This is a genomic window from Schleiferilactobacillus perolens DSM 12744 (assembly GCF_001435585.1).
GTDB lineage: Bacteria > Bacillota > Bacilli > Lactobacillales > Lactobacillaceae > Schleiferilactobacillus > Schleiferilactobacillus perolens.
The window spans coordinates 1-57,671 of sequence record NZ_AZEC01000001.1; the positions used below are offsets into that span (position 1 = coordinate 1).

Sequence of the window (57,671 nt, forward strand, 5' to 3'; positions counted from 1 at the left end):
CACTCCTTGACTGCTATGGGCCGGGGACATTATTTTCCATCGAGGAGCTGACTGACATCCGTGAAACACTGGAAAAATCACCAAAGGATAAGAAATACGAACGGGTCAGCTGGCCCTTTTACCAGCTGGAACAGTTTTTGACGTACAAAGCCCAGCAGTATGGCTGTATCGTGATCAAAGTGGATGCGCACTACACCAGCCAACGCTGTCCCCAGTGCGGCACCATTGACAAGCGCGCTCGCAATCACCAGCACCACGAGTACCATTGCCAGCAGTGCGACTGCCGCACTAATGATGATCGCGTCGCGGCGATGAACCTGGCCGAACTTGGCCGGCGTTATTTGGCCGGGGACAAAGAGCCGTCGTTTGACTCAAAGAAGCAAAAGAAAACAAAACGGTCGGGCATGGCCTGACTTGCCGTCAGGGCGTTGTCAACCGCCCTCGGATGTAACCATTGCGTAGGAGTCGTAAGACGTTTGGACTACAGTTTCTCAATGGTACCAAGAGCAGCGCCGATCCACTGGGCGTGAGTTGCAAGTTCCCACTTCAACGACTTCGGTCGTAAGTGGGGGTAGTTGACTTTACTGGAATGGCCGCCGAATTGCGTGAAATTATCATTGTCAGGCTGCACAGTGGTAGTATTGATTTTAGTGCTATACAATTGTAAGTGAAGGATTTTGAATATGAAATTGGGGGTTATTAATGATGGCAAAGAAGCAATTTTCAATTCATCATGCATTAGCAGCTGGGGCTGTCGCTGGGACGGTTTCGGGTTTCGTTAAACTTGGGTGGGAGAACATCCTGCCGCCGCGGACCCCAGAGCGGGATGCCACGAATCCGCCGCAGCAATTTCTGGAACAACTCGGTTTGCCCAAAAAACTGGCCCATGCCACTTTCCACTATAACGGTCATGACATTCCTTGGACCAGTCTGGCCATTCACTTTGGCTTCTCCACTAGTCTTGCCATGCTTTACGCGGTAGTGCGCCATTATATGCCATTAGCCAAACTGGGCAAAGGGACCGTCTGGGGCTTGGGCGTCTGGTCGGTGGCCCACTTAGCGGCTATGCCCGCGATTGGTACCGTGCCGCCAGCCAAGGATCAGCCGATGGAAGAACACATTTCGGAAGCACTGGGCCATGCCATTTGGAACTGGGTCAATGAACTGGTCCTTGAAGAAATGGAAGATAAGAAATAACTGTTTCACGTGAAACGGGGAAAAGAGATGGGGCGTATGCACCGGTCGAATTGGCAGACACGCTGGCCGGAACGGATCAGCTACGGTCTTAGCGACGCCGCCGATAACTTGGTCTTCCAAATGATGACCATGTACCTGTTGTTTTTCTACACAGATGTTTATGGCTTACAGGCGGGGGATGTGGCGGTACTGTTCATTGTCGCCCGCATCGCGGATGTCGTCGAGAGCCCGTTAGTCGGCCTCATGATCGACCACACCCATTCCCGTTTCGGTAAATCGCGACCGTTTTTCCTCTGGTATGCGGTGCCTTATGTGGTGTTTGCCGTGCTCACCTTTGTCACGCCGCCACTGCACTACGGCGTTAAGCTCGCATGGGCCTACGTGACTTACTTAGGACTGGGTTTTCTATACACCGCCGTCAACTTACCGATCACGTCAGTCCTGCCGACTTTGTCGGATAATGACCGTGAACTCACATTGCTGGGGGTGATTCGCCAATTCTTCGGCAGTGCGGTCCAGATCATCGTGGCGGTCTTCACACTTCCGTTGGTGGCCGCATTTGGTGGCGGTAATGAGCAAAAGGGATTTTTGCTTACCATTAGTATGTTCGCCGTGATCTCTTTGGGACTCATCTTGAATACATTCCTGCAGATTCGCGAACGGCACAGCCAACCAGAAATTGCCCACCAGCCATGGCGTAAAGTCGTCAAAGCGGCCGGCCAAAATAAACCGTGGCTAGTCTTGTCCGGCGTGATCTTTCTCTTCTGGCTGGTCACGGCCATCAAGAACCAGACGACCGTGTATTACTTCAAGTACGTCTTCAACAATCAAAACTTGGTCTCTTACGCCAATAGTTTCACGTTCACGTCCCTGATCGGCGTGATTCTGATTATGTCGTTATCAGCCACCCACGGCAATAAGCGGACGATGGCCACCGGCATGTGGGTCGCGCTGGCGGGCCAGGTCGTGTTAGCCATTGGCGTATATACACATACGCTACCGATTATCTTCGCCGCCACCGCCATTAATGGGATTGGTCAAGGGATGGTGGTTGGTCTCGTATCGATCATGATTGCGGACACGATTCGCTATGGCATGAAGGTTTTAGGCGTTCAAGCGGAAGGTATCTTTTCCTCCGCCAACGACCTCGGCGTCAATCTGGGGTTGGGCTTAGGCGGATTAATCACCGGCGGGCTTTTCGACCTGGCCGGGTATATCCCGAACCACGCCCAAAACGCGGGCACGATTGCGATGATCAACGCCAACTATGTGTGGATTCCGTTGGTCGTTTATCTGGTAATGATCGCGCTGCTGCATTTCTATGACGAAAAGGCCTTGAACGCGGCTATTAAATCGCATTAAAAAAGTCGGCTTGCTTCCCATCCACGGATGAGGGGCAGGCCGACTTTTGACAGCGAGACACGAAACGATAATGCCACCAGCAGATGACCGCCTGCGCTTTTTCGGTATACGCCGCGCAGCGCTGTCGTATCTACAAAGGGTGAAACAAGCTAATTATTGCCGCGTGCGAATTTCGTACTTAATGAGGCGAGGTTTCCAGGAACGGCTCGCCAGATCTTCGTTGTGCGCAGCCAAACTAATGGTTACCAAGGAACAAGCAATCATGCCCAGGATCGCCAACACGCTGATTGCGAAACTATTCAGGTTCAACAGTGCCGCCACCAGTAAAGCGAGTGCCACGGTGGCGGACAAGTCAGCTGCGTTAATGCGGTGGTCGAAAGCTTGATGGTACCGGGTCCGGGCCAAGGCGGTCCTCACCTGCTGAGTGTTTGTACAAGTCTTAGCGATTGCCCGGTGTAAACGCACCAGAACGCGGCGTTCTTGGATGTAATCGGAGAACACCAGCACACTGATTACCGTGACGATCGTGTTGAGCAACAAAGAAACAGACATTTTTAGATAACCCTCTCTCGAACAGGGTCATCTGCTGGCACATTTTATTATGAATAAAAATCAAGAAATCGCAAGCAATCAGAGGGCAAAACCGAGCGCTCTGCTCGGCTTTGCCCGTTTCGATGTATGACTCGGTTCTCCCTGGGCAACTCTGCCCGTTTCTGCGGGCAAAGCGAATCAACGGTTCAACGCATCCAATTCCCCAATAATCGCGTTCACCTCAACCAAATCATCCGCCACGGCACCGGAGGCCAATGGATGACCGCCACCGCCATGTTTGATCGCCAACGGTTGGATCGGGATCGTCTTACTGCGCAGTTCCACCCGATACTTACCGTCAGGGCGTTCAGTGAAGACTGCCCAATCTTTGATCGTGTTCAATTTACCAATGAATCCCACGGCAGACTGTTCTTGACCGTTATGCAAATCAAGCTCGTGGATCAAATCCTGGCTGACGATCAGTGATCCCGCACCGTGGTCGGACACTGCCACATGGGTTAACGCGTAACCCAATAACTTGGCCACTTTCGGCGAAAACTCATCTTCCCGCCGCCCAATCGCGGGTGCATCAATCCCGGTACGGAGCAGATCGGCGGCCACTTCATGGGTGCGCGGAGTGGTCAGATCATACAGGAACCGGCCCGTGTCTCCGATAATACCCGCATACAAACAAGCAGCGGCCTCTTTGGTCAGCTGCAAATCGTCGGAATAAGTGATCAGATCAGCGACCATTTCGGAACAGCTGGATGCTTCTGGGTCGACCCATTGAATATCGCCAAATGGTTCGCGGTTCGGATGGTGATCAATTTTGATTAGCTGTTGCCCCAACGTATATTCATCCCCGGCGATCCGTGCCGTATTGGCTGTATCGATCACAATCACCAAGGCACCTTGATAAATGCTTTGATCAATCGTCTGTTGCGGTCCGATCCACGCCAATGTGGGCGCGTCCGGCCCCACAGCGTATATATTTTTATCTGGAAAAGCATGCCGTAGCACAGTGGCCAATCCCACTTGTGAGCCAATGGCATCCGGATCGGGATTCAAGTGCCGGTGAATAATGATGGTGTCGTACTGATGAATCGCAGTCAAAACCTGCGCGATTGCGTCTTGCATGATTGAATGCCTCCAAGTCGTATTTGCTTTACTGTCTATATCATAGCGCAGAAAAGCCGGTGATACAGGCTAGTGAGTCGATGAGCCGAGCTGAAAGTTCAAACACTTCTCGTCATTTGGTATACTATGTGTGATTCAGGAGGAGTTTGATGGCAGCTCCTCTCTAAAACATAACAAACCATCCTGACGCGGCAACGTGTTTGGCTTGCGGATTAGCTGTTGAGAGAAATTTTTTGGCTGGTTATACCGACAAGCATGATGCGAGGGATTTCGAAGGCAGACCCTGGCTAAATAGAAAAAGCCGACATACAGATTAGAGAGGGCTTTGGGAGTGTACCCTGGCTAACAGAAGAACTCCTAAAAGAGATAAACCAGTACTCAGTTAAATCGGGTGCTGGTTTTTTGCGAGTGGATGCCCGTGCTGTCTTGGAAGTAATTTTTAGATATTTGGAGTCACAAAAAGGCACATGTGATATCGGCCGGAATGGGCCGATCACATGTGTCTTAAGCTGTGTTTTTATAGCTGCTCAGGATCAACAAAGAAAGTCACTTCGCCAGTCGTTGGATCAACACGGGCAAAAACTTCAACTTGCTTGCCCAAAATGGCGTTATCCTTTGTCAAAAAAGTTTTTCCTACGCCACTAATCGTCACGGTTTTCAAAAGATAGCGATCATTACTAGCCATCGTCATGCCCCCCACAAACAGTGAATTAGATAGTGTTGCTTTGTGGGTATTGTACTGCACATGTGGAAAAGCCGTTAACTACTTGCATCAAAGGTCAGTGAAAGCTTTACTTTGCGGAGTTAGCCAAGATGTTATCGATTTTCTGTAATTCCTCGGCAGTGAAGTCCAAATGATCCAATGCCTTCACGTTGTCCACGACTTGACTCGGCCGGCTGGCACCAATCAGAACACTGGCAATTTCCGGTACCCGCAGGTTCCAGGCCAGGGCCATTTCTGCCAGACTTTGACCACGGACAGCCGCCACATCGTTCAACTGCTTCACCGTGTTGAGCGTCTTTTCGACTTGATCTTCATGAAGAAATGGAATGGTCGACTTAGCCGCCCGGGAATCCTTGGGGATGCCGTGCAGATAACGATCCGTCAGCAATCCTTGCGCCAGCGAACTGAAGCTGACCGCGGCCTTGTGTTCCGCCCGCAAAACAGGGAACAGGTCCTTTTCAATATGCCGATCAAACATGTTGTAGCGGGGTTGATGAATGATAAATGGTGTCTTCAAGTCCTTGAAGATGGCCGCGATCGCCTTGGTCTGGGCACCGTCATAGTTGGAAATGCCGACATACAGGGTCTTGCCTTCTCGAACGAGTTGATCCAGGGCCAGGGCCGTTTCTTCCACCGGTGTTTCTGGGTCAGGCCGGTGGGTGTAAAAGATGTCAAAATAATCCAAGCCAGTCCGCGCTAAGCTCTGGTTGGCACTGGCAATAATGCTCTTACGGGAGCCCCAGTTGCCATAAGGGCCAGGCCACATCAGATAACCGGCCTTGCTGGCGATGACCATTTCGTCCCGGTAAGGTTTCATATCGGAGGCCATGATCCGGCCGAAGTTTTCCTCGGCACTGCCCGGGATTGGGCCATAGTTATTGGCCAGATCGAAGTAGGTGATTCCCAGATCAAAGGCCTGATGGATAATGGCCTTTTGATTTTCCAACGGGTCCACACTGCCGAAGTTATTCCATAACCCGAGGGCGATGGCGGATACTTTCAAGCCGCTTTGACCGACACGATTGTAAATCATTTTGTCGTAACGTTGTGCGTTTGCTAAATAGACCATTGATTTTCGCTCCTTATTAATTGATACTCTTAGCATAGCGCTTCAAGCTGGCTTGAAGTCAAGGAGGAAATTGCATGACCACATACACAATCGGCGAGGTTGCCCAGAAGTACAATATGCGTCCGTCCACATTACGTTATTACGAGGACTTGGGATTACTTTATAATGTGCCGCGGGAAAATGGGCACCGGGTTTATACCGACCAGCACTTGTCCCGATTGAGTACGATTTGCTGCTACAAGAACGCGGGGATGTCGCTGGATGAACTGGCGGCATTCTTCCATTACAGCGAAAGCGAAGAGGATGTGGCAAAGACGTTGGCCTTGCTGGATGAGGTGGATGACCGGATTCAGCGGCAGATCTCCGAACTGCAGGCCAATTATCAGCAGATCCAACGTAAAAAACACTATTTTGCTGATATTCAGACCGCTTTGGCTGCGCATCAACCCCGGCCAAAGTGGGAAGATTACCGACACCAAATCTATTAATTATGACGGCCGTTCTGTGTGCGGCTTTTTTAATGTCAACTTTCGTAAAAAATAACACAAAATAATGATTCATTTGTTCACAAATAGGGCGTATTATAATATATGTAAGCGCTTAAAAATGTGGGAAAATAGGATTTTTGAAGGAAGGATGACGCGGGATGATTGGGGAAAAAATTACGGATCGGGAGAGCTTGCTGGCCTATTTTGACGCATTACTGGCACCGACCAAGAAGTATCGACAAACTGGCAATGGCCGGCTGAATTTAGGCAGTAGTGCGACGCATTATAGCGATGATGAAGCCCAGATTGAAGGGTTCTTGCGCCAGCTTTGGGCGGTGGGGCCGCTTTATGGGCAAGGTATATTAACGGATAGTGATTTCAAATACTATCGGCAGGCCATTTTGGACGGCGTGAATCCGCAGCACCAATATTACTGGGGGCAGATTACCGATTATGATCAACTAATCGTGGAAATGGCCGCGCTGGCGGTGACGCTGATTGAGACGAAGGTGCGGTTCTGGGATACTTTGAACAAGCGCCAGCAAAACAATATTTATCATTGGCTGAATCAGGTAAACAGTGTCGGAGTTTGGGAGAACAATTGGCGGTTTTTCCGAATCTTGGTGAATGTGGCGTTCATCAAATTAGGTCAGCCCGCCGACCACAAACGTTTAGTGGCTGACTTGGAGTTGATCGACACCATGGCCTTGCCGGATGGTTGGTACTTTGACGGCAATCCCCGGCAGATGGACTATTACATTCCTTGGGCAATGCATTTTTATGGTCTGCTTTATGCCCACTATATGGCAAAAGAAGACCCAGAGCACAGTGCCCAATTCGTGGGGCGGGCCAAGGCGTTTGCTCAGAGCTTCCAGTACTGGTTCGATCGCAACGGGGCGGCGGTACCCTTTGGCCGCAGTCTCACGTATCGTTTTGCCCAGGCTGCTTTTTGGTCCGTCTGTGTGTTCACGAATGTAGAGGCGCTGCCATGGGGGCAAATGAAGAGCCTCATTTTCAACCATCTCAATTATTGGCAGACCCTGCCAATCACGAAGCCGGACGGGGTACTGAGTATCGGCTATGGTTATGAAAATCTCTACATGTCTGAACATTATAATGGCCCAGGATCGCCGTACTGGAGTTTCAAAACATTCATTGTTCTGGCGGTACCAGCGGATCATCCGTTCTGGGCGGCGCCTATGACACAGCCAAAGCGGGCTGCCCGGATTCAGATTGCTCCGGCGAAGATGCTGGTGACCAATCAAGGGGGTACCAACGTGATGCTTTATCCCAGTGGGCAGTATTCGTCCCAGGCTCACAGTGATGAAAAGTACAGCAAGTTTGTTTATTCTTCACGCTTTGCCTTCAGTGTCGGTACAGGGCGGCACGGTTTAGAAGATGGCGCCTTCGATAGCGTTTTGGCTGTAGCGGAGGATCAAAGCGATCTATTTGTGGCGAAGGGTAAGAATCTGGCCAGCAAGGTCACGACGGACTGGGTGCAGCATACCTGGTCGCCGCTGCCCAATGTGGGGATTGTCAGCACGATCATTCCGCTGGGCGAATGGCATGTTCGGATTCACCAAATTGTGACCCAGCGGGCGCTGCAAGTGGCTGATGGCGGCTTTAGCAATCTCGTGCCGGACAGTCACGCAGACAGTCATCCCGCATTGGATTATCCCGGTGGCCTGGCCTTCCAATCTTCCATTGGCACCACCGCGATTGTGAACATGCTGGGCTACAAGAAACTGCAGGCCGTGTTCCCCAGTCCTAATTCCAATCTGGTGTATTCCCATACGGTGATTCTCACCACCACCGTGGCATTGTCGCCGGGCACGTATCTATTGATCAGTGCCCATTATGGTGGGACGGATTTGCCGCTGGCAACGCCGGATGTGGATTATGATGGTAAGCAAGTGACTGTCGGTTGGGCAGGCAAAGATGTGGTTGTACCGCTGTAACTGACGAGATAGACAAAAACGGACCGTCAATTCCGACGATCCGTTTTTTGAATGTACGCGTGAACAGATAGTGCTATCTAGAATGGGAGATCATCAGATAATTGTCGAGCAGATTGATAAGAACCACGATAAGCAATGTGATCGTCGAGTTGAATTTCCACCACGTAAGATTGTTGGTTTTTGGGGAGTTGAATAGTGGTGTGGTTTTTTAGTAGTGCATTCTGTTTTGGCCCAGGCCACATCGCCGTATGCCCATCTTGAAAAGTAAAATACATTCGATAATTCAAATAATTTTCGCGGGCAGCACCATCAAGTGCGTATATTGTATCAAGGCCCCAGGAACGTGGGTAAGCTTCGTTTGTACGAGCATCGACATTAATTTCGTTGGCAGTAAGCTGAACTTGATCGATGAAGTTTCTATCCTTGAAAAAGATGGTTTCGTCACCAACCCGAATTAGTGAATCAAATTTAAAAACATTTCGGTCGTGCAGTAGTTGAGTCAATGTTTCTCGTTCTGCCTGCGTGCGAACAACGAGATATTTTAAATCCGTTAGATCCAGTTGATTTGGTATCACTATTTCAGCCTGACGATGATGGATGATATCGCGATTTTCTTGTGGTGTACCGAGTAACGCTCGATTGTTGAAGATTTTTGCGAAAGGCAATTGTTGAAATTGCTCGGGAGCATGGAAAAAGTCGGCCTCCCCATGTATTGCTAAAGATTGTGCAGTGAAGAGAGCTTCTGAGCTAGAAAGTAGTGTTGCTAAATCAAAAAGAAAGAAAATCGGAATGGGACAATCAGCATGAAGCTGACTTCGATTAGCCGCAATCTGAAATCCCTCGTTGTGATATTGTGTTGGTGTTTTAGGACGGAAATATAAGCGAACAAGGTCCTCAATATTGTTATTCGTTCCACCAATCACTTCGCTACTGGCATTGTCGTTACGCATTTTGTCTGCTTTCTTGGCAAGATTACGTGATAATAAGTAACCATCTGTCAAGATGCTGACCGCGTTGGTAATATCTGTAAAATGGTATGCAAAACGCGGCCAAAAGTGCTGCAACTTTGAGCTTAATCCAGTATTGATCTCGCCACTAATCATTTTTCGGATAATGAGTGCATATGCATTATTTTGTGGCATAAGTTACTCTCTCATTGGTCTGTTTACTAGTGTCTTGTTGATTGGGTAATTGATCTCGTCGTAATGAGATAGCGTTCAACTTGGAATGATTTACGCCAACAGATATGCACTTTACATATGGGACTTGAGCTAACAGTGAAAAGAAGAAGTCGCTTTCCGACCCTTGTTGTAACGGTTCAGGCAAATCCATTGCTGTGACAACACCCTGGTCGCGAAGACGAGTCCACAAGTCAGCAATGTCTGATTGTGAGACTGCATATATTTGGCCACTAACATCAGTGATTTTCATAAAAACAGCTGAGGTGCCATCATTGGTCTCACTGGTGAACTCATTTTCCATTTGAATACGATGGCTGCGATATTCAAAAGTCGGTTGTTTCCATGCATTGATTAAGTCGTCTTTGAATTCTTCAACGCTTAGTGCACTTGGGTCGCTATCCAACCATTGCCGCATTTCGGAAATATTTGCATATTCTGGCTTCGAATTTTCCCCTTCATACAAATGGATGTAAACGGGGATAGGCAAATGCGCCAAATATTTCTCCATTAATGGCTTAACAGTTTTCTCCCAGTCTAAACCGCCATTGCCCACGCCGAGTTGGGGAAAAGAAATGGATGTAATACCCCTTTCTTGGTACGAAGCCACAAACTTCTGTAAACCAGCTTCGATGTATTCAGCTTTTGACCTGTTTCGCCAGTTCACTTTTGTTGGGAAGTTAAGAATCCATTTCCCGGACGTTTTGTACAACCAGAGCTTCCCCACCGTAAGTTGTCCTTGCTCGCAGAAGCGGCGATACTCTTTGAACATATCTGGGTAAAGTTTCTTGAAAGTGAGTGCGATGCCTTTTCCCATGACACCCACAGTGTTTACGGTATTCACAAGAACTTGTGCTGGACTGTCGAATAGATTCATAGTGACATACATGAGCATAGCAAACACCTCCTATTAGCACTCTGCAGCAAATGAATCTGTAAAACAATTTTAGCACAGTCCGCAAGAAGTTACTGGGATGGTGATTATCAGATGAATCCAGATAGGTATTCCTCACTTTGCGATCATTGAATTGGTGGGTGCCTCATTGATCGCGCTACCGGGATCGACATTCATCGTCGGCCAACTCGAGCAGGGCAGTGCGTCCGTGGCGATGGCTTTAGTTTGTATAGTGATCACCACGAGGTTGTTGGGTATATTGAACAGACTTACAGAAAAGGCGGCGCTGACGGTGGAGTAATGGTGAGCATGGTTGGCAATGATCCCGTATGGATTGTGCTACACTACACTCACAATCATTGCTAAAGCGGGGAATTATCATGCTGAAAACCATTCTGTCCGGCCTGACCTTTGTCGTCCTTTTCCTCATATTCTATTTGGTGCTTTGTGTCCTCATCGCTGGTGTCGCTACGATTATCAATCACTTTCGCAAGAAACCGGGTAAAGATGTCTTCTGGCGGACCTTCTTGGACATGTTTCTCAATATTCTTGACCCGTTAAATTGGTTCTAGTGGATAGCGAACCAGTTGGTGCCATCAAAGTGGTCGACAATATTCGCTAACCGACCGCCATCCCCATTCCGGGCGGCTAACCGTACACCGATCTGGGCCGGCGGGTCGCCGGGGATCATTGGGATCATGGCGGCGACATCAATCCCAGCCTGCAGGTCATCGGGGGCTAGCGTGGTGCGCCCTAAAACCTGTTCGTTTGTATCAACGACCAACAGCTCGACAGTCGCCAGACCCAGCGGCGCTGCAAATCCATAATTATGCAAGGTCACCTGCACCGGACTGGCAAATACGTCCGGTTCCCAGGTGATTTTTTTGACCTGCAGACGATAACCGAGATAATCTCGAATATAGTCAAAGACAGTCCGTTGCAGGGGCTGACCTTGGGCATCTTTAAACCATGCCGGCTGAAATGGCCAGTGGCGTGCGGTCAAGGTTTCCGCATCAATCGGTTCATACTGCCAAGCCAGCATTGACGTTGTGGTCGGTATGCCAGGGTAGTCTTTGACCCCCTGATTGTGCAGTTCGTTTTCGAGTTCTTGGGCAGAAAACGAACCGCTCTGGGCCTCCAAATAATTGTGCGCCAAACTCAGTGACGTAAAGTGGCTGTCAATCAACCGCTGGATAAAGGGCTGGCTGGCAATAGTCGGAGTTTTCAAATAAATCGGATTCGCCCAAAACCAAATCATCTCGCCGTCCTGCAAGATATGGGCGGTGTCCCGCAGATACTGCTGGTAGGCGACAGCATGGTCGTTGTCTTCCCCCGTGTTCCATTCGTGAGGTACACCAATCAAGAAATCATCGTGGAAACCCAGCCGGGACTGATCAACGGCACTCAACGCGGGGGCGTTTTTGGTTTTTATATCGTACATACGCAGTTGCACTTGAATCTCTTCAGGTACGCTCCGCAATAAGGTGCGTAAAATCACAGTTTCGTCCGTCCGCTGGCGGGCATCGCCATGCCATTCGCCCCAGGGTCCAATAAATCCTGCCTGGACCGCGTGAATTGTGCCGGCAAACTGGTGAAAAAGACGGCTGAGTTGTTGGATATGTTGGATGATTTGCGGCAATTTTGGCTCTTGCCGCAAAGGGTGGGCATCGTCCCAAATATAAGCGAACCGTAGCAAGACTTTCATATGCGCGGCCGCCACCATCTCCAGATAGCGGGTCATATTGGCAAACGCAATCTGATCCAATGGTCGTGCCTTGTAATCGGTCAAATAGAAATACGTCTGGGCTAAGGTGGGCCGATCAGTTTGATGCAACGCCAATGCTTGATGAAAGGCGGCAAAAGCATCCATGTCGGCCGACTGGTACATCCCTTGACCGGTGGCCACATTTAAGTACGTTTCCAGCCGCAAACCGCGGTCGGGATTGGCCAGTAATTGTTCTGTATCGCTACCGGGCAGTGCTGGGGGCATCATCGTAAGCATAATGAACCTTCTTTCACACTACATTTTTATCACATTTTTTTGCTATGGTGGGCCGTGAAGGGATGAGAAAATGATTATTGATTGTCACGTGCATATGTTACCGCAGCCATTGAACACGCGGTATTTAACACATTTAGCAACAACGCATGATATGCGCTTTGGTCCGGCATATTTGTGGAATGATCCCGCCTTTGAATCGCTGGAGCAGCAGCAACAAGCATTGGCTGCGTACCATATTGACCGAGCACTAATTACCTATTCTGCTAACATGCCGTTAATTTTGCGAGTATCTGCCAACCACTTTCGCAATTTGGATGAAGAAATCACTTGGGTCAACGAGCAGATGGCGATTGTTGATGAAAAAAGCGGTGGTCAAATTCAACCCTTGGCCTACATCGACCCCACTTGTGCTGGAGCGCCCGCTGCAGTGACTCATGCGGTGCAGGATTTGCATATGCCTGCAGTGACGACATTGACGGATTATATGGTGGAGGGCAAACGCGTCTATTTAGACGACCCGGCTTTGCGCCCATTTTGGAAAAAAGTAAACCAATTGCGTGTCCCCGTCTTTATTCATTTTGCTTCCAATGTGGCCTTGCAGGAAACTGGCACGCCCACGACTGGATTTATGAGTGGAGAGCAAATTAAAGCGGGCTTGGGCCAGTTGGTGGAAGATACATTGGCGCTCTTGCGCATAGTGTTTAGCGGTGTGTTGGCCGAATTCCCCCATGTAAGGATTGTCTTAGGTCAACTGGGTGGGGTATTGCCATTCATTCTAACTCGCCAGGAAATGCTGTACCAAATGTATGCCAATGGTTTGCCTGCCAATCAACGACCGGTACCGCTGTATCGCCTGGCAGATTACTTACCGCAAATTTATGTGGACACCCATTCCATGAGTGCCGCAGAAATCACCTTAGCTGTTCAGATGCTGGGTGCGGACCATGTTGTGTTTGGCAGCGACTATCCGATTACACCGGCCCGATTTGGGCGAGGAAATGAGCTGGCAGCGATTCAGACACTTGATTCAGATGTTCAAAACCAGATCCGGTATCAAACTGTGATGGATTTACTACCCATGTTGAAAAAATAATGGATCAGTCAGTTTTCACGTGAAACTAAGCTTGTTTTGTGATGTATGCTTAAACATCTGGGTTGCCGTGACAGCTTGCTGCCACCCGGCATAAAGATATTCCCGTTCATCTGCTGGCATCGTCGGGGCAAACCGTCTGCCAATGTTGACGATTGTTTCCAGCTCATCGGGATTATCCCAATATCCCACAGCCAGGCCAGCGAGAAAGGCGGCCCCCATGGCGGTGGTCTCTAGATTGGCCGCGCGTTCGATCGGAATGCCGAGAATATCTGCCTGAAACTGCATCAAATAATTGTTATTGGCAGCACCGCCATCGACCCGCAATGCCTGAATCGGAATACCAGTATCAGCGTTCATCGTGTTCACGACGTCCCGAGTTTGATACGCCAGAGACTGTAAGGTGGCCTTGATGAAGTCTTCTCGGGTGGTACCGCGGGTAATCCCGAAGACCGCACCGCGCGCATTGGCGTCCCAATACGGTGCACCCAGTCCAGTGAAGGCGGGCACCACATACACTTCGTTTTGACTGGTGGACTGGCGGGCGGCCATTTCTGAATCGCCGGCTTTCTCCACCATCTGCATCGCGTCCCGCAGCCACTGGATCGCTGAACCTGCGACAAAGACGGATCCTTCCAGGGCATAGGCAATCTGATCGCCGACCTTGTAGCCAATAGTGGTGAGCAGATTGTTGTTAGAAATGGTCGGTTGGTCTCCGGTATTCATCACAATGAACGCCCCGGTGCCATACGTATTTTTCACCATCCCCGGTTCCAGTGCCAACTGACCAAACAGGGCACTTTGCTGATCCCCCGCCATACCAGCGATGGGGACGGAACTCCCATAGAAATGATAGGGTACTGTCTCGCCGTATACCTCGGAATTACTGTGCACGGTGGGCAGCAGTGCTTTAGGGATATTCAAAATTTTAAGAATTTCGTCGTCCCACTGTAAAGTGTGGATGTTAAAAAGCATCGTCCGTGATGCATTGGTATAGTCGGTGATGTGAATAGCGCCACCGGATAATTTCCACGAGAGCCAGGTATCGATGGTGCCAAAAAGGAGCTCACCTTTTTCGGCCCGTTCCTGCGCGCCCGGGACGTGATCCAAAATCCAGCGAATTTTTGTCGCCGAGAAGTACGGATCAATTAACAGACCAGTCTTATCATGAATCATTTTGGCATAACCGTCTTTTTTTAACTGCTCCGCAATGTCTTGAGTCTGGCGGGACTGCCATACGATGGCGTTGTAAATGGGCAGCCCCGTCTTCTTGTCCCAAATCACCGTGGTTTCTCGCTGGTTACTAATTCCGACACCAGCGATCTGATTCGGCTGGACATGGGAATAAATAAACGCCGTGGCAATCGTTGACAACACCGCATTCCAGATTTCATTGGCGTTGTGTTCGACCCACCCGGGATGGGGGAAATACTGGGGGAACTCGCGCTGGGCTTCCGTGATCTTTTGCCCGTTGTGATCAAAAATCACCGTCCGTGTACTGGTAGTGCCCTCGTCAATTGCTAATATGTATCGTTCATTCGTGACCATGGAAATCCTCCTGTGACAGCATTACTTGGTTTCGATTACACCATGGTACACCCAAGCATTCAAGAGGGCCAAGCAATGACGAATAATGTTAAGCACAAAATACTTAAATTTGTGCGTAAAAAACTTAGATAAATCGCTTTCGCTAAAAATGTAAGCGCTGTATGATAATTGTTGTACCAGTCTGTTTAAAAGCAGAGCGGGGAGGCGGTAACTGGCGCAAGGGGATTGGTACATTGGGAGAATTTCTCTGTTTCAAAAAAGAATGGAGGAAAGAAAAAATGAAGAAATTGTTTAAGGCGGGCTTAGCATTGGCTGCTGCAGCAGGGCTGTTGGCGTTAATGCTGGCCGGTCACGGCGGTACGGTGCGTGCTGCAGACACAGCGCAAGAACCACAGTTTATGGTGTACTATCGGGCTTGGCGCGACAAGACCATGGCCGGTGTGAATACTTCTTTACCAGACAAAAATACTATTGCCATGACCGATTTGCCCACTGGTATTGATATTGTCAATGTATTCAGTTACGTGCCGGCCGGTCAAGAGAAGCAGGCACAATTATTCTTTGATACGTTGAAATCCACATATGTGCCGCAGATGCATGCGCGGGGTGTGAAACTAGTCCGGGCGCTTGATTATGGGACGTTGCTCAAGATCACTGAAAAATATGGTAACGATCCGACGCCGGCACAATTTGATGCCTATGCTAAGGACCTTTTGCAAGACTTATCCGGTCAATGGGGCTTAGACGGTTTGGATATCGACATGGAAACCAAACCCACGGCGGCGCAAGTGAAGATTTCTGACGGTGTGGTGAACGCCTTGGCAAAATATATTGGACCGAAATCGGGGAATGCTTCGACTCGGTTTATATACGATACCAATGGGTCCAATGTAGATCCTTTCAAGAATGTGAAGGATGCATTCAATCTGCTTGGCTATCAGCAATACGGTTCCGATTCTAAACGCACCGCCAAAGCAGTGGCGGACTACCAGAATGTCGGTTTCCCGAAAAATCAATTCCTAGCGGGACTGACTTTCCCAGAAGAACAGGATGAAAATAACCGCTGGTACGATACGGATCCGATTTATACCAATAGTCATATTTATGATATTGCCAAGTATGTCCGGGAAAATCAGTTAGCCGGGATGTTCTTATACGCAGTGGATCGCGATGGGCGCAACTATAAAGAAGACTTGAATCGCATCGTACCGACCAGTTTTGCTTGGACTAAAGCGGCCATTGAAGAAGTGAAAGGAATTTCAGTGACTGAAGCGAAAGCCATTGCGAATTTCTATTTGGCCCAAAACAAGAGCAAGTGGACGGCTGATCAGGTCAAGACGGCCCAGGACACCATCAACAAAGGCACCAACATTTATGATGTGAACAAAGCCTTCTTGAATGATGATTATACGTTGGCTCTGAGTCCAACTTTTGATCCATTGGCTGTGAAGAATCAAATGGAAACAACAAAGCCTGAGTACACCGACATCAATGAAATCATTTATGTCCAAACTACCAAGGCTAGCCAGTACGCTTATACTGACCAGTTCAGAGAAGATGGCACACTTGCTGGTTTAACGCTGGGTTCTGCCTGGCGCACCGCCCGCAAAGCAGTCACCGCCAGCGGCGACACCTATTACCAAGTTGGCGCCAATGGCTGGTTGAAAGCCAGTGATGTCACCTTGACCCGGGTCATTGATGAAACCGGTGTTGTTCAAGTCACTAATGATCAAGGTGCCGCCACCGTCGATCACCTGACCAATGGCCAAAAGGTGCAAACTCTCAAGAACGGCACCACCTGGCGTTATACCGCTCGGGCTGGTGACTACTATCTGGTCGCAGATCGGCAATGGGTCAACACCAACGACGTGACGGTCACGCCAGCACCGGCTTCCGGCATCTTCAAAGCCGGCAGCAAGGGTGCTGCACTGTACAATGGGACTGGCGAAAAACAAAGCCGCTCATTAGCCGCAAAAACTGAGTGGCGCATCACGGGTGTGAAATGGATTAGCGGCCATGCGTATTACCAAGTGGCTAAAGACCTATACGTGCAAGCACCAGACGGTGTGATTGCTTACAATGTTGGCAAACAAGCGGTCCAGTTGTATGACAATCAGGGTAATACCGTGAAAGCGGTCCTGGGGGCCCATACCAGCTGGCGGGTGACCAGTACAGTGTCGCGTCAAGGACATCTGTATTATCAAGTCGCCACCAACCGCTTTGTCCGCATCTATTAGACCAAAGTATCGTAGTTTAAAATAAAAAACGGGTCTACTGATTGTTGACACACAAAAAGAAGCTTTCAATGGGTTAGTTCCTACTGGAAGCTTCTTTTGTGCGGCCAATCGAATTTACTTCAACGGTGTCCAGGTTCCGTTCAGACCATTGACATAAGAATCCGTCGATACCCGATAAAAGACAGTACCGTAGTAATATTGCACACCGGTTGTTAACCAGCGCGTATTCACTTTTAACTTTCTGGTTTCGACTGGATAATTACCAATGTGGCTGACTGCAGGCACACCGTTCTTACTGGTGACGGTAAAAACACCACGACGGGGCACGATAGTCACATCGCTGGCTTTCACGTATTGGTTATTACCGACTTGAAAACCCAAAAGCTTGTTTTTTGAACTAATGTAAGCCTTTGGATACCGCCATTGCGTGCCATATGCCAGCTTGCGTGCATAGGGTTGGCTATTATTCCATCGAAGATTACCATACATCGTGGCCTCAGCGCGATTGGTGACTTTGACAATTCCTTGGTCTGATACCCCCCAACCGTTTGGATATGAATCTTCGGTAGCTACGGCAGTACCAGGCAGCCACAGATTTGTGCCTACTTGATACGCATAGATACCGACACTGCTGATGTACTTGTAAGTGATGATCTCCTTGACATCATAGCGCCATGCGGTACCAGCGGCCAATGTCCGGTTGGCAGGTGTCAATAATTTGGAATCGGTATACAATTGCTGTGTTTTGTTACCCAGAGTGACTACCCCGAAATCATTTCCGCGGGTATACGTACTTGGATCATTGGCGGTCCATGAATCAAGACCCACCCAGCCGTCTGGAATGTGGTAAGCCATCACCTGATTGGTTTTGGTATTCGTGGCAATTTGATCGTAGGCGGCAACAGCTTGGTGGGGCATGTAACGGTCCGCAAAATGCGTCACTTCCGGCCCAAAGATCTTCAATGCGGGATCCTTGTAAGCATTGAAAGTCCCTTCGCCGTGCCGGAAATAGATGTAACCGGTCTTGTTGGTGACTGCTAATGAATCGGTGGTATCGGTGACCGGCGCATCATCGTTGGCCGCATGAACCGGTGTGGCGACGATGGTTGTTAGGCTCAAACTAAGCAATGCGGCGCTGAATAAAATGACAAATGATTTCTTCATTGCTAAATCCCCTTTATGACAGTTGAAATATATTTGTAACACAGCTGTCACAATCATCGTAGCCCACTGTCCCCTGAACTGCAAGTGGTATAAGTTAAAAATTCATTAACTTGATACCTGAGTATGTTTTAACGACGGCACCCGCTTACATATGCGGCCGTCGGGGCACCAGCACGGTCACACTGCCGCTATCATACCGGCGACGGGTGGCGGAGTACTCAAAGGGGGTGCCGTCTTCGAGATACACGACCTGGAAAGTCTGCAGTACCGGGGTAGTATCGTCACAATGCAAATATTCTTTATCGTAATGATCTGGCTTATCCGCACTGATTTCTCGATACGCGGCCCCAATCACTTTTTTCAAATTGGTCCGGATATAACCGTAGATCGATTTGTGTAATACCGCATCATTGATCCCCGGAATCACACCGACCGGCATGGTGGTGTGTTCCAGTGCAAAAGGGGCACCGTCGACATTACGCAGGCGAATGATGTGGTAGACCGGATCACCGGGATCCAGATGCAACCGTTCCTGTTCGTCCTTGGTAGGGAAATCCACCTTGAACTTGATCACCTGACTGACAATCTTGGCCTTGCCGCCCAACAGCGAGCTGGTGCCCACATATTGATCCACCCGCAAGTTGAGTTTGGACATTTCATCGATATTATGTTTCACGTAAGTCCCTGAACCTTGCACGCTGTAGGTCATACCCGCTGCGTTGAGGATGTTCAGGGCTTTTTGAATAGTCATCCGGCTGGTCTTGAATTGTTCGGCCAGTTTCTTTTGATCGGGCAGCCGGTCACCGGCGGTGTATTTTCCTTGGCGAATAGTTTCACCAATGTGATTGGCGATATCTTGGTAGAGTGGCATATTTGATCCCCCATTTTGTAATTTGTCCACTTTAGTATAGTCAACTTTTGGAAGATGTAAAGTCATAAATAAAATATGACTTTACAAGTTGGGAAAACCGCTATATGATGTAAACGGATTAAAGAAAGCGTGACCAGTGGGTGGCGCTGACGAATACAACTAAAAGTGAGGAGCAGTGATCGTGACAGAATTACGCAAAGACTTTTTATGGGGTAACTCAGTCTCCAGTATGCAAACTGAGGGTGCGTGGAATGAAGATGGCAAAGGTCCGTCCGTGTATGACATCCGGCCCGCGACGGAGAAGGTATCCGACTGGAAGGTTGCCATTGACGAATATCACCGGTATCCCGAAGACATCGAGTTGATGAAAGACCTTGGAATGAATTGTTACCGGTTTCAGATTTCTTGGAGCCGCGTGCAACCCGATGGCGAAGGCGCATTTAACGAAAAGGGAATCGAATTCTACAGCAATTTAGTCGACGAATTATTGGCCGCCGGCATTCAGCCCATGGTGGCCCTATATCATTTTGACATGCCCCTGAATCTCGCTAAGAAATACAACGGCTTCATCAACCGCCAAGTGGTGGATAATTTCTTCCAATTTGGCAAGAAGATGGTTGATGTTTTGGGTGATCGGGTGAAGTATTGGCTGACATTTAACGAACAAAACCTCTATGGCTTTAGCCATGCTTTTCCCAGCAGCGGTTATCTAAAAGGAGATAAGACCCTCCACGATCAGTATCAGATTTTCCATAATGTCGCCTTAGCGCATGCCAAGGTAGCCAATTATATCCACGCCAACAAACCTGGTTTACAAATCGGTGGTATGGAAGCTTATCAAGTCGCTTATCCGGCAACGCCAAACCCGGCTGATGTCGCCGCCACCCGAGAATATACCGAATTTGTCGACAACAATTTAATTCGGATTTTCACAGAAGGTAAGTATTCTGATGAAGTCCTGGCCTTCATGAAAGCCCATGACCTCGAGGATATTCTTAAACCGGATGAAATGGCCGAGATCGGCGAAACGCGCAGTGACTTCTTTGCTTTCAGTTACTATGCCACCTTCACCATTGATTCGACTCAGATTCCTACCGGGACGGCGCCGAACTACTTTGCTGAAGTCGGCACCAAGAAAAATCCCTATCTGCAAGCCAATGAATGGGGCTGGCAGATTGATCCTCAAGGTTTTGAAACAGCGATTTTAACCTTACAAAACCAAACGCACCTGCCGATCTTCCCGATTGAAAACGGGATCGGGGTTCGCGAACATTGGGATGGGGAGCACGAAATCGACGACGATTATCGGATTGCTTATCACCGAGACCATATCCAAGCGATGAAGAACGCGGTAGCTAAAGGCGCGAACGTCATTGGTTACTTAGGCTGGGGGTTGATCGATATTCTCAGTTCCCAGGGTGACATGGAGAAACGGTACGGCGTGGTTTACGTTAACCGGACAAATGATGATTTGCGTGATCTGAAGCGGGTACCCAAGAAGAGTTATCACTGGTTCAAGCGGGTCATCGCCAGCAATGGTGATGTCCTGTAATTAGGAAGGAGAATTCTCATGGCAGAAGAAAAATCCCATGCTGGACTGCATAAGTTTATGGATAAATTCGCCGAAGTATCCGGGAAAGTCGGGAACCAAGTCCATCTTCGGTCCTTGCGGGATGCTTTCGCGGTGATCATGCCGCTGTTTATCCTCGCTGGGGTCGGCGTGTTGATCAACAACGTTGTCTTTCCGCTGATTGCTAAGGGCCAAACATTAGCCAATCTTCAGGTTTGGGGCAATTTAATTAGCAACGGGACATTGAATATTGCTGGATTAGCCCTGGCGCCCACGATTGGTTATGTGTTAGCGCGGAATAAAGGTTACGACAACCCGATTTCCGCCGCGATGATCGCGTTATCTTCACTCATTGTCACTATGCCGATCACGGTCCAAATGATTCCCACTGGCGCAAAAAAAGCCGTCGATATTACCGGGGCTTTGAGCTTCGCTAACTTAGGCACGACGGGGATGTTCTCGGGTATTATCATTGGTTTGCTGGCAACGACATTGTTCATCAAACTGGCAGCAGTCAAACATTTACAAATTAATATGGGTGACAGTATTCCACCCATGGTTTCCCGTTCTTTTAACTCCATGATTCCTGCTATTTTAACAGTTTCTACATTTGCATTGGGTGCGGCATTACTTTCAGTATTTGGCCACACCAATTTGATTGCCATTATTACGGCCGTCATTCAGGAACCGTTGCGCCGGTTCAACACAAGTTTGCCGGGTATGCTGTTTATCTATTCAGTTGGGAACTTCCTTTTTACATTGGGAATCCATCAGACTGTGATCAATGGGACCTTACTAGATCCCGTATTATTGATCAATATGAACAAGAATATGGTGGCATACAACGCTCATAAGTCGATTCCCTATATTTTGACTAATACCTTCCGGGATACTTTCGGAATGATTGGCGGTACTGGTTCTACACTGTGCTTGTTAATTGCCATCTTTGTCTTTTCTAAGCTGAAGTCCAGCCGAGATATCGCTAGTCTGGCTGTAGCACCTGGAATCTTCAATATCAACGAGCCGGTCATCTTTGGTTTTCCCATTGTATTTAACTTGCCGATGATGGTTCCGTTTGTCATACAGCCGGTTATCGGTATCTTGATTGCTTATGCAGCAACCGTGTTGGGCTGGATGAACCGCGTCGTCGTCTTGATTCCGTGGACCACACCGCCGTTCCTCAGTGCGTTTCTCGCCACTGGTGGTGACTGGCGTGCCGTGATCGTTCAATTGCTAATCATCGTGGAGGGCGTGTTCTTCTATCTGCCGTTCTTGATGGTAAGTGATCGGGTAACGAAGCGGAATGCTGAATTGGAACGCGCACAATAACCCAAAGTCAGAAGTTTGAAACGATGAACGATTGACCAACAAAACCTAAAACGCCTTTACAACAGCGATCGTTGTAAAGGCGTTTTAGTATACCAATAGATTAGGTGTTAATGGAATTCACCTGCAGCATCCGGTTTCGACACTTCCGCAAAGCTTGATGTGGTCCCATCTTGCCAAGTAATTGAACCATCAGGATGAACCACGCCGCTAAACCCAGGTGCTGGATTGACGGTCGGTTCGACTTTCCAACCGCCAGCCACTGGGGTTGCTTTGAGTGTGCCGGGCATTACTGCCATGGCGTGGGCAAACAATTCTACTGCCCGCTGTGCATTGGCGATTACGGGTTGCTGAGTAGAACTGGCTGCAGCAGCAGAGCTGGATTGTGCCGGGGCACTGCTCGCCGCCGCTGAAGAACTAGCGGCACTACTGCTGGCTGCAGGAGCCGAAGAACTGCTGGCCGCAGCACTTGATTCGCTGCTGCTTGTGCTAGCCGTGGGCACAGCCGGCGCTTTTTTGCCCTTGGCAATATCAGTGAATGCCGTGGCGATCGGATCGTCTTTAACAATGTCTAACGGAATTTCTTTACCAGTGTCGCCGCCGGTTTTAGGCGTCAATACCACTGGCTTGCCCTTATGAAAGGCAAAAACATACAAGTTTCCCTGGGGCGCCACTTTTACATCCGTGTAGACGGCGACCACGTTATAGTACGCCGAACCATTCCCAGCAGTGGACCAGCGAAATGTCCGCTTATTGCCGTTGACCGTGGTATCGTGGTTCTCCAATGCCTGGGGATATTCCACCTTATCGTAGGTCACTGTGCTTTTCTTTGTATAGGACACATAAGCGGTATCCTGGGCTTTGCCCAACGCGGTCATATAATCGGCCAGCTTCTCACTACGGGATGTCGTCCAATATTTGCGGGCCTGGACCTTGGTCACCCGACTGCTGCTCTTTGACGATGTGTCCTTACTCTGTGGTGAATTATTGCAGGCTGTTAGCAACATTAACGAGGCCGCTGCCACCATAGCCAACTTGAATTTCATAGTTCTCCCTCGGATCTATTATGCCAATACCCAATTAACGCGTCCAAAAATTCCCATATGATACAAGTGCAGTATAGCGCAATTGGTTCCGGAGTGGAAAAATTTAGACGTGATCAATCCAGAAGGGAACAAGGCCCAGGATTTTTCGGTGATCACTTTATTGTTGGATACAGTGTTTCTGAATCACCGAAAAGCGCGATTACCACATCTAACTCATGGTGAGTGAGGAATTCGTTGATGGTATTAGTCGCTACCTGCAACGCCTGCTCTTTGGGGTAACCATAAATGCCGCTGGAAATTAAAGGGAAGGCAATACTGCGACAATTGTGGTCAATCGCCAATTGGAGGGAAGTCTGATAAGCAGATTGCAGTAACTGGCGACTTTTCTGTGCTTGAGTTGAGCGATAGATGGGCCCGACGGCGTGAATGACATACTTGGCGGGTAGATTGAAACCGGGTGTAATGGCGGCCTGACCAGTTTCAACAGGGGCCACTTTATCTGCAGCAGCCTGTAACTGTTGAGGACCAGCTGCGCGGAAGATGGCGCCAGAAACACCGCCGCCCATGGACAGACGGGGATTGGCGGCGTTGACGATGGCATCGACATGCATTTTGGTGATATCTTGACGGACGAAAGTCAGGGGCATGATGAAGTTCCTTTCTAAATTCGATTCTGACGCCAGTATAGCAAATAAGGCCAGATGCTGGCGGCATTGTGGTTGTGGTAAGATAAGTTTCTCAATCTACGAGGAGGGCACCATGATGGCAGATGACAAGTATCGTTCCGTTTTATCAATTAATGTCGGTGGGCATACAAAAAAAGAGTTACACCAGGCTTTAAGCCAAGCCAATGTGCAACTCAATCCCCACGGAGAAAGTTTATTTGACGATTCGCGGTTTACTGTATCCCCGCAGGCTCATCCAGAAACCGTCGTCTTCGCCACTGTGGCTGATTTAGGCTTCCCCAATGGGGCCAATCTACCCACTATCTTTCAAAAAGCCGAAAGTATTGGCTGGCAGCTTTGCCCATTGGAACTAGCGGTGTACTTGCGTTTACAGTGGCAGGGACAGGAAAAGAGCACTAACAACATCCTCCACAAACACGAAGCGCCCCAAGGTGCCGTGACAGTGGCGTCGCCAGTGATCGATCCCGACCCCAATCACCCCAAGGGCTTTTATCTACGTAACATTGATGGCCAATTATGGTTGCGCGGCTACATCTGTGATGATGAGTATGTTTTTCATCCAGAAGATCAATTTGCCTTTATCGGTGGGAAATAGGGAGCAACGCATTAATGGTTTTCGCGATTGGTTCCGGGTACTCTCAGTACCGGATTCTTTTTCAACGGGGATTGATTGTATGTAAAACATCAATTGGCCTGATAAGTATGCGTATGAATTTGCCAAAAGCAAACGGCAACAAATCTGTCATGAGAGCAAATTAGGCGTAAATAAAAAACCGTTTGGCTTCGTCGACACCAAACGGTTTTTTATTTTGTGGGCAACAAAGATTAGTCGCCTAAGTAAGCGAAGACCACTTTTTCATCATAAAGATGCAGCATCTTCTCGTATACCAGTCGTGACAGCCAGCCCACCACGATGGGCACAGCAAACCACACGACTAGGGCCATCACGAAGTTCAGACCGGCATCAATTGACGCCAGCGGGCCAACCAAACCGACTAGGCCGAATCCAGCGGAAGCCGGTGTACCGGAAACGCTGAATAGAGCAACAGGAATGGCAGAAATGACGCTGGTGGTCAATATTGGCAGCAGAATGATTGGATGGCGGAAGAGGTTCGGAATCATCAACTTCATGGCACCTAAGGCCACAGCGATGGTTACGCCGGACTTGTTCGTCTTCCAGGAATGAATTACCAATACGACTGTGGTCACGGCCACACCCATGGCGGCGGCCCCAGCGGAGACGCCGCTGAGCTGAATCGCCATCCCAATGGCGACAGTGGAAATCGGAGTGATGATCAGCATCGCGAACATGCAGGTAATCAGGATACTCATCAAGATTGGTTGCAGCGTCGTGAAGGAGTTGATCAAGTTACCGATCCAAGTCGTGATTTTGGCGACATAAGGCAGGATCAGCCAGCCGACCCAACCGGCCCCAGCGCCCACGATGATGGGTGAGAGGACGATTTTTACAGAACCGAATTTTGTCCCAATGAGCATCGTGAGTCCCACGGCTAAGGCGGCGGTGATCATGGTGTTGATCAAGTCGCCGGTCCCGGCAGAGAGATACATCCCCGCCGCTTTCGTGGTCGGATTCACCGCCACGGCGTTGAACTGGGTGACTCCGGAACCCACATACGCGGCCCCGGCGACGATTGCCATATCCAGTGGTGCCAGACCAAACTGCAGGGCGATCAAGGCGCCAATTAACAGTGGTGTGGCGACTTGGAACACGACTACGACATGAGTTAGTTGCAGGGCAATTTGATTTTGTCCGAATAATTTCAGAATAGCCGCCAAGACGGCGTTAGGGATTAACCCCACGATGATCCCGGTGGCGGTACCAGCCAAGACTTTGTTGAAGAAAAGTTTCGGCGTCATTTTAGGCGTTGCAGCATTACTAGACATGCGCTTTCGTCCTTTCCACGGCTCCCACCAATTGCTCCTTCGCATGGATCAACTGCGTTAACAACGCACAGTAGGGTGTGGGAATGCCATATTTTTGACCCTTACGCCACACGGCTCCATTGATGAAATCAATTTCGGTGGCGCGATGGTTCTTGACCAGATCCTGATACATGGACGGATAGTGTCCCGCAATGTTGGCGGTAAATGTACCAGCCACATGGTCGTAAACTTCCTGTTCGTCCAAGTTGATGCCTTCTTTAGCCGCCACAGTCGCAAATTCAGCAATAATTGTGTGCAGCAAGTCCGAAGCCACTGTGGTACTGCCCAGTTCGCCGATGTTGCATTCCAACAGCGAGCATAAGCAGTTCAAGGTCCCGTTCACACAGGCCTTCCGCCAAATTGAATACTTGACGTTCTCACTGTACTTTGGATTGAGCCCCGCTTCGGTGAATACTTGCACGACTTGTTTGGTGAAAGCTTCACCGGCGGGTTCAAAGTTTTGTAACTCCACGTCACCATTGCCCACCAGAGTCACTTGGCCAGGGCCAGTCATTCCGGCGGTCCACATGGTGATGCCGAGAATCAAGTGATCCTTGGCGACGTAATCTTCCAGAATATCCTCATGGCCGATGCCGTTAAGCAGACACAGGACATAAGTGACTGGCGAAATGATCGGTTTCACGGCTTCCATCATGGACCGTAATTGGTTAGATTTCGTAAAGACGATAATCAGGTCCGGCTTCTCACCCGTCGCGTCCACCTCAGCGGGGGAATAAATTGGTAACTTGACGGTCACGGGTTCCCCGTTAAAGTCCGCCTTTAAGCCATTGGCCCGGATGGCGTCGACATTGTCTTGCCAACCATCGACCAATTCAACATTATGACCAGCTTGATGCAACATGATCGCGAAGCGGCTGCCCATACCACCGGCGCCGACAACAGTAATTTTCATTATAATAGCCTCTTTTCCATTTGTGACAAGTTTAACAGGAGATGGGAATTCGGTCAATCTGACACAAATCGAAAATAAGGTCGAAATTTAAGAAAATCGTGTGCACGCTATGTTCGCCGATACGGTTCACACAGCGATTAGTTTTCAGCTGTTTTTCTTTTACCAGAACGAACTATTGGGAATGGGTGACAGTCAGAATGGCTAGATTAGTTTTATTAATTTCGTATAACCATTCACAATATGAGCAAGTGCCCAATTTATCCTTCGCTGGCCGTCATTTTGATGCCAATAATGCCGATGAAGAGCAAAATGACAAAAATCCAAGTCGCTGGCTTCAACCGGTCACCGAACAGCAGCACACCGATAAGGACGGTGCCCACTGCGCCAATGCCGGTCCAAATTGGATACGCCAGACTCATGGGCAGTTTCGCCGTCGCTTTGGCCAAGAAACCAAAACTAGCGACCATCCCGATCAAGGTCGCGATCGTCCAACCAATATGGGTGAAACCGTTGCTGAGCTTCATAAACGTCGCCCATACCATCTCAAAAATTCCTGCAATTACTAAGTATAACCACGCCATTGTTAATTCCTCCTTGTTTTTGACGAAAAAAAACCGTATATTACTCCGACTAGACCTAACGGAGTAACACACGGTAACTGCCCGGCGGCAGTGTAATTAATTTATGATTGCTAGGATAGCACGGGAAAAGAAAATTGGCAAATCCGGCTAGTAAGCAATTGTGACGACGCCATTCCCGGTAAATTGATAAGCGCTATCGGCGGGCCGCCGGTTGTTGAGTTCCTGAGCAAACTTATTCAGGTCGATGATTACAATTCCTGCACCGTCGCTGACAATCGCAGGGTCAAGGAGTGCTCGCGCATCAGCTGCGCTGCAGGATGGCGTATGTAAGTACATGGCGATGGCCTGGACACCGGCCTTATTGATTTGCCAATCCGACTTGGGCGCTGCGATGACATGGTCCTGGACGAATTGGGTGACATCGATTTGTTTTTCGGTATTGGTATGACTGACTTGCTGATCGTTGGGGGCTTGCTGACTGGCGGTCGTGATTTTGGTTTTGACGGTAGCCGCGCCGATGGTTTGGCGAGACTGACCGCAGGCGGATAAGAGCAGAAGCAACGTGATCAGTGGTAGTGACGCAGCTGACAAATTCTTCAACAGGTAAAACCACCCTCTCTCGATCAGAATCTCGCCTTGGGTTGATTTCACGGGCAATCGAGTATGTTCCATACGATAACATGCCTACCGAGAAACGATGAAAAATGTGCATATCTGCAACACCACTGGTATACAAAAATACACGGCAATCCGTGTATTCGCCTGGCGTTATTGTAAGAATCCTTGCCGCTGCAATATTGGTGCGACCAGTTGGCGAAAATAATCGTTGTCCTTGCCAATGGCTTGCCAAAACTGGAAAAGGGTCTGGGTTTTGGTAAAGGTCGGTGAAGCGGCAGTCTCATTTGCCAACAATTCGCCGCCGATCAGGTACTCATCCTCCCAATTGCGCTGCCGGACAACCTGGTCAAAATACGCGTGGGCGCGGTCAATTTCGGGCGGGTCTTGGGCCAGCTTTCTTAAAGCTGCCCTTAACAGCGTATTACCTGTGACATAATCACCAGTCACTCCGCGACTTTGAGCGCGCTCATATTGCCGGATGACGGATATCATGAATGGATCCACCTGATGGGCCGGCAGTTTCAGAATTAAGTCCTCCGCGATGTGGAATTCCAGAATACGCCATTGCGACACGCTGGTGATGGCGGTATACAGTGTTTGAATGACCGTGTCGAAGTGGGGAAACGCCATATTGCGATAAATGTTTCCTTGCAACCGACCAAAGTTAGCAGTGAGCGGCTGTCCTGCAGCGTCAGCCGCATTGATCACTTTTTCTAAGAACGGCTGATTGCCCATCAAATAGGCGGTATCAATTTGGGCGAGAAAACTGGACTGCTCTGGTAAAGCCGCATCAAACTCATTCCAATTCAATTGTAAATTGGCCATGGCCCGCACAAACTGACTGGCGGAAAGTTCTGTTTTGCCATTCTCAAAACGGCTCAGTGCCGATGCAGTCAAATCGTTCCGCGCGGCTTGCCGGAGTGAAAAGCCCCGTTCCTGGCGAAGCTTGCCGTAATGTTCACCTAAGCTCATTCGTGCCGCCCCGTTTCCGTCGTCATAAACTTTTGCCAATCCCCACGGACCTGATCGGGATGAACCTGAATCGTCAAAAGGGTTAGGCCTGCCGTGATTTGAGTCAGCGGGGTCTGCCAATCCATCTGCGGATCATCATGGAAGGCCAGCATCAAGTGATCCATCGCCCGCAGAATATATTGGTTGAGATCCGTGAGGGGAAAGGTATCGATGATCGGCAACAGCTCCCGAGTGGTCGCAAATTCTCCTCGCATCATCATGCCCCGGACAATGTTCATGATTGCTCGCGTGACCATATTTTGCGTTTGATCCGCCTCAGGTGGTTGATTTTGATTATGATAGGGCGCGGCCATTGAAGTCACGATGGTATGCAAGTCAGTGAGACTGCAATGGATTTGCATACACGCCGCCAAGAGCGCGTCATAAGATTGCCAATGCTGGATATGTACTAGATAGTGCGTGGCGGGCGGATACACGGTGGCCGGCAGTGCCGGCAATGCCATGCCCAATCTTGTCACAGCATAGTCCCGCGCAATAATGGCGAAGACCAGATCATAGAACCAATGGGACTTTTCATATCGCTGTAAGTAGTCCGTGGCTAATGCATAGAATTCTGTTGCGGGCCGCCTTTCACCAATCAACTCATTGGACCGATACATATAGTCCTGAGGATCGCTGTATTCTAACTCAAATTGCGGCCAGTCCAATCGCCCGGCGGCCCGGCGCATCAGCTGCATGAACTTGGTGGCGGATAATTCCGTTTGCCCCCGTTCAAAGCGTGAAACCGATGACGGACTGGTGATACCGTCACTGATTTCGGCAATGGATAGCCCCTGGCCTTTTCGTTGATCCCGCAACAGTGCCCCCAGCGTAATGGTCATCACACATCCTCCTTGAGAAATATTGATTCTAAAGTTAGTCGAAATGTGCCGAATATGCAAACTCAACGGCCCAAGAAAACCGCCCGGTGATGGCAATCACAAGTGGAAACGGTAGAATATAGGTAGTCACAAATCATGGAGGAAAATTATGCAAAACGGGTTGGAGACAAAAAACGGCCGGACATCATTCTTTGATGGCGGCTTGGCATCATGGATCGGGTGGTCCCTATTGGGCTTTCTGGTAACGGTTTGTACATTAGGGATCTGCTACCCCTGGGCGCTGACGATGATTTACGGCTGGCGGATCAATCACACCGTCGTGGACGGCCATCGGATGCAGTTCTCAGGCACTGCAGTGGGACTTTTTGGTAGTTGGATCAAGTGGTTGTTGCTGTCGATCATTACGATCGGGATATACAATTTCTGGGTGCGGATTAAGTTGGAGAACTGGCGCGTGAGCCATACCAGTTTCGTGAATTAACGCACCGAAATAGGGAGGGAAAACTATGCGGGCATTAGTCGCCATTGATTCATTCAAAGGTTCATTTTCCAGTCAAGAAGCCGCCAATATCGTCACTCAAGCCTTCAGCAAATACCGTATCGTCACCGACGCTGCGGCCATCGCAGATGGCGGGGAAGGGACCAGCGCCGCCTATTTAGCCAATCACTCCACTGCGATGTGGCGTCAGCTGACGGTGACCAATATGGTGGGAAAACCGACACCCGTGCAGTATGTCATCGACGCCTCCCAACACTTGGCCATCATTGATGTGGCTGAGGCCAGCGGGATTCAATTTGCAACGACCCAGGACGGGTTCGTCGACCCGTTAACCACCAACTCAATTGGGACGGGAGAAATGATTCAGGACGCCACCCAGCAGGGCGTGCAAAAGATCGTCGTCGCTCTGGGCGGTTCCGGTACCACCGATGCCGGCATCGGTTTATTAGGGGCACTAGGCGTCAAGTTCTACGATGATCAAGGTAACGAACTGCCCCCCACTGTACCGTCATTGGCCAAAGTCGAAAAGTATAACGATGCGGCCGTCAGTCTCCACGACATCCAGCTGGTGGCGTGCGCCGATGTGGATAGCCCGCTGACTGGTCCCACTGGAGCAGTCCAGATGTTCGGTCCGCAAAAGGGCGTTGATGACCAGCAAGAGAGTCTAGAGAAGGCCTTTCATCACTTCGCGGATGTTTTGGATCCCACCGAGCATGGGCAAGGAGCAGGCGATGGTGCGGCCGGCGGGATGGGTTTTGCGTTGCGGGTCCTAGGCGCTGAGCACATGTCTGGGTTTGATTTTATCGCCAACGATATCAATTTACCTTCTCGTGTGGCCCAAACCGATTTTGTCCTGACTGGAGAAGGCCGGCTAGATACTCAAAGCACCCATGGCAAGGTGCCGGTACGGATGGCCGAGCTGGCGCAAAAGGCCGGCAAGCCCTGTTTTGCCATTGTGGGCACCCAAGAATTGGACCTGGCCACGGCCCGGCAATACGGGTTAACCAGTGTCTTTCCCATCGTCGATCGGCCGATGACACTGGCCCAAGCCATTGCCAATGGAAAAGAAAACCTGGCCCGCACTGCTGCCCGCGTGGGTGCCATGGCGGCCAGCATGGATGGAGGTAAATAGATGCCACAACTACGCGTCGCCACCTTTAACATTGCCGGTGGACACCAGCCCGATGTCGCCGCTATTAATCGGCTGTTCACGGCAGAAAATCTGGACATCATTGGCGTTCAAGAAATTGATCGGCAGACCATCCGTAATCCAGGAGACATGCCCGCACAAATCGCCAGTGCCAACTACCATTTTGAGTTTGCCAAAGCCATTGATCTGATGGGCGGCGAATACGGCATTGCGATTTTCTCGCGGCGGCCGCTCCATCAGGTATATATTCATTCCTATACCGTTTATGGGGAAGAACGGCGGGTATTCCAGCATGGCGTTTACGATGTGGCCGACAGCCAATTATCGGTTTACAACACCCATTTGTCGTTTGAAACACCCGCCTTGCGCCAGCAGCAAGTGGCAGAACTGCTTGATGCAGTCAAAGCCGATCCGGTTCCGCACAAAGTAATTCTGGGCGACTTCAACATGGATCAGGATCATGTAGAGTGGGACTCTTTGGGGCCAGATCTGCACCGCGTTAATGGCGATCACGAGTGGTACGACACGTTTACGTGGCGCGATGCCACGATGAAAGTCTATGCCATCGATAACATCATCGTGACGCCCAACGTTCGCGTGGCGCACACAAAAATAGCGACCCAAATTCTATCGGATCACCAGATGTTGGAAACAGAGTTGGATTGGACCTAAAGGACTAGTTTAAAAATTCCCACAATCCTTGCGGCTCTAGGCGTTCAGCACTATTGATGATATAATATCAGCAACAGAAAAGCATTATGGGCGGTGACCTTCAAGACGGAAAGAGGCGATGCCGATGGGAGTAAAAAACCATCAAGCGCACAAATCTGGATGAGAGGAGGTCTTGCTTACCAATGGTAGCGGCGATCTATACCGCTATCGTCATTGGCTTGGTTGGCATTATTACGGTGGTCGGATTATTGACGCAGCTTTTACACCGTTTGACCAAGCTAGTGGCAGCGTTTCGGCAGCTGCGCCGAGCGCTGAAAAAGTAGGCAAAAAAATAACCGCCCTAACTTTGACCGGTTAGCGGTTATTTATTGCCGTGATAACAATTGGTCGCTGCTCTTAAAGCAGTTCTGCGAGGGTTAAAAACCCGGAGACGCCTGACCGGGCGTCTTTTTTCTTACCTCAAATATAGCATGGGATTGGCGACATGTCTACTTTTCTGTGTCTTCAAAACTTGACAAGGTGTGCTGAAAAAGTAGGCAAAAAAATAGCCGCCCTAACTTTGACCGGTAAGCAGCTATCTTCTTGTCGTAAGTATTAATGGTTACTGCTCATAAGCAGTTCTACGAGGATTAAAAACTCGGAAACACTTGTCCAGTTTTTTCTCGACTCCAACTTAGCATGAGACTGGCGGTATGTCTACTTTTCTGCAAAATCAATTGCTCATGGCGCGATACTATCGGATGAAGCTCACACCAAGCATTTTGTTTAATTCATCGGTAGTGGTGGCGCCCGCAAGGTGACAAGGTAGATATGGTATCAATCAATAAACAGCCCACATCGCTTTCCATCGTTGAGAAGCTTATATGGACTGTCTCTTTTTATCAATTGCATTTCTTAGTCACCTTTCCCAATCCCACCATCACTCAAATTCCGCTGAATGTGGATCACCAAAAACGTAAACTCCTCATCCGTCATCACCGAATGATACTTCCGCTCCAAAAACCGGCCAATCTGCGTCACCATCCGTGCCGCCCGGGGATATTTATTCCGCACATGGGCGTCCATCACCGGATCGGTGGATACCAGTTGCTGATTAGTGAGCACCCGTTCGGCGAAGAACTTCACGTGGGTAATCAACCGTTGGTAGCTGATAGAATTGACCGGCAGTTTTTGCATACTCTGGTAACGAATCAAACTGATTACATCGTCAATGAGGGTCGTGACTTTCATACTGTCGAAGTCCGATTCCTCATTCTTAGCGGCATTCACCAGGTGGAAAGCGATATTGGCTGCTTCTTCCTTGGGCATTTCCACCTCGAATTGCTGGTCGATCAAGGTGACGGCTTGTTGGCCAATGGCGAACTCTTTGGGATAGTAGCTTTGCACTTCCCAGTAGAGTTTGTTTTGCAAGTGGATCCCGGAGCGATAGCGTTCCAACGCAAAGTTGATGTGGTCCATTAACGTGAAGGACAGCGCATCATTCAACGGGCCCAATTGCTGATGGGCGAGAGCGACGATCTGTTTGGTCACTTCAATCACGTCCGGCGGCATATCCTTGAGCAGGGCAGTGAGCTGGTCTAATTGATCGGAATGGACTGGGACAAACCAGCGATTCACAGCATCTTTTTCAATGGTGGCACCAGACTTTTTGCCATAGCCAATACCTTTACCCAGTACGATCAGTTCTTGACCGTCATTTTCCCGCGCCAGCACTACACTGGAGTTCAGCACCTTCTTGATCGTCAATGCCACTGCGCTCACTGCCCTTTCCGTTAGTCTAAATCAGCACCATTACTACGGATCACCTTTTGATACCAATAGAATGAATCCTTTCGGTACCGATCATATGTGCCATGGCCCAAGTCGTCAGCGTCCACATAGATGAAGCCGTACCGCTTCGACATCTGAGAGGTACTGGCGGAAACCAGATCAATCGGTGCCCAGCTCGTGTAACCCAGCAAGTCGACGCCATCATCCACGGCCTTGATCATTTCCCGCAGATGGTCACGGAAATAAGCGATCCGATACGGGTCATGAATCTTGCCATCGGCTGTTAAGGTGTCGGCGGCACCCATCCCGTTTTCCACGATGAACAGCGGCTTGCGGTAGCGGTCATAGAGCTGCAGGAGAGAAATGCGCAATCCCACCGGATCCACGGACCAGCCCCATTCAGTCGTCTTCAGATAGGGATTCTTTCCCCCAACGATCGTATTACCGCTGGTCATTTCCACGTCACCACTGGCGGAAGAAATAAGCGACATGTAGTAACTGAATGAGATGAAGTCCACCGTATTATCCCGTAAAATCGCCGCATCGTCCGGGCCAAATGCCACCTGGATGTTGTTTTTCTCAAAGAACTTCGTAATCAGTGGCGGATAAATGCCCTTGGCTTGCACATCGGCGCAGAAGTAGTTCATGGTATTGGCTTGGAAGGAAGCCAACACGTCCTCTGGCTTCGCCGTGGCGGGGTAATCGGTCAGTTTGGTCAACATACAGCCGACCTGACTGCCGGGAATCATCTCGTGAGCCAGCTTAGTGACCAATGCTGAAGCCACAAATTGGTGGTGCAGCGCCTGATATTCATCCTGTTCCAAGTGCTTTGACTGATCAGGAATAATTCCCGCCGAAGTGAACGGATGCCGCGTGACACTGTCGATTTCGTTAAATGTCAGCCAGTATTTCACGGTTGGTAAACTGGCAAAACACACTTTAGCAAACCGGACAAAGTCGTCGATGACCGAGCGATCCACCCAGCCATTCTTTGTCAGACTCAGGTGCAGCGGCATTTCATAATGAGAAAGCGTCACAATGGGTTCAATGTTGTATTTCTGCAGTTCAGCGATGACATTTTGATAAAATTGCACGCCGGCCGGATTCGGTTCGGTCTCATCACCGTTGGGGAAAAGCCGGCTCCAGGCAATTGACAAACGGAAGGCCTTAAAGCCCATTTCCGCAAACAAAGCAATGTCTTCTTTATACCGGTGATAACCATCAATGCCCCGGCGCTTTGGATAATCGGTGTCTGTCTTATCTGCGATGGCCGCCTGAATCGTATCCGTGGAAACCGCCACTTGATGCTTGTAATCTTTCACATCCACAGTCGGTTTGTATGTGGCCACATCCGCGACAGACAATCCCTTACCATCGACATTCCAGGCCCCTTCGACCTGATTTGCTGCAACGGCGCCGCCCCATAAGAAATTCTTCGGTAAACTCATTTGTCAAACTCCTCCTATGCCATATTCGTGCCCAACGCGTGGGCGGTTTCCGGTTGCGTGGTATCAATCACCATCACCGTGGGATCATAACCTGCTTCAATAATGCGATCCAAGTCGAATTCTAACAACGGCTGGCCGGCTTTGACTGCATCGTCTTCCTTGACTAACGCGTGGAAGTATTGGCCCTGCAACTTCACCGTATCGATACCCACGTGAAACATTAATTCTTTACCCGTGTTGGTGCGCAGGCCAATGGCGTGTTCTGTATCGGCCACCATAATGATTTTACCAGGCGCTGGGGCAACTAGTTCACCGTTGTTGGGAATAATGGCGAGGCCCTCGCCCATGACGCCGCTGGCGAAAATATCGTCGTTGACTTGGTCCAATGCGACTTGTTCACCGGCAACTGGTGTCACTGTCCCACCGGTAATTGTTTCCACAGAAGGTAAGGTGGGATCAGCGGGTGCTACTTCATTTTCAGTTTGCGGCGCAGGCGCATCTTGCCACAGGAAGAGACTGAGGACGAACGATAATACGAGTGAAATACCGAAGCCAATCAGCGCGTAGATGAGATTCATCGGGTTGGCCTTATCCACGAATAAGGTCAGTGAAGCCAGACCAGGTCCAACTAGTGCAAAACCCTGCAAGCCCACAATACCCACGAAGGCCCCGCCGACGAAGCTGCTGATCATAACGCTGGTAAGGGCGCGTTTATTTTGCAACGTAATCCCATAAAGGGCGGGTTCGGTGATCCCAAACAGTGCGGAAATACCAGCGGAAATCGCGGTGGCGCGAATGGTTTTATCTTTTGTGCGAATTGCAATACCGAAGCAGACACCTGATTCAGAAATGTTATGGGCCAAGGAAGCTGGCAGATACAGTAGTTCCTTGCCGATTGAACTCATGGACGATACGGCATAGGGAATCATCGCTTTGTGCATGCCAGTGGCAACCATTAATGGTAACACGGTGGCCAACAGGGCAGTAGCGATCCAACCGAAATGATTAAACAAGAACAGGATAACGGCAGAGAAGCCCTGACCAAATGTGTAACCAGCCGGTCCCAGGAGCAACAGCGTAACAGGCACGGTAACGGCCATGCTCACCAAGGGTACGAAGAAGATCCGAATCGCTTTTGGCGAATACTTGGTCAGGTACTTTTCCATCACGGAGTAGAACAGCACGCAGAGGATGGCCGGGAATACTTGAGAGGCATAGGTAATGTTTTGTACAGGCAGGGAGAAAAGGGTGATGCCCTTGCCTAAGGCGGCGGTCATGTCTGGCAAGACCAGTGCCGAGACAATGGAGACAGCCACGAGGATATTGACTCGCAGCTTCTGGGCGGTGGTAATGGCGACCAGAATAGGAAGGAAATAAAGCGGCGCAGTACCGATGAAGTTTAGTAGTTGATAGGTGCTGCTCTTATCGCTCATCCAACCAAACATCGCCACCAGCATTAGGAGGGATTTTAGAATCCCGCCGCCAGCAATGGCAGGGACCAACGGTTGGAAAATCGCGATAATGAAATCGAGGAGTACTTGGTACCACTTCTGCTTGGCCTTCGGTGTCGTATCCGCTGCGGCGCCATCCAGCGCATCGCCCAGTTCAGCCATGACGGCATCGTACATTTCTACTACATCATTACCAATGACGACCTGGCACTGTCCGGCGGCGTTGACTGCGCCGATGACTCCCGGAACGGCCTTCAATGTCTTGAAGTCCACCGCATCTGGATCTTTCAAGGTGAAGCGTAATCGGGTGGAACAATGAATGAGACGAGCGATGTTTTTCTCGCCGCCGATTGCTTGAATAATGGCTTTGGCGCTCTTTGCATAATCTTTCATGGGAAAACCTCCAAAAAATAAAATAAAAAAGCAGGATCCAAAGAGCCCCCAATTCGGGAAACTCTTGGATCCTGCCTGCATGACCAGTGACATGTCCATAAAATGTTCTGTTTTCTCAACTGAGATCAGTGTAAGCGATTGAAAAAGCGCTGTCAAGCCCTATTTTTCCCCTGCTGATTTTTTACGCCGTACCGTCAACAACCAATCGGCACCAATCAAGGCGATCCCCAACCAAACGAGCCAGCGGGTTTGCAGTTCGCCAGTTTGAGGCAGGCGCTGGTTGCTTTGACCAGTTGTTTGCGGTTGTTTATCCGTCGGTTGACTGGGTACAGTACCCGGCTTACTTGGTATGGTTTCGCCGCCGGTTCCCGGTTTTTCTGGCTTGGTAGGTTCAGTTGGTTTTGTCGGGTCGGTCGGTTTCGTCTCACCAGTGTACCGATTGATCAGCGTCACACTGCCATTTTGACCGGGAGTTTGTTGACCGGCTGTGAGATTCGTGTAATTAGCAGGTACGTTGTCCTCGCTCACGGTATAAACGATGGCTTGGCCATTTGCATCCGTCGTGGGCAACCCAGTGAAGTCCGCCTTGTAGCCATTGGCGGCAGTTAGCGTGACCGTTTGTCCGGTCTTTTGGCCATTGGCGTAAAGGGTGGCGATGACAGACGGGGTAATCACGTCGTTGGGCACATTTTGCCATACCTTTTGGACAGTAATAGTCCGGGTTTGGGGGATGTACCGGTTAATCAAGGTCACCTGGCCTTGCGCATCAGGGGCAATGGGTTGCGTGGTCAGCGCGGTGTAGCCGGCGGGCATCTCCTCTTCGCCGACAGTGTACGTGATTGGTTGACCCAAAGAGTCCGTTAGCGGTAGGTTCTTAAAGATATCGGTATAGTCATTATCCCGATTCAAAGTGAGCGTTATGCCAGTCTTTTGCCCATTGGCATACAGCACTGCGATCACCGGCGGTAAATTATCCTTCATTGCGGCTGGCACACCCAGCCATTGCTTGTGGACGGTGATGCTGGTAGTGGGAATCACTGGCGGGTTGACGATGTACCGGTTGGTCAAGGTCACCAGCCCGTCTTTGTCCGGTGTTTGCGGACCTGGCGTCACGTTCGTATAACCCGCAGGCGTGGCATCTTCACTGACGGTGTACACGATTGCTTTGCCAGTGCTGTCAGTTTGCGGCAGATTGGTAAAACTCGCTTTGTAATTGTTCGACTGGTTGAGGGTGACTGTCTGGGTGGTCTTTTGCCCATTGGCGTACAAGGTGGCAATCACTTCAGGTGTGGCCACCGCTCCAGGGACATCTTCCCAGTTCTTTTGCACATTAATCGTCGTGGTCGGCGTCACTGGCGGGGTCTCTTTGTTGTAGCGATTAACCAGTGATACGGTGCCGTCTGCGTCCGGTGTTTGCGGACCGGGCGTGACACTGGTGTAATCCGCAGGGGTATCATCCTCACTGACGGTGTACGTGATTGCTTTACCGTCTGCATCTGTGGTCGGTAGATCCGTAAAACTGGCCTCGTACTTATTCTCGTTAGTCAGTGTCACCGTTTGATTAGTGGCTTTGCCATTCTGGTACAACACAGCCGTCACATCGGGTGTCTTCACGTCCGTGGGCACATTTTCCCAGGATTTAGTCACCGTAATGTCCCGGGTCTTCGGGACGTACTGGTTAATCAGCTCACCGGTGTCGCCATCACTGACACCAATCGGGTCTTTCTGGGTTGTGGTATAACCATCCGGCACACTGGCTTCCTGCACGCTATATACAATGGGGGAGCTGTCTTGATTCTGCGTCGGCAAGTCGGTAAAGGTGTTCTGGTACTTATTGGCCGCTGTGAGGGCCACTGTTTTGCCCGTATCCTTGCCATCGGCGAATAACTTCGCAGTGACATCCGGGGTGGTCACACCGTCTGGAACGCCTTGCCAAGTTTTCTTCACACCAATTGTAGTCAACGGAATATATTGGTTGATTAAAGTGGCCTGACCTTTATCATCCGGCGTTACGGGATCCTTGGTGATTTGACTAAACCCGGCGGGGACACTTTCTTCACCCACGGTATAAGCGATCGGCTGACCGTTGTCATCGGTACCAGGTAAATCCTTGAAGGCTGCCGTAAAGTCATTAGCCTTGGTCAACGTCACGGTGGTGTTCGTTTTTTGTCCATTTTGATATAGAACCGCCGTCACGTCCGGCAGATTATCCTTGTCTGCATCAGGCACGCCAAGCCATTGTTTCACGACATTGATGGTGCCGGTCTGAGGGACGAATTTGTTGGTGAGGGTCACCGTGCTGGTATTGTCCGGTGTTTGTTGACCTGGCGTGCTGTTGGTGTAGCCGGCCGGGGTCGTGTCCTCACTGACGGTGTAGGCGTATTTGTCACCATTATCTGCGTAAGTCGGCAGGTTGGTGAAATCAGCCGTGTATTTATTGGCGGCGGTGAGTTTCACCGTTTGATCTGTGGCTGTCCCGTTGCGATACAGCGTGGCAGTCACATCCGGGGTGGTGACACCGCTGGGGACGCCGGTCCATTTTTTCTGGACATGAATTGTTTGCGGCGTGTTGTATGTGTTCTTCAAGGTGACTGCCTTGTTAATCAGTGATTGCTGGCCAGGGGTAGTCGTAATGTAACCAGTTGGGACCGATTGTTCTTGCACGGTATACGTATAGACGTGGTCATTACCGTCTGTGGTGGGTAGGTCTGGGAATGTGTCAGTATATTTGTTATCCGCATTCAGCGTGAGCGTTTGGCCGGTGGCAACGCCGTCTTTATACAGCTCGGCGGTAACCGGTGGGGTTTGTACGCCGGTGGGGACACCAGTCCATTGTTTCGTGACTTGGACATCAATAGAGGGGACATTTTCGCTGGATCCCCCAGCACCGAAGTCTGGATGGACATTGCTATATTGCGGCATCCTTGATAAATCGGTGGTCATATAACCCCAATTATCCGGGTGTTCATTGAGAGAAGTGCCGGCGATGGTGGCCGTGTTGGTGAGCGTCATACTGAAACCATAATTTAAATAACCAGGATCCGTAATGTCGGAATGGTAATAAATGTCGACCTGTTGATTGAGCAAACCATGGTAGGTAAAAATGAAGCCGCCTGTTGGTTGCCACTCTAAGGTGTACATATTCGTGGGCACGTCGGTTTGGCTATTGGCGTAACGCACGTAAACTTCATCCTTATTGACGGGTGCCTGAGCTTCACTGGCATAGACATCCGTGACCACTACGTTATTGAGGACATCTTTAAAGTTATTGATGGATACGATCCAGCCCGCTCTATGGTAGCGATCATTTTCATCAATTGAAGATGTATCGGGATTATATTTTTTAAAAATAGGAACCGCGTCTGATATTTCCCGATCGGCCGTCCCAGTGAGCGTGACATGCAGTTGTCCAGTGGTCAGCATATCTGGGTTGCGTGAGAAGAAATCATTAAAGGTAATGATTCCGGTACTAGCACCCTTGACACTGGAAAAGGTACCAATTTGATTGCCTTTATTGTCCGTGACGGCAATGTTTTTGTCGCCGCTAAAGAGCGCGCCATCCGGAGCAGTAAACGTAATGAAATCTCCGGCCTGGACCTGAATTTTTGAAGAAACGGTCCACCTATAAGTAACTGGATAAGTGGCGCCAGAATAAAAGGTTGTGGGATCAACAGGTAAACCATCATCACGCGTTGGGTCTGTTTTTTTATTCCCCGTAACGTTCGTGATTTCGGTGGCTGCTGATACGGATTGTATAGCAGTGGCCGCCTGGGCGACGGATGATAGTAATATCACCAGCACGCCGATGATCCCCAACCAGTGGCGACTATGTAGCAACACGTATTTTTTAACGCGTCCCATTGTTTTCCCTCAATTCTATGTAAACGGTATATGCTGAGTATATACATGGACTTGTTATTTTTCAATGTTTCTGGACAGGTATATTCCCACTTCTGGCATTACTCAAAAATGCGACAATAGGCGACTGAGCATCAGCGGCATCCTTTTTTTGTCAGCGTGTTATTCTAACCGACAACAAAGCTAAGGAGTGAGTGAAAAATGGCGGATAAAATTGCATTGATTGTGGGGCCGGGCCATGCCGGCTTGGGGCAGGCCATGGCCGAAAAACTGAGCGATCAGGGATATACAATCGCTCTATTGGCGCGGCATGCGGACGCTTTGAACGATCTGGTGAAGACCCTGACAGATGAGAAGATTATCGCATTTTCAGTGGTCGCCGATAGTAGTGATCCGGCCAGCGTCACGTCGGCGTTGCAGACGATCCAACAACACGGCGAGTTGCAAGTGGTGCATTATAACGCCACCATGCAAACTAAGAATAAACCGAGCCAATTAACCGCGGCGTTGGTGACTGAAAGCCTGCAAAGCAACCTCTTGGGCGCCATCACAGTAACTAATCTAGCCCTGCCCATTGTGGAGAAAACGGGCGGCGGCGTCTTCCTATACACCGGCAGTGTCGTCGCCGCCAAACCCGGTCCCTCCGTTGTGGAACAAGCAATTGGTAAGGCTGGTTTGCGGGACTACGTCGTAGCGTTGAACAAGGAATTGCATCCCCGGGGTGTTTTTGCGGGCATGGTGACGATCAATACTTACATTCGCGCCGGTAGGAGCGGGCATATGGATCCCAATGTGATTGCAGGCGCATTCTTGGATTTGGCGACGAAGAAGAATGCGGCGGAGGTACAGTATCACTGAGAGCAAGTGACGACGAAGCCAGCTGGGTTTTTGTTGTTGAAAATCATTGTACACAATTTATCTCTTGATTTCAGCATAGCAAATCGACGAAAAAAAAGCACCGATCAAGCTGGTCAAAATGCGAACATTTTTCCAGTTGATCAGCGCTCATTTCTGATATATTAACCTGGCACGTTGGATGTGACGTGATCTGGAGGGAGAACAGAAACACGCTCATCGAACATCTAGAAATTAGCCGCATTCGGGTTCGAAACGGTCGTTGAAAATTCCCACAATCCTTGCGGCTCTAGGCGTTCAGCAACATTGATGATATAATATCAGCAACAGAAAAGCATTATGGGCGGTGACCTTCAACGCGGAAAGAGGCGATGCCGATGGGAGATAGTGACCATCACGCACACAAATCTGGACGGAAGGAGGACTTGTTTACCTATGATAGCGGCGACTTATGCCGTTATCGTCGCTAGCTTGGTTGGGATTATTACGGTGGTCGGATTATTGACGCAGCTGTTACACCGTGTGACCAAGTTAGTGGCAGCGTTTCGGCAGCTGCGCCGAGCGCTGAAAAAGTAGACATGCAAAAAGCCGCCTGACTTTGACCAGCTGGCGGCTTTTTGCTGTCGTAATAAACTAGGTCACTGCTCTTAAAGCAGTTCTGCGAGGGTTGAAAACCCAGGACGCCATAGCGGGCGTCCTTTTTTCTTAGTCCAAATATAGCATGGGCTTGGTGATATGTCCACTTTTCGAACTGTCAAAACTTGCCAACCATCAGTCGCCCACCGCAACAATTTCGATCTTAATGCGATCTGGATCTTCTAAATACAGCGCATAGTGGTCCGGCCCGCCTGCAAAAGGATAGCGCGCTGCATACAACTCCTGATACGCCAATGTGTCCAGCTCTGTCCGCAGACGATCCACGGCGGCCTGACCGATCATGTTAAAGGCCAGATGATTAAGCCCGACATTGGTCCGATTGTAAGGCGCGGCCAGCCTTTCAGACTGCACAAAGACAATGTAGGTTCCTTCACCTAAAATATAACTTATGCCGCTCGCCCATTCCTGATAAACATGGTAGCCCAGGTGGTCCACGAGCAGCCAGTCATAGAATTGCTGAGTGGCTGCCAGGTTTCGAACATAGATTTCAACATGATGGAGTGCACCGTTAACGGTCATGGCTGATGAGTCATCTGCTTTCTACTAACGAATCTTGTGCCACGCGGACGCGCTGATTGACGGGAAAATGTGGGCTAATTGCCACATCTGCGCCTGATCATAGTGGAATACCACAGCGGGTAACAGGGTGTTGATCGAGTCTTCCGCCTGCTCACTGAATTCCGTGGCGCCCACTAAGTGATGACCCTGGTCGAAAATCAAAATGTTGTCGCCCATGGTTTCTTCGTCAATCTGGCGATACCAATCGTCCGGGATATGATTGTGCACCAGCTTGTAATTACCGTTCGCGGCGGCTTCAGGAGTGACGCCCACCTTAGCGATCCGTGGTGACGTATATACCGTCGTCGGGATCGCTGGATAATTGATTGGATCAGTGGTTTGGCCGCTCAATAAATGGAACAAATAATAGGATTCAAAAGTGGCAGTGGGGGTCAGCTTGGGTTGGTCCTTAGCCAATACGTCACCGGAAGCATAGATATTGGGGATATTGGTCCGTAGGTGATCATCCACCACAATCCCGTGCTTGGTGTATTCCACACCGGCTGCGTCAAGGCCAATTTTGTCCGCGTTGGGAATACGACCAGTGGCGTCCAGAACCCAGTCGACGGTTTCTTCCTGCTGCGCACCATAGTGGATCGCAATGCCGTCTTTTTTCTTGGTGAGGGCAGAGATGTCGGCATTTGGCACAAAAGCGACCCCGCGTTTAGTCATATCCGCCATCACCTGTTTGACGAAGGGTTGATGGAATTCGCGCAACGCGGTGTCCCCGCGCATAAACACGGTAACGGCGGCCCCAGCAGCATTAGCCATCGTCGCAAACTCCATGCTGATGTAGCCAGAACCAAGAATGCCAATCCGTTCTGGCAGTTCAGTGAGTGCCATGAAGTCCCGGCTGTCATGGGCTAGTTCAGTCCCAGGAATATCCAGCCGGTGGGGCCGTTGACCGGTGGCGATGACGATCTTTTCGGCCGTATAAGATTTACCGTCCACTGCAATCGTGTGGGCATCCGTGAACTGGCCGTGGCCGCGAATAATCGTGGCACCAGATTGCGTCAATTTGCCACCGATCGCATCGGGCAACGGATTGATCACTGCTTGTTTGTGGGCCACCAATGCTTTCCAATTAATACCAATCTGGCCGGACACGACCCCTTGCATCCGTTCAGCCATCCGTTGCAACACCACAGGTGCGTCCAACGTGATCTTGGCATTACAGCCGTAATTGGGGCAGGTACCGCCAATCATATCGCTCTCAATGACACCCACTTTTTGACCGGTGGCCGCTAAGGGACCGGCACCATCAAAGGCACCATGGCCGCTGCCTAAATAAAGGACATCGTAGTCATATTCGCTCATTGCATCAGATCCTCCTTCAAACAATTTTGTGGTACTTCTTCAGCATATCAGATTGGTCGAAAAGTCGCGCGGTCGAGGTATTTTATAACAACACTTATTTAATTTCAGTAGTGGCAAAATGAAAAATTGGCTACAGATTCTTGATATTTTTTGTTTGATTTTCAGGCGTGGTGTGGGATTGCCATGCTGATTTGAGGATGATTGATGCTTCCTTTTGCACACTATATTGACACCGTTTTCAGCCCAATGCTATGCTGGGTAAGCGGCGAGATTGCCCACCACATATTGACTCACCACGGCATAACGACAGCCAATACATCGAAACACACTTAAGGCTTCCAGTGATTCGATGCACGGCTCCTTTTTTGGCGTCGTTATTTAGAGGGGAGAAATGCGTGATGGACTATACCAATCTTTCACAAGCTATTATTAGTGGTGTGGGCGGTCGTGATAATATCCGCTCCGTGGTGCACTGTGCCACACGGCTGCGCTTCAAACTGTGGGATGTGCAAAAGGCTCAGACGAATGTGCTGGAGAAAACCGACGGCGTGATCACCGTCGTCCAATCCGGAGGTCAGTACCAAGTCGTGATCGGCAACCATGTGGCCGATGTCTATGACAATCTGGTCAAAGTAGGCGGATTGGCCAGCGAAGAGGCAGTCCCGGATGACAAATCGGCAGAACACGAGCACGTCCGGTTCATTGATCGGGCTATTGACCTAGTCTCGGGTATTTTTTCGCCCATTCTCGGAGTCCTGTGTGCCACCGGGATGATCAAAGGCTTCGTGGCCATGGCCGTGACCTTCAAGTGGCTGTCGGAAACCAGCGGGACCTATCAGATCATTAACGCCATCGGTGACCAGTTCTTTTACTTTCTGCCGGTGATGTTGGGGTATACGGCGGCTAAGAAGTTTGGCCTGAATCATTTTATCGGTCTGGCCATCGGTGCCACACTTTGCTATCCCGGCATTGTGGCCCTCAGCAGCAGTAAAAATACGCTCTTCACACTGTTTTCCGACACGGTGCTGGAATCACCGATTCACACATCGTTCTTGGGCATTCCCGTGATCACCATGAACTACACATCGTCAGTGATTCCCGTTATCTTAGCCGTGTGGGTTCGCAGCAAAACTTCAAAAAGTGGCCCGCCGTGTCATTCCTGATGCGGTGAAAACATTCTTGGTGCCATTCTTTGTTTTATTAATTGCCGTGCCTGTGACCCTTTTGGCCATTGGACCTGTAGCAACCTGGGCGAGTACATTGATCTCCCACGCTTGCCTGACGGTGTATCAATTCAATCCCACGATTGCGGGTGTCCTGCTGGGTGGGTGCTGGCAGTTGTTGGTGATGTTCGGCCTGCATTGGGGGTTGGTACCGTTGGAAATGACTAACCTATCTGCCCAGGGCTTTGATCCAATTCTAGTCCTGACCTTTGCTGCATCATTTGCCCAGACCGGTGTCTGTCTGGCTCTGACGTTGCAAACAAAAAACCAGAAAACCCGCAGTATCGGTATTCCAGCCGTGATTTCCAGCATCTTTGGCATCACAGAGCCTGCTATCTACGGACTTTCTCTGCCCCGCAAGCGGCCTTTTATGCTTAGTTGTATTGCAGCAGCCGCGGGCGGTGGTATTCTTGGATTTTTTGGTAGCGCTGCCTATATGGTCAGCGGCCTGGGGATCTTTGGTATTCCGGCAATGTTGAATCCCAAAACTGGGCTGGCATGGGATTTCTACGGTGTCCTCATCGCCATCAGCGTGGCTTTTGTCCTTGGTTTTACCCTGCAATATATCTTTGGTCGACGTTTTGTTGACACTGTCCCAGAAGAAACATCTGTATCTCCAACGACCAATGAAAGCACTGTGCAATCACCGGCCGTCTCGTAATTTAGCAACTTTAATCTCGAAAGGAGCAAAACACTATGTCTCGTAACGCCCTTAAACTCGTCACCATTGGCGGTGGCTCCAGCTACACCCCTGAACTCATTGAAGGTTTCATCAAGCGCCAAGACGAACTGCCAATCAAAGAAATTTGGTTGGTGGATATTCCAGCTGGGGAAGAAAAGCTCAACATTGTTGGCCGCATGGCGCAGCGGATGGTCAAGAAGGCCGGCCTAGATTGGACGGTTCATTTGACCCTGGATCGTCGGGAAGCGCTCAAGGATGCCGACTTTGTCTCCACCCAGTTCCGGGTAGGGTTGCTGAATGCGCGGATCAAAGATGAACGGATTCCCGCCAGTTATGGCATGATCGGCCAAGAAACCAATGGTGCTGGCGGCATTTTCAAAGCCTTCCGCACCATTCCGGTGATTCTCGATATCGTTAAGGACATGAAAGAACTGTGCCCCAATGCCTGGCTGGTCAATTTCACCAACCCCAGCGGCATGATCACCGAAGCCATCAGCACGTATGGCCAATGGGATCGGGTGATTGGGCTGTGTAACGTCCCAGTGAATGCGATGATCGACGAACCGCCATTGATCGGCAAGACCACTGAACAATTGACGTATAAATTTGCCGGGATCGATCATTTCCACTGGCATAAAGTGTGGGACGAGACAGGTAAGAATGTGACCATGGACATCCTGGACAAGATCGAAGCCGACGAAGGGGACGGCGGCTTACCCAAGAATATCTTCGACGTACCGTTCTACCGCGCCCAACTGGACAACATCCAGATGATTCCTTGCGGCTACCACCGCTATTATTACCGGGAAGAAGAAATGCTGGATCACGCCATTGAGGAATACAACGGCGTCGGCACCCGGGCGCAACAGGTTAAACGCTTAGAGCACGAATTATTCGAGCTGTACAAGGATCCTAACTTGGCGGTAAAACCGCCGCAGCTGGCTGAACGGGGCGGCGCCCATTACTCCGATGCGGCTTGCGAAGCCATTGCTTCCCTCCATGCCGATAAGAAGACCCACATGGTGGTGTCCACGGTCAACCATGGGGCGATTCCTGATTTGCCGGAAGACCACGTGGTTGAAGTTTCCGCTCAAATCGGTGCTGCCGGGGCCATTCCCATGGCCTTTGGCGCCTTAGCCCCGGCCGAACGTGGCTGGTTGCAATTGATGAAGAACATGGAATTAGTCATCTGTGAAGCCGGCGTCACCGGCAACTACGGGTTGGCTCTCCAAGCCTTCACCATGAACCCGTTAGTGCGCAGCGGCCACACGGCGAAACGGATTCTCGACGAACTGCTCATTGCCCACCAGGATTATCTGCCGCAATTTGCGGATACCATTGCCAAGTTGAAGGCAGCTGGCGTGACCGTGAAGGATCCGATTGCCCGGGATTTGGATAAAGAACCGGCAACGGTCTAATAGAATAGTACATAAACAAGCCCTTGACGATGACGAATCAACGCCAGGGGCTTGTTTGTATATTTTATTGAAGTGTTTTGGGATCATACTCGCTATGACCGCCAACTTGTTTGCTGATATCCACGACCCAACCGGTAATATGATCCAGTTGAGCCATTTTATCTGTTGCTTGATAGCATTCGACGTCATAATAAATCGGGGCGTTCACGGCAGTTAGATTGCTTGTTTTTTTGCCGTGTTTCTCCAGATATTGCTTACTTTCGCGCATACTATCTTTAGTGACGAATTCGAAGGAATAGGTAACCGGTTCGCCGAAAAAACTCTGAAAGCGACTAACTGACGATCGAGGAATCACATCCTCTCTTTTGAACCCATTCCGAGCCAAAATATTGAGTGAGTCTTCGTATGCCCGGTGAGGATCATAGAAGTGTTGTTTGACAAGGGTGACGCCCATAAACAGAAGTAGCATCATAAGGAAAACGATGAGCCCAGTGAAAATTTTGTGGTGTTTCGCAAATTTCTGCATGATGACCACTAATACTTTCCAACCAGATACGGGGCGTAATTAGATTCAAAAGTATTGATGATTGCTCCAGGGGCAATGAAGGTCACACCCACAGACCAAGAGCCAATAACGTTGGCGGAACCAGTCCCGTACCAAAACGATTGCCAAACCATCTTAGAACAATAGTTGGGATTTGTCGTAAGTGTTCCTGACGTTATACGATAATCAATGTAACGATTTTTCGTATAGCCGTGGTTACTATTCCAAAATGTCGAATCGGCATAGTTTGCTGCCTTTTCGCCAGTGCCATTGCGCGGGCGCCAGAGTTGAATCCACGAAGCAATGTGTTCAGGTGAGTAAGCCCCCTGTTCTCCAGCCTTTCCCGTCCCAAAAATCCACTTATGCTTGCTAAATTGATGATTATTGTTAGGAATACCAGTAAGTGTCCAGTTGACAATATCCCCGCCACCCGACATCTCTAAAATATAATTGTCGGATGTGGCAATTGCGGCATGACCGAAACCACCACCTTCAACGATCAGTATATCGCCCTTTTGAATTGCTCTTTCCAAAGCGTTTCCGTTGTCGGTTTGTGAGCGTAATTCAATGTTCGGATTAATTTTTGGCGTGTTGGGAAGGACATTCGAGCCATCGGGCATTGCGCCATAATTAATCGATTGTGCGAACCAATCATTAAAACTGTGATTGGAGGAAATATCCGAAAATTGGTGCATGAAGAGTGACAATGCTTGATTATAGTTATAGTAAAAGGTTTCAAGGGAATACGTGCCTGCGTTAATCTTGCCGGCACTGATTCCCTGCTGATAGAGAGATTTTACTTGAGAATCATACGTTTCACCGGTGGCAGCATTAACTCGAACGGGTTGACAAAACAGGGTGAGAGAAGCAACGAGTAACATAAAACGCAGCATTTTTTTGATCATGATTAATCCCCCCGGAATTCTGTTTCCTTTCGATAAAAGATGATCTCCTCCGCGGTTGTGAAATGTATTACAAGGTAATTGTATACCCACTTCTGTTTACTGTCGATTGATTGCGCTTGCCCTTGTAGGCGAGACAAAACTGTTATATTGACAGTAGCGGGCGCAGTAAAGAATCCGATTCCCTAGGACTTGGATAAAAAGTTGGCGACGGCCTAACTGATTTCAATCCAGCAAGCCAGGCTCTCAGCGCTAAAATTTTCAAACGCTGGGAGCCTGTTTGCGTACAAAAATTAGTCATTGAAGAGGATTGGGATATTCTTCGTCATGAACGCTATTAGCTTTGCTGAGGTACAATACCCAGCCCGTAATATGCTCCGACTGCGCCATCTTATCGGTGGCCTTGTAATAGAAGACATGGTAATAAACGCGCGCATTTTCGGCAGTTAGGCTGGTTGTTTTTCGTTCGTGCTTTCTCAGATACTGTTTACTTTCGTGCATGCTATCTTTCGTGACGAACTCGAAAGAATAAATCACCGGTTCGCCGAAGAAACTCTGATCGCGATGGACAGATGAGAGGGGGGTGATATCACTTTTTTTAAACCCATGGCGGGCCAAAATAGTGAGAGAATCCTCGTACGCTCGGTGGGTATCGTAGAGTTGATGCTTGGCGAGGGTGGCACCTGAGTAAAGTAACAGTAAAACCAAAAACAGAAAGGATAACGCAAAGACTTTATGTTTCTTGAAGAAGGTTTTCACCACAGCCACCTCGTCTCTATTTAGCTCGGAGCAAAATAACGGAACATCAACTGTGATTTTATACACAATCATTATAAGACGGTTAACAATACGCGTCTATTTAAACGCCCCGGTGACTCGTGCTTTTGACCAACTGCCAACAACTTATGGCTAAGATATGTCTAATGAATATAACCTGCCGCCTTTAGCGGATCAGGCTGTCTGGAATCAATATACCGTGGATCAACATGGATCGTCACACCTTCGGCTAATTTTCCGTGAATCTTGAGTGCAGTCAGGCGACAATCCCGCCAAGTAAGATCCAAGATGACCCCCGTCCTGGTACGCACTCCAAAAAGATGACCGGTGGTCCACGCCTTGGGCAGTGCCGGTAATAACGAAATTGTCGTCGCATTGCTCTGCACGATCATCTCAGCAATCGCGTTGCTGAAACCTAGATTGCCGTCAATCTGGAACGGTGGGTGGCTATTTAACAAATTATCCTGCGTCGATTGAGTAAACATTCGATTCACCGCTTGCCAGGCGGCTTCACCGTCTCCCAACCGGGCGAATAGATTGATCATCCACGCCAAACTCCAACCAGTTTGACCGCTGCCATGTTGTAAGCGATACGTCAGTAATTGATGAGCTGCTCGTTTCAATGCAGGTGTGGTGAACTCGTCTCCTGGAAAAAGGCCATACAAGGGTGAAAAGTGACGGTGCCCTGGATCGACCTCTGGATAATCATGGACGTATTCTTGAATCCGCCCGCTAGCAGCAATGGTGGTCGGTCGAAGTTGGGCTATGGTGTCGCGCCAACGAGGGATTTGGTCTGTATCTTGATTCAAGAGCAATGTAATGTGGATCAAGGCGCCATAAAATTCGCGTAGCAGGCTATTGTCGATAGTCGTGCTGTAACTCAAACTGGCGATGTAGTGGTCATCGGCTAAGTAATAGTTTTCCGGTGACATACTTGGCGCCACACCAAGATAGCCATCGGGATCTTTTGTGAGAAAGGCGTCGAAAAACTGATCCAGTTCTTTAAATGCAGGAAAAATGCGAGCCAATAAGTGTGCGTCATGATTGAATTGATAATGTCGCCACAACTCATTGGCTAACCACACGCCGCCCATGGGCCACTGCGACGCGCTCATTGTCGTAGACTGGGGTGCACCATCGCCATAAATATCCAGATTATGATGGATAACGCTGCCTGGCATACTGTACATCGCGTTTGCGGTATCCCGACCGTGTGTAACAGCCGTCAAAAAGAGATCCACCAACGGTTCTGTAAGTTCATCCAAATTGAGTGGCCCGGTTAACCAATAGTTCATTTCGGTATTGATGTTGACTGTATACCGGCTGCCCCACCGCGGAATGAGGTCCTTGTTCCAAATTCCTTGTAAATTGGCCGCACTGGTTCTGGGACCACTGCTGGCAATGATTAAGTATTTTCCATAGTCGAACAGAAGGGTGATTAGTCCTGGATCGGTTTCGATACCATTTTTTAATCGGGTTATTCGCTCAGCTGTGGGTAATTGCGCCAACATCGGATCATCTGTCAGTTGAAAATCAGTGCGCTGAAACAGTCGCTGATAGGCGCTAATGTTTCGTTCCCGGATATCAGCATAAGTGATGGCCGTTAGTGGTTCGTTTTTCGTAAAACTGAATGAAAAGTCATCGTCATCGGTCACCACATCACCAGTGACGCGAAACCAGCATTGGCGGGCACCCAAGATAGTAATGGTATTTCCCCAAACTGTGAGCGTACCGTCCTCGGTATAAAGGGACAATTTAATCGCAAAACGGCGACTATGCCGGCCGGCAGCATGACCAGCGAGCAGAATGGTATATGGGTCTAATTGGCAGACAGACTCATACCGTTCTTCCTGGCGTGTCAAAACGAAATCGAGGTCTAAGACACTTTGGGTGGCCACATAGTGACCATACAAGGTATGGTCGGCTAACCCGGTAAAGGCCTCAAAATGGTACCCGTCGGAGCGACCAGAATAGTCTTCACTGTAAATGGCCCTGGTTAAATCCAATTCACGGCGATAAGCCGTTGATTGGGAAAAAGAATCACCGGAGCGATCCCTAATCTTTAATAAACCCAACGGCTCATAGTTGGCTGGATTCGCCGGGGTCGAAAACATCGTCGTAGCGGCCAATTGCTCCGCTTCGATAATCTTGTCAGCGAACAATAGCTCCTGTACTTTGGAAAAATGTGCTTTGGCGGCGGCGTTCACGCGATGACATCGAGAAGCACTGAATAAGCGATCGTCGTTCAACACAATTTCATTCTCAAGAGTATTCCCCGAAATCATTGCACCTAACCGGCCACTCCCCAATGGATAATAACTTTCCCAATTTTCCGCAGGTGTGCGACTCCAAATGGGCATGATAGTCTTCCTTTCATGGTATGTAACTCAGCGGTAAGCAATCGACTGCCGCTTGATTAACTTTGTCGGGATCACGAGCAAATCTTTATGATCCGGCTGACCCACTGAAAGGTAACTTCTCACCACCTCGTGCGCCCAAGCCTGCTTGTCCACATTAATGGAAGTCAGTTTCGGCGTAAGGTGCTTAGAAAAGAAGCTGTTGTCGACCCCAATCACACTAATATCTTTGCCAATCGTTAAATTGAGCTCTGACGCTGCTTGGTAAATACCCAGCGCCATGCCATCGTTAAAACAAACAAAGGCGTCGTAAAGCTTGTTGGTCAACAACTGGCGGCCAACCTGATAGGCCGTCTCTGTATCAAAATTCCCGTTGTACACCCGAATTGAAAAGTCGTCTCGACCATAAAATTGACGATAATATTTTTCGGCACTATGGTACCGCTCGATGTTGTTTGTCGAAGTCAACGCACCCTGCACGAAGCAAACACGTTGATGCTTGCTCTGATACATTTCACTGAGGGCTTGTTTCATTGCTTGGTCGTTGTTCATTTGCACAACACTTGCCTGAGCAAGCTCAGGAAGAGGAGACAGAACAACCAGTTTATTGTTGATCAGGTGATTGATTTCACTAAGCTCATCACGTTCGATGGAATGGTTAATGATGATCCCACCATCAAAAATATTGGTTTGAATCACATCGGGCAATTTTCCCTGCATGGTGAGCAGCTGGTAGCCATGGCGTTCAAATTCATCCTCAATATCGGCGAGAATCGTCCCGTTAAAAACGCTCGAAAGCGCATTGGTGAGGGCGAAAACAAGCTTGGAATGTTGAGTTCTTAAACTTTGGGCGCGCATATCTGGCGTGTAGTTCAACTGTTTAGCAATACTCAAGACTTTTGTACGAGTTTGGGGACTAACGATGTCGCGGCCATTCATGACATAGGAAACTGTCGCGACAGACACATCCGCAATACGGGCAATTTCTTTTAAAGTGACGCGTTCTCTGGACATTGGGCTCCCTCTTTTCAAGTGGTCATTGGCTTAGCCTAATTATACAGCACGTTGTTCTAAAATTGGTATTTAAACGATTAAAATTATTTTCGCAAAACATGTTTACTTTTGATCAAGCACGTTGTATCCTTTAAATTGTAAGCGCTTATTAATTTACTCGTAAATTTAAACGATTAAATTTACGGAATCGGATCAGCCAATCTGCGAGGTGAAAAGTAATGGTGTTTTTGACCGTCATGTTACTGATTGGGACAGTGTTTATCTTACCCACAGTATTGAAACCGCAGGGCGGGGTAAAGCGACTGCTTGATGTGGCAACGGCAGGGGAGATGTTGATTCTTAGCCAGGTATTGCCAGTCAACGACATGTTGCGCAGCGCCGTGCTGGTCGCGGCCATGCTTTATGCCGTGGTACCAATTATCACGTATTTGCAGCAAAAGAAAAATCTGAAAGGGGGAACACGGCATGCAACAGGCGGTGGACCGATCAGAAAAGGTTAAAAAGGGGAAGGTAAAGGCGGTTCGGAAACGTCGCAGCAAATTGAATAAGAATCATTATGGGTATTATTTCATCGCACCATTCTTCATCGTTTTTCTAATTTTTGGATTGTACCCGATTCTTTACACGCTGTACTTGAGTTTCACCCAATATGATGGGTTTGCCGATCCAACATTTATCGGCACCGCCAATTATCTCCGGGTATTCCAAGATCCACAGTTTTACGCAGCACTGCAAAACACCATCGTCATGTGGGTGATGGGGGTTATTCCGCAGTTTGTGTTTGCCTTCTTGTTGTCAGCGGTATTTTCTTATAACCGCATCAAGGGAAAAGGCATTTTACGGGCACTGTATTATTTACCGCGATTAGTGACCGCCGTGTCCATTTCGGCATTGTTCAACCAGTTTCTCAGCTACCCATCCGGACTCATTAACCAGGTATTGATGCAGTTTGGCTGGGTCAAGGAGCCGATTAACTTCCTGTCGAACCCATTGTTCACGCAAGGATCAGTCGGCTTGATCCACTGGTGGATGTTCTACGGGAACACGATGATTTTGGTGATGGCCGGTATGACCGCCATTTCCTCCAGCCTGTACGAAGCGGCTCGGATCGATGGCGCCAACTCATGGCACATTTTCTGGAAAATCACCATGCCGTTGCTCAAACCCATCACGTTATATGTGTTCTTAAATTCCCTGATTGGCGGGCTGCAAAGCTTTGATGTGCAACAGATCTTAACCGGCGGTCAAGGTGCGCCCCAAGGTAAATTGATGACCGTCGTGATGTACCTCTACAACACGGCCTTCCAGTACAACAACTACGGCTACTCAGCGGCCATTGCGTATTACCTGTTTGCGTTTATTGCATTGGCATCATCCGTGGTCTTCATTAGTCGTCTTCGGGGAAAGGGGCATCGAGCATGAGAGCATCAGATATTGCTGGAACACAGCGGCGGGCGATACATTCACGCCGGATTGGCATGTACGCATGTTTGATCTTGTTGGCGGTAATCAGTTTTATGCCATTCTACATGATGATTGTGAATGCCACCCGCAGTACTGCGGATATTGTGTCCGGGTTCTCGCTGTTGCCGGGCGGGAACTTAGCTCAAAACTTTAAAGAAATGCAGTCCCGCGTGGATGTTTTGAATGCATTTCGGAATAGCTTCATCATCGCCGCGTCCACAACGGTACTCAGCTGCTATTTCTCAGCGCTAACCGCCTATGGCTTTGTGGCCTATGATTTCCGGTTCAAAAACGGATTATTCACACTGCTGCTGGTAACCATGATGATTCCGGGTCAATTAAGCATTATTGGTTTCTACAAAATGGTCAAAGGGATGAATATGCTGAATTCGTACTGGCCATTGATTCTACCATCAATTGCGACAGCCGCGACGGTTTTCTTTATCAAACAATACGCAGAAGGCGCTATTTCTAGGAGTGCGATTGAGTCAGCTCGAATTGATGGCGCCGGAGAATTCAAAATTTTTAACCGGATCGGGCTGCCGGTCCTTTCACCAGCCATTTTCACAATGGGAATCACCGGCTTCATCGCCAGTTGGAACAACTATATGATGCCCTTGATCCTGTTGTCTGACCCAAAGAAATTCACTTTACCGCTGATTATTCGGATGCTCAACGCCGATTCGCAGGATCGTTCAGTCGGTGGCATGTACTTGGCAATCGCAGTATCGATTGTCCCGATTATGATCGTGTTCTTTATCTTCTCTCGTTACATCATTGACGGCGTCAACGCCGGCGGTGACAAAGGTTAAAACACACATTGAGGAGTGTAAAAAAATCATGAAAAAGAATTTCTGGAAACATCTAATGATTATTGGTGCCGCAGTGCTTGGCACAGTTGCTTTAACTGCCTGTGGGAACGGCAGTAAAAACAATGCCAGTGGCGGCAGTTCGACTAGCGTGGCCATCAAGGACGAAGACAAGGGACCGATTACGATCTGGACCACTTCGAATACGATGAAGCTTAATGCGGAAAAATGGGCAAAAGGAGCGTCCAAAAAGGTTAAAGTCGTCATTGTCCCATATGCTGATTTTGATACGAAATTGAAGCAGCAGGTCAATGATCCATCAACCGCCCCAGACGTATTTATTGTTTCCCGGGATTTCGTCAAGGATTGGGAAACACGGTCGAGTGTCATCTTGGATTTGTCGAAATCATTCAAGAAAGACGCAGCGACATACAAGAAGAACGCCTTCTCTGACATCTATGCCCGCAGCTTGAACGAAAAAGGCGACTTGGTCACAGTTACCGCAGAGTATCCGGTGGGGATGATGTTTTATAACCGGACAATTGCCAAGGACATTCTTGGATCAGACGATCCAGATAAGGTCACAGAAGCCATGAGTTCCGTGTCTAAATGGCAAGATGTCAACAAGAAACTCCAGGATAAATACGGCAGCAAGACTAAGTTATTTGGGACATCCGCCGATACGTTAAACATGCTGTCGCAGCAACGTACCGCCCCCTATGTGAAAGATAAGACATTCACAGTCGACAAATCCATTTCAACACTATTTGATCGGGCCAACATGCTCTATAAGGATAAAATGTTCACTTCCATCGATGATGCAGAGGCGTTTCAGGCTGGCTTCAACAACAACGCGTTCTTTGTCGAATTCCTACCCACATGGGGCTTTTCTTCCAAAGTGGCGCCACAGTTGAAGGATAAAGCCGGTGCTGGTAAATGGGGCGTCGCGCAGCCGACCATGAGTTATGCCCGGGGCGGCAGCTTCTACTTCATCACCCAAAGTTCTAAGCACAAGAAGAGCGCCTGGGATTATATCAAAGCACAGACGATTGATACCAAAAACTTGTATGAAACCCAAAAGAGCATCGTCGGTTACCCATCCAGTAAAGTTGCCGCCAAGCAATTAGTGGACAGTGACTATGAAGAACCGTTGTTGGATAACCAAAAGGTGTTCTCGATGTACAGCAAGCAAGCCGCTGTTCAGGAGAAAGAAAGCAAAGATACAGTCACAAAATATGATGGCGCCATTCTGGGCTTTATTGGTGACCTGATCAAGGACTACGGTGCCGGCAACGTGACCAAAGATGCTGCCTTGCAAAAGCTGGGTCAGCAAGTCAAATCGGCCTATCCAGATTTGACTGTGAAATATAACTACAAGTAAAGACTAAGGATGATAACTATGGCGAACGAGGTGTTGGCATTAGACCAATCAACGGAATGGGCAAATACAGTGCTGACCAAGATCGATCAAAAAATGCAGGCGGTCAATCAGCGCAATTGGGACAAAATCCCCTACATCGTCGACCATGGACAGTATGTGGACATGGCCCAAAAAAGTATCTATTGGTGGACCAATGGGTTTTTCGCCGGCAGTTTGTGGCAACTGCAGCAGGCTACGGGCAATGAAACATACGCCCAAAACGCCCAAAAAATTGAAGCACATTTGAAGCGGGCTTTGAGTGGTTTTACCGGATTGCATCACGACGTCGGTTTTATGTATCTGCACACTGCTGTGGCCGATTATCGATTGACGCAAAGAAAGGAGTCGCGCATATCGGGGCTGCATGCCGCCAATTTATTGGCCGGACGGTTCAATGTGAACGGACAGTTTATCCGTTCTTGGAATACGCCCGAGAGTATGGGTT

General features: G+C 49.3%; 55 protein-coding genes (1 of these 55 running past the window's edge). 25 read left to right on the top strand and 30 right to left on the bottom strand.

The features are described from left to right. On the top strand, positions 1 to 413 hold a 413-nt coding region (locus tag FD09_RS00005; RefSeq protein ID WP_157053625.1), incomplete at its 5' end, for a zinc ribbon domain-containing protein. Between the two features lie 68 nt (positions 414 to 481). On the opposite strand, the gene FD09_RS16150 is transcribed toward FD09_RS00005, so the two are convergent. Then, positions 482 to 661, bottom strand: a complete 180-nt coding sequence (locus tag FD09_RS16150) for a hypothetical protein (protein WP_157053626.1) — start codon at positions 659 to 661, stop codon at positions 482 to 484. A 41-nt stretch (positions 662 to 702) separates the two neighbouring features. Here FD09_RS16150 and FD09_RS00010 point away from each other — a divergent pair, with 41 nt between their 5' ends. Together FD09_RS00010 and FD09_RS00015 are read left to right on the top strand one after the other, a co-directional pair. After that, positions 703 to 1,197 (top strand): YagU family protein, encoded by a 495-nt coding sequence (locus FD09_RS00010; RefSeq protein WP_057817005.1) that lies wholly within the window; start codon positions 703 to 705, stop codon positions 1,195 to 1,197. 36 nt (positions 1,198 to 1,233) lie between these two features. Beyond that, a complete protein-coding gene (locus tag FD09_RS00015) occupies positions 1,234 to 2,559 on the top strand; it encodes an MFS transporter (RefSeq protein ID WP_057817007.1) in 1,326 nt (441 codons plus the stop codon). A 153-nt stretch (positions 2,560 to 2,712) separates the two neighbouring features. Here the strand turns inward: FD09_RS00015 and FD09_RS00020 are convergent, their stop codons facing one another. The 4 genes from FD09_RS00020 to FD09_RS00030 all read right to left on the bottom strand — a co-directional run bounded on the left by FD09_RS00020 (position 2,713) and on the right by FD09_RS00030 (position 6,020). After that, on the bottom strand, positions 2,713 to 3,111 hold the full coding sequence (locus FD09_RS00020) for a hypothetical protein (RefSeq protein ID WP_057817009.1): 399 nt from the start codon (positions 3,109 to 3,111) through the stop codon (positions 2,713 to 2,715). Between the two features lie 177 nt (positions 3,112 to 3,288). Continuing rightward, a complete protein-coding gene (locus tag FD09_RS00025; protein WP_057817011.1) occupies positions 3,289 to 4,227 on the bottom strand; it encodes a DHH family phosphoesterase in 939 nt (312 codons plus the stop codon). 517 nt (positions 4,228 to 4,744) lie between these two features. Next, on the bottom strand, positions 4,745 to 4,912 hold the full coding sequence (locus FD09_RS16155; protein ID WP_157053627.1) for a hypothetical protein: 168 nt from the start codon (positions 4,910 to 4,912) through the stop codon (positions 4,745 to 4,747). Positions 4,913 to 5,018: 106 nt separating this feature from the next. Then, positions 5,019 to 6,020: an aldo/keto reductase gene (locus tag FD09_RS00030; protein ID WP_057817014.1), complete on the bottom strand. Its 1,002-nt coding sequence runs from the start codon at positions 6,018 to 6,020 to the stop codon at positions 5,019 to 5,021. Between the two features lie 74 nt (positions 6,021 to 6,094). Here FD09_RS00030 and FD09_RS00035 point away from each other — a divergent pair, with 74 nt between their 5' ends. After that, entirely contained in the window at positions 6,095 to 6,508 is a 414-nt protein-coding gene (locus FD09_RS00035; protein WP_057817016.1) for a MerR family transcriptional regulator, read from the top strand. A 158-nt stretch (positions 6,509 to 6,666) separates the two neighbouring features. Then, positions 6,667 to 8,466, top strand: a complete 1,800-nt coding sequence (locus FD09_RS00040) for a DUF2264 domain-containing protein (protein ID WP_057817018.1) — start codon at positions 6,667 to 6,669, stop codon at positions 8,464 to 8,466. Between the two features lie 77 nt (positions 8,467 to 8,543). On the opposite strand, the gene FD09_RS00045 is transcribed toward FD09_RS00040, so the two are convergent. Both FD09_RS00045 and FD09_RS00050 read right to left on the bottom strand, forming a co-directional pair. Then, positions 8,544 to 9,608, bottom strand: coding sequence for a DarT ssDNA thymidine ADP-ribosyltransferase family protein (locus FD09_RS00045; RefSeq protein ID WP_057817020.1), 1,065 nt, complete (start codon positions 9,606 to 9,608; stop codon positions 8,544 to 8,546). Next, positions 9,595 to 10,539: a macro domain-containing protein gene (locus FD09_RS00050; protein WP_057817022.1), complete on the bottom strand. Its 945-nt coding sequence runs from the start codon at positions 10,537 to 10,539 to the stop codon at positions 9,595 to 9,597. Before FD09_RS00050 ends, FD09_RS00045 begins: the two co-directional genes overlap by 14 nt. A gap of 380 nt (positions 10,540 to 10,919) precedes the next feature. Between FD09_RS00050 and FD09_RS00055 the strand changes: the two genes are divergently transcribed. Further along, the gene (locus FD09_RS00055; protein WP_057817024.1) at positions 10,920 to 11,111 is read left to right on the top strand and encodes a hypothetical protein; all 192 of its coding nucleotides are present in this window, start codon (positions 10,920 to 10,922) and stop codon (positions 11,109 to 11,111) included. On the opposite strand, the gene FD09_RS00060 is transcribed toward FD09_RS00055, so the two are convergent. After that, a complete protein-coding gene (locus tag FD09_RS00060) occupies positions 11,108 to 12,541 on the bottom strand; it encodes a DUF4874 domain-containing protein (RefSeq protein ID WP_057817026.1) in 1,434 nt (477 codons plus the stop codon). The genes FD09_RS00055 and FD09_RS00060 overlap by 4 nt on opposite strands. Before the next feature lie 70 nt (positions 12,542 to 12,611). On the opposite strand from FD09_RS00060, the gene FD09_RS00065 reads away from it, so the two are divergent. Continuing rightward, on the top strand, positions 12,612 to 13,634 hold the full coding sequence (locus FD09_RS00065) for an amidohydrolase family protein (RefSeq protein ID WP_057817028.1): 1,023 nt from the start codon (positions 12,612 to 12,614) through the stop codon (positions 13,632 to 13,634). Positions 13,635 to 13,649: 15 nt separating this feature from the next. Here FD09_RS00065 and glpK read toward each other — a convergent pair whose 3' ends face one another. Then, positions 13,650 to 15,179, bottom strand: coding sequence for a glycerol kinase GlpK (gene glpK / locus FD09_RS00070; RefSeq protein WP_057817030.1), 1,530 nt, complete (start codon positions 15,177 to 15,179; stop codon positions 13,650 to 13,652). 278 nt (positions 15,180 to 15,457) lie between these two features. Between glpK and FD09_RS15795 the strand changes: the two genes are divergently transcribed. Then, a complete protein-coding gene (locus FD09_RS15795; protein WP_083487347.1) occupies positions 15,458 to 17,416 on the top strand; it encodes an EndoS/ChiA family endoglycosidase in 1,959 nt (652 codons plus the stop codon). 114 nt (positions 17,417 to 17,530) lie between these two features. On the opposite strand, the gene FD09_RS00080 is transcribed toward FD09_RS15795, so the two are convergent. Continuing rightward, positions 17,531 to 18,580 (bottom strand): hypothetical protein, encoded by a 1,050-nt coding sequence (locus tag FD09_RS00080; protein ID WP_057817032.1) that lies wholly within the window; start codon positions 18,578 to 18,580, stop codon positions 17,531 to 17,533. A 145-nt stretch (positions 18,581 to 18,725) separates the two neighbouring features. Beyond that, a complete protein-coding gene (locus FD09_RS00085; RefSeq protein WP_057817034.1) occupies positions 18,726 to 19,451 on the bottom strand; it encodes a GntR family transcriptional regulator in 726 nt (241 codons plus the stop codon). A gap of 181 nt (positions 19,452 to 19,632) precedes the next feature. On the opposite strand from FD09_RS00085, the gene FD09_RS00090 reads away from it, so the two are divergent. Both FD09_RS00090 and FD09_RS00095 read left to right on the top strand, forming a co-directional pair. Beyond that, positions 19,633 to 21,003 (top strand): glycoside hydrolase family 1 protein, encoded by a 1,371-nt coding sequence (locus tag FD09_RS00090; protein ID WP_083487349.1) that lies wholly within the window; start codon positions 19,633 to 19,635, stop codon positions 21,001 to 21,003. Between the two features lie 18 nt (positions 21,004 to 21,021). Further along, the gene (locus FD09_RS00095; protein ID WP_057817036.1) at positions 21,022 to 22,350 is read left to right on the top strand and encodes a PTS sugar transporter subunit IIC; all 1,329 of its coding nucleotides are present in this window, start codon (positions 21,022 to 21,024) and stop codon (positions 22,348 to 22,350) included. A 107-nt stretch (positions 22,351 to 22,457) separates the two neighbouring features. Here the strand turns inward: FD09_RS00095 and FD09_RS00100 are convergent, their stop codons facing one another. Both FD09_RS00100 and FD09_RS00105 read right to left on the bottom strand, forming a co-directional pair. Then, positions 22,458 to 23,393 carry a DUF4767 domain-containing protein gene (locus tag FD09_RS00100; protein WP_057817038.1) on the bottom strand — a complete coding sequence of 312 codons (936 nt, stop codon included), beginning with the start codon at positions 23,391 to 23,393 and terminating at the stop codon, positions 22,458 to 22,460. A 152-nt stretch (positions 23,394 to 23,545) separates the two neighbouring features. Then, the gene (locus tag FD09_RS00105; protein WP_476707413.1) at positions 23,546 to 24,043 is read right to left on the bottom strand and encodes a macro domain-containing protein; all 498 of its coding nucleotides are present in this window, start codon (positions 24,041 to 24,043) and stop codon (positions 23,546 to 23,548) included. Positions 24,044 to 24,155: 112 nt separating this feature from the next. Between FD09_RS00105 and FD09_RS16615 the strand changes: the two genes are divergently transcribed. Next, positions 24,156 to 24,674, top strand: coding sequence for a hypothetical protein (locus tag FD09_RS16615; RefSeq protein WP_235812171.1), 519 nt, complete (start codon positions 24,156 to 24,158; stop codon positions 24,672 to 24,674). Between the two features lie 230 nt (positions 24,675 to 24,904). On the opposite strand, the gene FD09_RS00115 is transcribed toward FD09_RS16615, so the two are convergent. The 6 genes from FD09_RS00115 to FD09_RS00140 form a co-directional block, all read right to left on the bottom strand. Continuing rightward, the gene (locus FD09_RS00115; protein ID WP_027829525.1) at positions 24,905 to 25,984 is read right to left on the bottom strand and encodes a PTS sugar transporter subunit IIC; all 1,080 of its coding nucleotides are present in this window, start codon (positions 25,982 to 25,984) and stop codon (positions 24,905 to 24,907) included. Further along, a complete protein-coding gene (locus FD09_RS00120; protein ID WP_057817042.1) occupies positions 25,977 to 26,936 on the bottom strand; it encodes a 2-dehydropantoate 2-reductase in 960 nt (319 codons plus the stop codon). Before FD09_RS00120 ends, FD09_RS00115 begins: the two co-directional genes overlap by 8 nt. A 257-nt stretch (positions 26,937 to 27,193) precedes the next feature. Continuing rightward, a complete protein-coding gene (locus FD09_RS00125) occupies positions 27,194 to 27,556 on the bottom strand; it encodes a DMT family transporter (protein WP_338054099.1) in 363 nt (120 codons plus the stop codon). Between the two features lie 108 nt (positions 27,557 to 27,664). Continuing rightward, a complete protein-coding gene (locus FD09_RS00130; protein ID WP_235812172.1) occupies positions 27,665 to 28,189 on the bottom strand; it encodes a hypothetical protein in 525 nt (174 codons plus the stop codon). Between the two features lie 96 nt (positions 28,190 to 28,285). Continuing rightward, positions 28,286 to 29,107, bottom strand: coding sequence for a helix-turn-helix domain-containing protein (locus FD09_RS00135; protein WP_057817048.1), 822 nt, complete (start codon positions 29,105 to 29,107; stop codon positions 28,286 to 28,288). Then, a complete protein-coding gene (locus FD09_RS00140; protein WP_057817050.1) occupies positions 29,104 to 29,988 on the bottom strand; it encodes a helix-turn-helix domain-containing protein in 885 nt (294 codons plus the stop codon). Before FD09_RS00140 ends, FD09_RS00135 begins: the two co-directional genes overlap by 4 nt. A 160-nt stretch (positions 29,989 to 30,148) precedes the next feature. Here FD09_RS00140 and FD09_RS00145 point away from each other — a divergent pair, with 160 nt between their 5' ends. The 4 genes from FD09_RS00145 to FD09_RS16160 all read left to right on the top strand — a co-directional run bounded on the left by FD09_RS00145 (position 30,149) and on the right by FD09_RS16160 (position 32,632). Beyond that, entirely contained in the window at positions 30,149 to 30,469 is a 321-nt protein-coding gene (locus tag FD09_RS00145; RefSeq protein WP_201782847.1) for a DUF898 family protein, read from the top strand. A gap of 25 nt (positions 30,470 to 30,494) precedes the next feature. Continuing rightward, positions 30,495 to 31,619 carry a glycerate kinase family protein gene (locus FD09_RS00150; protein ID WP_057817053.1) on the top strand — a complete coding sequence of 375 codons (1,125 nt, stop codon included), beginning with the start codon at positions 30,495 to 30,497 and terminating at the stop codon, positions 31,617 to 31,619. Then, positions 31,620 to 32,309: an endonuclease/exonuclease/phosphatase family protein gene (locus tag FD09_RS00155; protein ID WP_057817056.1), complete on the top strand. Its 690-nt coding sequence runs from the start codon at positions 31,620 to 31,622 to the stop codon at positions 32,307 to 32,309. Between the two features lie 182 nt (positions 32,310 to 32,491). Then, positions 32,492 to 32,632 carry a hypothetical protein gene (locus FD09_RS16160; protein WP_155827957.1) on the top strand — a complete coding sequence of 47 codons (141 nt, stop codon included), beginning with the start codon at positions 32,492 to 32,494 and terminating at the stop codon, positions 32,630 to 32,632. 571 nt (positions 32,633 to 33,203) lie between these two features. Here FD09_RS16160 and FD09_RS00160 read toward each other — a convergent pair. From FD09_RS00160 to FD09_RS00175, 4 genes are all read right to left on the bottom strand, one after another. Further along, complete coding sequence (locus FD09_RS00160; protein WP_235812173.1) at positions 33,204 to 34,070, bottom strand: PRD domain-containing protein; 867 nt, start codon at positions 34,068 to 34,070, stop codon at positions 33,204 to 33,206. A gap of 11 nt (positions 34,071 to 34,081) precedes the next feature. Then, positions 34,082 to 35,527, bottom strand: coding sequence for a glycoside hydrolase family 1 protein (locus tag FD09_RS00165; protein WP_057817058.1), 1,446 nt, complete (start codon positions 35,525 to 35,527; stop codon positions 34,082 to 34,084). A gap of 14 nt (positions 35,528 to 35,541) precedes the next feature. Then, positions 35,542 to 37,371 (bottom strand): beta-glucoside-specific PTS transporter subunit IIABC, encoded by a 1,830-nt coding sequence (locus tag FD09_RS00170; protein WP_057817060.1) that lies wholly within the window; start codon positions 37,369 to 37,371, stop codon positions 35,542 to 35,544. Positions 37,372 to 37,530: 159 nt separating this feature from the next. Further along, a complete protein-coding gene (locus FD09_RS00175) occupies positions 37,531 to 41,232 on the bottom strand; it encodes a Cna B-type domain-containing protein (protein ID WP_057817062.1) in 3,702 nt (1,233 codons plus the stop codon). A 198-nt stretch (positions 41,233 to 41,430) separates the two neighbouring features. Between FD09_RS00175 and FD09_RS00180 the strand changes: the two genes are divergently transcribed. Continuing rightward, entirely contained in the window at positions 41,431 to 42,087 is a 657-nt protein-coding gene (locus tag FD09_RS00180) for an SDR family NAD(P)-dependent oxidoreductase (protein WP_057817064.1), read from the top strand. Between the two features lie 432 nt (positions 42,088 to 42,519). Next, entirely contained in the window at positions 42,520 to 42,660 is a 141-nt protein-coding gene (locus FD09_RS16165) for a hypothetical protein (RefSeq protein ID WP_157053629.1), read from the top strand. A 195-nt stretch (positions 42,661 to 42,855) separates the two neighbouring features. Here FD09_RS16165 and FD09_RS00185 read toward each other — a convergent pair whose 3' ends face one another. Both FD09_RS00185 and FD09_RS00190 read right to left on the bottom strand, forming a co-directional pair. Next, a complete protein-coding gene (locus tag FD09_RS00185) occupies positions 42,856 to 43,260 on the bottom strand; it encodes a VOC family protein (RefSeq protein ID WP_057817066.1) in 405 nt (134 codons plus the stop codon). Between the two features lie 24 nt (positions 43,261 to 43,284). Next, complete coding sequence (locus FD09_RS00190) at positions 43,285 to 44,616, bottom strand: dihydrolipoyl dehydrogenase family protein (RefSeq protein ID WP_057817068.1); 1,332 nt, start codon at positions 44,614 to 44,616, stop codon at positions 43,285 to 43,287. Positions 44,617 to 45,014: 398 nt separating this feature from the next. On the opposite strand from FD09_RS00190, the gene FD09_RS16870 reads away from it, so the two are divergent. Genes FD09_RS16870 through FD09_RS00205 form a run of 3 tightly spaced genes read left to right on the top strand, consistent with a single transcriptional unit; the run spans position 45,015 to position 47,939 of the window. Continuing rightward, positions 45,015 to 45,779, top strand: coding sequence for a PTS transporter subunit EIIC (locus FD09_RS16870; RefSeq protein WP_057817070.1), 765 nt, complete (start codon positions 45,015 to 45,017; stop codon positions 45,777 to 45,779). 4 nt (positions 45,780 to 45,783) lie between these two features. Beyond that, positions 45,784 to 46,500 carry a PTS transporter subunit EIIC gene (locus tag FD09_RS16875; protein WP_268873274.1) on the top strand — a complete coding sequence of 239 codons (717 nt, stop codon included), beginning with the start codon at positions 45,784 to 45,786 and terminating at the stop codon, positions 46,498 to 46,500. Positions 46,501 to 46,535: 35 nt separating this feature from the next. Further along, on the top strand, positions 46,536 to 47,939 hold the full coding sequence (locus FD09_RS00205; protein WP_057817074.1) for a 6-phospho-beta-glucosidase: 1,404 nt from the start codon (positions 46,536 to 46,538) through the stop codon (positions 47,937 to 47,939). Between the two features lie 64 nt (positions 47,940 to 48,003). On the opposite strand, the gene FD09_RS00210 is transcribed toward FD09_RS00205, so the two are convergent. The 5 genes from FD09_RS00210 to FD09_RS00230 form a co-directional block, all read right to left on the bottom strand. Further along, a complete protein-coding gene (locus FD09_RS00210) occupies positions 48,004 to 48,474 on the bottom strand; it encodes a hypothetical protein (protein WP_057817076.1) in 471 nt (156 codons plus the stop codon). Then, a complete protein-coding gene (locus FD09_RS00215; RefSeq protein ID WP_201782842.1) occupies positions 48,474 to 49,388 on the bottom strand; it encodes a hypothetical protein in 915 nt (304 codons plus the stop codon). Before FD09_RS00215 ends, FD09_RS00210 begins: the two co-directional genes overlap by 1 nt. Positions 49,389 to 49,682: 294 nt before the next feature. Then, positions 49,683 to 50,216, bottom strand: a complete 534-nt coding sequence (locus FD09_RS00220) for a hypothetical protein (RefSeq protein ID WP_157053630.1) — start codon at positions 50,214 to 50,216, stop codon at positions 49,683 to 49,685. Between the two features lie 89 nt (positions 50,217 to 50,305). Next, the gene (locus FD09_RS00225; RefSeq protein WP_057817080.1) at positions 50,306 to 52,522 is read right to left on the bottom strand and encodes a glycosyl hydrolase family 95 catalytic domain-containing protein; all 2,217 of its coding nucleotides are present in this window, start codon (positions 52,520 to 52,522) and stop codon (positions 50,306 to 50,308) included. Positions 52,523 to 52,549: 27 nt separating this feature from the next. Then, positions 52,550 to 53,533: a LacI family DNA-binding transcriptional regulator gene (locus FD09_RS00230; protein ID WP_057817082.1), complete on the bottom strand. Its 984-nt coding sequence runs from the start codon at positions 53,531 to 53,533 to the stop codon at positions 52,550 to 52,552. 227 nt (positions 53,534 to 53,760) lie between these two features. On the opposite strand from FD09_RS00230, the gene FD09_RS00235 reads away from it, so the two are divergent. The 5 genes in view from FD09_RS00235 to FD09_RS00255 are tightly spaced (at most 28 nt apart) and all read left to right on the top strand, a layout consistent with a single transcriptional unit that may run on beyond the window. Then, complete coding sequence (locus FD09_RS00235; protein WP_235812174.1) at positions 53,761 to 54,033, top strand: hypothetical protein; 273 nt, start codon at positions 53,761 to 53,763, stop codon at positions 54,031 to 54,033. Further along, positions 53,999 to 54,955 (top strand): carbohydrate ABC transporter permease, encoded by a 957-nt coding sequence (locus FD09_RS00240; RefSeq protein ID WP_057817086.1) that lies wholly within the window; start codon positions 53,999 to 54,001, stop codon positions 54,953 to 54,955. Before FD09_RS00235 ends, FD09_RS00240 begins: the two co-directional genes overlap by 35 nt. Then, a complete protein-coding gene (locus tag FD09_RS00245) occupies positions 54,952 to 55,809 on the top strand; it encodes a carbohydrate ABC transporter permease (RefSeq protein WP_057817088.1) in 858 nt (285 codons plus the stop codon). Before FD09_RS00240 ends, FD09_RS00245 begins: the two co-directional genes overlap by 4 nt. Positions 55,810 to 55,837: 28 nt before the next feature. Beyond that, positions 55,838 to 57,187 carry an ABC transporter substrate-binding protein gene (locus tag FD09_RS00250; RefSeq protein ID WP_057817090.1) on the top strand — a complete coding sequence of 450 codons (1,350 nt, stop codon included), beginning with the start codon at positions 55,838 to 55,840 and terminating at the stop codon, positions 57,185 to 57,187. A gap of 18 nt (positions 57,188 to 57,205) precedes the next feature. Beyond that, a protein-coding gene (locus FD09_RS00255; protein WP_057817091.1) for a glycoside hydrolase family 88 protein crosses the window boundary here: on the top strand, positions 57,206 to 57,671 show its beginning. It continues 680 nt past the right edge of the window; 466 of the gene's 1,146 nt are visible here — the first part of the coding sequence; it begins with the start codon at positions 57,206 to 57,208; its stop codon lies beyond the right edge, outside the window.

Bases quoted from the DNA above. Each gene is read 5' to 3' on its own strand.
- FD09_RS00045 (WP_057817020.1), bottom strand. From the start codon at position 9,608: ATGCCACAAAATAATGCATATGCACTCATTATCCGAAAAATGATTAGT.
- FD09_RS00190 (WP_057817068.1), bottom strand. From the start codon at position 44,616: ATGAGCGAATATGACTACGATGTCCTTTATTTAGGCAGCGGCCATGGT.
- FD09_RS00100 (WP_057817038.1), bottom strand. From the start codon at position 23,393: ATGAAATTCAAGTTGGCTATGGTGGCAGCGGCCTCGTTAATGTTGCTA.
- FD09_RS00175 (WP_057817062.1), bottom strand. From the start codon at position 41,232: ATGGGACGCGTTAAAAAATACGTGTTGCTACATAGTCGCCACTGGTTG.
- FD09_RS00230 (WP_057817082.1), bottom strand. From the start codon at position 53,533: ATGTCCAGAGAACGCGTCACTTTAAAAGAAATTGCCCGTATTGCGGAT.
- FD09_RS00225 (WP_057817080.1), bottom strand. From the start codon at position 52,522: ATGCCCATTTGGAGTCGCACACCTGCGGAAAATTGGGAAAGTTATTAT.
- FD09_RS16615 (WP_235812171.1), top strand. From the start codon at position 24,156: ATGGCAGATGACAAGTATCGTTCCGTTTTATCAATTAATGTCGGTGGG.
- FD09_RS00170 (WP_057817060.1), bottom strand. From the start codon at position 37,371: ATGAAAGATTATGCAAAGAGCGCCAAAGCCATTATTCAAGCAATCGGC.
- FD09_RS00020 (WP_057817009.1), bottom strand. From the start codon at position 3,111: ATGTCTGTTTCTTTGTTGCTCAACACGATCGTCACGGTAATCAGTGTG.
- FD09_RS00095 (WP_057817036.1), top strand. From the start codon at position 21,022: ATGGCAGAAGAAAAATCCCATGCTGGACTGCATAAGTTTATGGATAAA.
- FD09_RS00215 (WP_201782842.1), bottom strand. From the start codon at position 49,388: ATGATCAAAAAAATGCTGCGTTTTATGTTACTCGTTGCTTCTCTCACC.
- FD09_RS16870 (WP_057817070.1), top strand. From the start codon at position 45,015: ATGGACTATACCAATCTTTCACAAGCTATTATTAGTGGTGTGGGCGGT.
- FD09_RS00135 (WP_057817048.1), bottom strand. From the start codon at position 29,107: ATGAGCTTAGGTGAACATTACGGCAAGCTTCGCCAGGAACGGGGCTTT.
- FD09_RS00040 (WP_057817018.1), top strand. From the start codon at position 6,667: ATGATTGGGGAAAAAATTACGGATCGGGAGAGCTTGCTGGCCTATTTT.
- FD09_RS00240 (WP_057817086.1), top strand. From the start codon at position 53,999: ATGCAACAGGCGGTGGACCGATCAGAAAAGGTTAAAAAGGGGAAGGTA.
- glpK (WP_057817030.1), bottom strand. From the start codon at position 15,179: ATGGTCACGAATGAACGATACATATTAGCAATTGACGAGGGCACTACC.
- FD09_RS00165 (WP_057817058.1), bottom strand. From the start codon at position 35,527: ATGAGTTTACCGAAGAATTTCTTATGGGGCGGCGCCGTTGCAGCAAAT.
- FD09_RS00055 (WP_057817024.1), top strand. From the start codon at position 10,920: ATGCTGAAAACCATTCTGTCCGGCCTGACCTTTGTCGTCCTTTTCCTC.
- FD09_RS00130 (WP_235812172.1), bottom strand. From the start codon at position 28,189: ATGGAACATACTCGATTGCCCGTGAAATCAACCCAAGGCGAGATTCTG.
- FD09_RS00180 (WP_057817064.1), top strand. From the start codon at position 41,431: ATGGCGGATAAAATTGCATTGATTGTGGGGCCGGGCCATGCCGGCTTG.
- FD09_RS00025 (WP_057817011.1), bottom strand. From the start codon at position 4,227: ATGCAAGACGCAATCGCGCAGGTTTTGACTGCGATTCATCAGTACGAC.
- FD09_RS00150 (WP_057817053.1), top strand. From the start codon at position 30,495: ATGCGGGCATTAGTCGCCATTGATTCATTCAAAGGTTCATTTTCCAGT.
- FD09_RS00155 (WP_057817056.1), top strand. From the start codon at position 31,620: ATGCCACAACTACGCGTCGCCACCTTTAACATTGCCGGTGGACACCAG.
- FD09_RS00080 (WP_057817032.1), bottom strand. From the start codon at position 18,580: ATGAAGAAATCATTTGTCATTTTATTCAGCGCCGCATTGCTTAGTTTG.
- FD09_RS00030 (WP_057817014.1), bottom strand. From the start codon at position 6,020: ATGGTCTATTTAGCAAACGCACAACGTTACGACAAAATGATTTACAAT.
- FD09_RS00010 (WP_057817005.1), top strand. From the start codon at position 703: ATGATGGCAAAGAAGCAATTTTCAATTCATCATGCATTAGCAGCTGGG.
- FD09_RS00085 (WP_057817034.1), bottom strand. From the start codon at position 19,451: ATGCCACTCTACCAAGATATCGCCAATCACATTGGTGAAACTATTCGC.
- FD09_RS00250 (WP_057817090.1), top strand. From the start codon at position 55,838: ATGAAAAAGAATTTCTGGAAACATCTAATGATTATTGGTGCCGCAGTG.
- FD09_RS00115 (WP_027829525.1), bottom strand. From the start codon at position 25,984: ATGTCTAGTAATGCTGCAACGCCTAAAATGACGCCGAAACTTTTCTTC.
- FD09_RS00015 (WP_057817007.1), top strand. From the start codon at position 1,234: ATGCACCGGTCGAATTGGCAGACACGCTGGCCGGAACGGATCAGCTAC.
- FD09_RS00140 (WP_057817050.1), bottom strand. From the start codon at position 29,988: ATGACCATTACGCTGGGGGCACTGTTGCGGGATCAACGAAAAGGCCAG.
- FD09_RS15795 (WP_083487347.1), top strand. From the start codon at position 15,458: ATGAAGAAATTGTTTAAGGCGGGCTTAGCATTGGCTGCTGCAGCAGGG.
- FD09_RS00065 (WP_057817028.1), top strand. From the start codon at position 12,612: ATGATTATTGATTGTCACGTGCATATGTTACCGCAGCCATTGAACACG.
- FD09_RS00120 (WP_057817042.1), bottom strand. From the start codon at position 26,936: ATGAAAATTACTGTTGTCGGCGCCGGTGGTATGGGCAGCCGCTTCGCG.
- FD09_RS00220 (WP_157053630.1), bottom strand. From the start codon at position 50,216: ATGATTGTGTATAAAATCACAGTTGATGTTCCGTTATTTTGCTCCGAG.
- FD09_RS16160 (WP_155827957.1), top strand. From the start codon at position 32,492: ATGGTAGCGGCGATCTATACCGCTATCGTCATTGGCTTGGTTGGCATT.
- FD09_RS00245 (WP_057817088.1), top strand. From the start codon at position 54,952: ATGAGAGCATCAGATATTGCTGGAACACAGCGGCGGGCGATACATTCA.
- FD09_RS00060 (WP_057817026.1), bottom strand. From the start codon at position 12,541: ATGCTTACGATGATGCCCCCAGCACTGCCCGGTAGCGATACAGAACAA.
- FD09_RS16155 (WP_157053627.1), bottom strand. From the start codon at position 4,912: ATGGCTAGTAATGATCGCTATCTTTTGAAAACCGTGACGATTAGTGGC.
- FD09_RS00050 (WP_057817022.1), bottom strand. From the start codon at position 10,539: ATGCTCATGTATGTCACTATGAATCTATTCGACAGTCCAGCACAAGTT.
- FD09_RS00185 (WP_057817066.1), bottom strand. From the start codon at position 43,260: ATGACCGTTAACGGTGCACTCCATCATGTTGAAATCTATGTTCGAAAC.
- FD09_RS16165 (WP_157053629.1), top strand. From the start codon at position 42,520: ATGATAGCGGCGACTTATGCCGTTATCGTCGCTAGCTTGGTTGGGATT.
- FD09_RS00035 (WP_057817016.1), top strand. From the start codon at position 6,095: ATGACCACATACACAATCGGCGAGGTTGCCCAGAAGTACAATATGCGT.
- FD09_RS00205 (WP_057817074.1), top strand. From the start codon at position 46,536: ATGTCTCGTAACGCCCTTAAACTCGTCACCATTGGCGGTGGCTCCAGC.